This is a genomic window from Salmonella sp. SAL04213 (assembly GCF_046550535.1).
Classification (GTDB): domain Bacteria; phylum Pseudomonadota; class Gammaproteobacteria; order Enterobacterales; family Enterobacteriaceae; genus Salmonella; species Salmonella enterica.
Genome location: NZ_JBGDXS010000001.1, coordinates 843,680 through 900,357 on the forward strand (window position 1 = coordinate 843,680; position 56,678 = coordinate 900,357).

At 53.5% G+C, this 56,678-nt stretch carries 55 protein-coding genes and 1 pseudogene (2 of these 56 running past the window's edge); 26 read left to right on the forward strand and 30 right to left on the reverse strand.

The features are described from left to right. Positions 1-651, forward strand: the 3' portion of a protein-coding gene (gene tesB / locus ACLJPQ_RS04130) for an acyl-CoA thioesterase II (RefSeq protein WP_000084176.1). Its footprint begins 210 nt before the window's first position; only the last 651 of its 861 coding nucleotides appear in the window; its start codon lies beyond the left edge, outside the window; it ends in the stop codon at positions 649-651. A gap of 99 nt (positions 652-750) precedes the next feature. Here tesB and amtB read toward each other — a convergent pair whose 3' ends face one another. The 5 genes from amtB to decR all read right to left on the reverse strand — a co-directional run bounded on the left by amtB (position 751) and on the right by decR (position 6,665). Continuing rightward, positions 751-2,037 carry an ammonium transporter AmtB gene (amtB, locus tag ACLJPQ_RS04135; protein ID WP_000684913.1) on the reverse strand — a complete coding sequence of 429 codons (1,287 nt, stop codon included), beginning with the start codon at positions 2,035-2,037 and terminating at the stop codon, positions 751-753. 31 nt (positions 2,038-2,068) lie between these two features. After that, positions 2,069-2,407: a P-II family nitrogen regulator gene (gene glnK, locus ACLJPQ_RS04140; RefSeq protein ID WP_000780341.1), complete on the reverse strand. Its 339-nt coding sequence runs from the start codon at positions 2,405-2,407 to the stop codon at positions 2,069-2,071. Between the two features lie 212 nt (positions 2,408-2,619). Further along, positions 2,620-4,401 (reverse strand): SmdB family multidrug efflux ABC transporter permease/ATP-binding protein, encoded by a 1,782-nt coding sequence (locus ACLJPQ_RS04145; protein ID WP_080184600.1) that lies wholly within the window; start codon positions 4,399-4,401, stop codon positions 2,620-2,622. Further along, on the reverse strand, positions 4,394-6,166 hold the full coding sequence (locus ACLJPQ_RS04150) for a SmdA family multidrug ABC transporter permease/ATP-binding protein (protein WP_001235560.1): 1,773 nt from the start codon (positions 6,164-6,166) through the stop codon (positions 4,394-4,396). Before ACLJPQ_RS04150 ends, ACLJPQ_RS04145 begins: the two co-directional genes overlap by 8 nt. A gap of 40 nt (positions 6,167-6,206) precedes the next feature. Continuing rightward, positions 6,207-6,665 carry a DNA-binding transcriptional regulator DecR gene (gene decR, locus ACLJPQ_RS04155; protein ID WP_000884593.1) on the reverse strand — a complete coding sequence of 153 codons (459 nt, stop codon included), beginning with the start codon at positions 6,663-6,665 and terminating at the stop codon, positions 6,207-6,209. A gap of 112 nt (positions 6,666-6,777) precedes the next feature. On the opposite strand from decR, the gene cdsH reads away from it, so the two are divergent. Continuing rightward, entirely contained in the window at positions 6,778-7,833 is a 1,056-nt protein-coding gene (gene cdsH / locus ACLJPQ_RS04160) for a cysteine desulfhydrase (protein WP_000987851.1), read from the forward strand. Between the two features lie 48 nt (positions 7,834-7,881). Here the strand turns inward: cdsH and cof are convergent, their stop codons facing one another. Further along, positions 7,882-8,700: an HMP-PP phosphatase gene (gene cof, locus ACLJPQ_RS04165; protein ID WP_000113040.1), complete on the reverse strand. Its 819-nt coding sequence runs from the start codon at positions 8,698-8,700 to the stop codon at positions 7,882-7,884. A 99-nt stretch (positions 8,701-8,799) separates the two neighbouring features. Between cof and ACLJPQ_RS04170 the strand changes: the two genes are divergently transcribed. After that, complete coding sequence (locus ACLJPQ_RS04170) at positions 8,800-10,500, forward strand: SgrR family transcriptional regulator (protein ID WP_001238174.1); 1,701 nt, start codon at positions 8,800-8,802, stop codon at positions 10,498-10,500. Between the two features lie 64 nt (positions 10,501-10,564). Next, a complete protein-coding gene (gene queC / locus ACLJPQ_RS04175) occupies positions 10,565-11,260 on the forward strand; it encodes a 7-cyano-7-deazaguanine synthase QueC (protein ID WP_000817201.1) in 696 nt (231 codons plus the stop codon). A gap of 105 nt (positions 11,261-11,365) precedes the next feature. On the opposite strand, the gene fadM is transcribed toward queC, so the two are convergent. The 9 genes from fadM to bolA form a co-directional block, all read right to left on the reverse strand. Then, positions 11,366-11,764, reverse strand: a complete 399-nt coding sequence (gene fadM / locus ACLJPQ_RS04180) for a long-chain acyl-CoA thioesterase FadM (protein ID WP_001194543.1) — start codon at positions 11,762-11,764, stop codon at positions 11,366-11,368. Between the two features lie 103 nt (positions 11,765-11,867). Beyond that, positions 11,868-12,242: a helix-hairpin-helix domain-containing protein gene (locus ACLJPQ_RS04185; RefSeq protein WP_000680322.1), complete on the reverse strand. Its 375-nt coding sequence runs from the start codon at positions 12,240-12,242 to the stop codon at positions 11,868-11,870. Positions 12,243-12,391: 149 nt separating this feature from the next. Next, the gene (gene ppiD / locus ACLJPQ_RS04190; RefSeq protein ID WP_000969434.1) at positions 12,392-14,263 is read right to left on the reverse strand and encodes a peptidylprolyl isomerase; all 1,872 of its coding nucleotides are present in this window, start codon (positions 14,261-14,263) and stop codon (positions 12,392-12,394) included. A 290-nt stretch (positions 14,264-14,553) separates the two neighbouring features. Then, on the reverse strand, positions 14,554-14,844 hold the full coding sequence (hupB, locus tag ACLJPQ_RS04195) for a nucleoid-associated protein HU-beta (RefSeq protein WP_254888479.1): 291 nt from the start codon (positions 14,842-14,844) through the stop codon (positions 14,554-14,556). A gap of 190 nt (positions 14,845-15,034) precedes the next feature. Next, positions 15,035-17,389, reverse strand: coding sequence for an endopeptidase La (lon, locus tag ACLJPQ_RS04200; protein WP_001067723.1), 2,355 nt, complete (start codon positions 17,387-17,389; stop codon positions 15,035-15,037). A 185-nt stretch (positions 17,390-17,574) separates the two neighbouring features. Continuing rightward, entirely contained in the window at positions 17,575-18,846 is a 1,272-nt protein-coding gene (gene clpX, locus ACLJPQ_RS04205; protein WP_193627505.1) for an ATP-dependent protease ATP-binding subunit ClpX, read from the reverse strand. Positions 18,847-19,097: 251 nt separating this feature from the next. Next, positions 19,098-19,721 (reverse strand): ATP-dependent Clp endopeptidase proteolytic subunit ClpP, encoded by a 624-nt coding sequence (gene clpP / locus ACLJPQ_RS04210; RefSeq protein WP_000122257.1) that lies wholly within the window; start codon positions 19,719-19,721, stop codon positions 19,098-19,100. Positions 19,722-19,967: 246 nt separating this feature from the next. Continuing rightward, positions 19,968-21,266 (reverse strand): trigger factor, encoded by a 1,299-nt coding sequence (gene tig, locus ACLJPQ_RS04215; protein WP_001198406.1) that lies wholly within the window; start codon positions 21,264-21,266, stop codon positions 19,968-19,970. 346 nt (positions 21,267-21,612) lie between these two features. Next, positions 21,613-21,930, reverse strand: a complete 318-nt coding sequence (gene bolA, locus ACLJPQ_RS04220; RefSeq protein WP_000973433.1) for a transcriptional regulator BolA — start codon at positions 21,928-21,930, stop codon at positions 21,613-21,615. 303 nt (positions 21,931-22,233) lie between these two features. Here bolA and ACLJPQ_RS04225 point away from each other — a divergent pair, with 303 nt between their 5' ends. The 7 genes from ACLJPQ_RS04225 (at position 22,234) to cyoE (ending at position 29,577) form a co-directional block, all read left to right on the forward strand. Continuing rightward, a complete protein-coding gene (locus ACLJPQ_RS04225; protein ID WP_001537832.1) occupies positions 22,234-22,812 on the forward strand; it encodes a lipoprotein in 579 nt (192 codons plus the stop codon). A 43-nt stretch (positions 22,813-22,855) separates the two neighbouring features. Next, the gene (ampG, locus tag ACLJPQ_RS04230) at positions 22,856-24,331 is read left to right on the forward strand and encodes a muropeptide MFS transporter AmpG (protein WP_000098481.1); all 1,476 of its coding nucleotides are present in this window, start codon (positions 22,856-22,858) and stop codon (positions 24,329-24,331) included. Positions 24,332-24,783: 452 nt separating this feature from the next. After that, positions 24,784-25,740, forward strand: coding sequence for a cytochrome o ubiquinol oxidase subunit II (cyoA, locus tag ACLJPQ_RS04235; RefSeq protein WP_001239449.1), 957 nt, complete (start codon positions 24,784-24,786; stop codon positions 25,738-25,740). Between the two features lie 10 nt (positions 25,741-25,750). Then, positions 25,751-27,742 (forward strand): cytochrome o ubiquinol oxidase subunit I, encoded by a 1,992-nt coding sequence (gene cyoB / locus ACLJPQ_RS04240; RefSeq protein WP_000467158.1) that lies wholly within the window; start codon positions 25,751-25,753, stop codon positions 27,740-27,742. Continuing rightward, positions 27,732-28,346, forward strand: coding sequence for a cytochrome o ubiquinol oxidase subunit III (locus ACLJPQ_RS04245; RefSeq protein WP_000179833.1), 615 nt, complete (start codon positions 27,732-27,734; stop codon positions 28,344-28,346). Before cyoB ends, ACLJPQ_RS04245 begins: the two co-directional genes overlap by 11 nt. Next, positions 28,346-28,675 (forward strand): cytochrome o ubiquinol oxidase subunit IV, encoded by a 330-nt coding sequence (locus tag ACLJPQ_RS04250; RefSeq protein WP_000019878.1) that lies wholly within the window; start codon positions 28,346-28,348, stop codon positions 28,673-28,675. The genes ACLJPQ_RS04245 and ACLJPQ_RS04250 overlap by 1 nt, the downstream gene beginning before the upstream one ends. 11 nt (positions 28,676-28,686) lie before the next feature. Next, on the forward strand, positions 28,687-29,577 hold the full coding sequence (gene cyoE, locus ACLJPQ_RS04255; RefSeq protein ID WP_000971352.1) for a heme o synthase: 891 nt from the start codon (positions 28,687-28,689) through the stop codon (positions 29,575-29,577). Positions 29,578-29,624: 47 nt separating this feature from the next. On the opposite strand, the gene ACLJPQ_RS04260 is transcribed toward cyoE, so the two are convergent. Beyond that, positions 29,625-31,094 carry a tetratricopeptide repeat protein gene (locus tag ACLJPQ_RS04260; protein WP_079787598.1) on the reverse strand — a complete coding sequence of 490 codons (1,470 nt, stop codon included), beginning with the start codon at positions 31,092-31,094 and terminating at the stop codon, positions 29,625-29,627. A gap of 11 nt (positions 31,095-31,105) precedes the next feature. Beyond that, positions 31,106-32,617 (reverse strand): tetratricopeptide repeat protein, encoded by a 1,512-nt coding sequence (locus ACLJPQ_RS04265; protein WP_000403153.1) that lies wholly within the window; start codon positions 32,615-32,617, stop codon positions 31,106-31,108. Positions 32,618-32,791: 174 nt separating this feature from the next. Between ACLJPQ_RS04265 and ACLJPQ_RS04270 the strand changes: the two are divergent. Then, positions 32,792-32,989: pseudogene (locus ACLJPQ_RS04270) on the forward strand (transposase); the annotation flags it as partial. A 164-nt stretch (positions 32,990-33,153) separates the two neighbouring features. Continuing rightward, positions 33,154-34,518, forward strand: a complete 1,365-nt coding sequence (locus ACLJPQ_RS04275; RefSeq protein ID WP_001000938.1) for an MFS transporter — start codon at positions 33,154-33,156, stop codon at positions 34,516-34,518. Positions 34,519-34,564: 46 nt separating this feature from the next. On the opposite strand, the gene ACLJPQ_RS04280 is transcribed toward ACLJPQ_RS04275, so the two are convergent. Next, positions 34,565-35,056, reverse strand: coding sequence for a YajQ family cyclic di-GMP-binding protein (locus tag ACLJPQ_RS04280; protein WP_001138913.1), 492 nt, complete (start codon positions 35,054-35,056; stop codon positions 34,565-34,567). Positions 35,057-35,181: 125 nt separating this feature from the next. Between ACLJPQ_RS04280 and panE the strand changes: the two genes are divergently transcribed. Together panE and yajL are read left to right on the forward strand one after the other, a co-directional pair. Continuing rightward, positions 35,182-36,093, forward strand: coding sequence for a 2-dehydropantoate 2-reductase (gene panE, locus ACLJPQ_RS04285; protein WP_080184601.1), 912 nt, complete (start codon positions 35,182-35,184; stop codon positions 36,091-36,093). Further along, the gene (gene yajL, locus ACLJPQ_RS04290; protein WP_001275809.1) at positions 36,056-36,646 is read left to right on the forward strand and encodes a protein deglycase YajL; all 591 of its coding nucleotides are present in this window, start codon (positions 36,056-36,058) and stop codon (positions 36,644-36,646) included. Before panE ends, yajL begins: the two co-directional genes overlap by 38 nt. 96 nt (positions 36,647-36,742) lie before the next feature. Here yajL and phnX read toward each other — a convergent pair whose 3' ends face one another. Then, positions 36,743-37,552, reverse strand: coding sequence for a phosphonoacetaldehyde hydrolase (phnX, locus tag ACLJPQ_RS04295; protein WP_080184602.1), 810 nt, complete (start codon positions 37,550-37,552; stop codon positions 36,743-36,745). 9 nt (positions 37,553-37,561) lie between these two features. Further along, the gene (gene phnW, locus ACLJPQ_RS04300) at positions 37,562-38,665 is read right to left on the reverse strand and encodes a 2-aminoethylphosphonate--pyruvate transaminase (protein ID WP_000203959.1); all 1,104 of its coding nucleotides are present in this window, start codon (positions 38,663-38,665) and stop codon (positions 37,562-37,564) included. 139 nt (positions 38,666-38,804) lie between these two features. On the opposite strand from phnW, the gene phnR reads away from it, so the two are divergent. From phnR to phnV, 5 genes are all read left to right on the forward strand, one after another. Then, on the forward strand, positions 38,805-39,524 hold the full coding sequence (gene phnR / locus ACLJPQ_RS04305; RefSeq protein WP_080184603.1) for a phosphonate utilization transcriptional regulator PhnR: 720 nt from the start codon (positions 38,805-38,807) through the stop codon (positions 39,522-39,524). Positions 39,525-39,721: 197 nt separating this feature from the next. Continuing rightward, positions 39,722-40,735, forward strand: a complete 1,014-nt coding sequence (gene phnS, locus ACLJPQ_RS04310; RefSeq protein WP_023182336.1) for a 2-aminoethylphosphonate ABC transporter substrate-binding protein — start codon at positions 39,722-39,724, stop codon at positions 40,733-40,735. Between the two features lie 5 nt (positions 40,736-40,740). Beyond that, positions 40,741-41,850: a 2-aminoethylphosphonate ABC transport system ATP-binding subunit PhnT gene (gene phnT, locus ACLJPQ_RS04315; RefSeq protein ID WP_000928785.1), complete on the forward strand. Its 1,110-nt coding sequence runs from the start codon at positions 40,741-40,743 to the stop codon at positions 41,848-41,850. Between the two features lie 2 nt (positions 41,851-41,852). After that, positions 41,853-42,713, forward strand: a complete 861-nt coding sequence (phnU, locus tag ACLJPQ_RS04320; protein WP_000052716.1) for a 2-aminoethylphosphonate ABC transporter permease subunit — start codon at positions 41,853-41,855, stop codon at positions 42,711-42,713. A 2-nt stretch (positions 42,714-42,715) separates the two neighbouring features. Beyond that, positions 42,716-43,513, forward strand: a complete 798-nt coding sequence (phnV, locus tag ACLJPQ_RS04325; RefSeq protein WP_000909791.1) for a 2-aminoethylphosphonate ABC transport system, membrane component PhnV — start codon at positions 42,716-42,718, stop codon at positions 43,511-43,513. A 43-nt stretch (positions 43,514-43,556) separates the two neighbouring features. Here phnV and thiI read toward each other — a convergent pair whose 3' ends face one another. Next, positions 43,557-45,005, reverse strand: a complete 1,449-nt coding sequence (gene thiI, locus ACLJPQ_RS04330; RefSeq protein WP_000668655.1) for a tRNA uracil 4-sulfurtransferase ThiI — start codon at positions 45,003-45,005, stop codon at positions 43,557-43,559. 209 nt (positions 45,006-45,214) lie between these two features. On the opposite strand from thiI, the gene xseB reads away from it, so the two are divergent. The 4 genes from xseB to ACLJPQ_RS04350 are packed head-to-tail and all read left to right on the forward strand — an operon-like array spanning position 45,215 to position 49,274. Continuing rightward, a complete protein-coding gene (gene xseB, locus ACLJPQ_RS04335; RefSeq protein WP_001124944.1) occupies positions 45,215-45,457 on the forward strand; it encodes an exodeoxyribonuclease VII small subunit in 243 nt (80 codons plus the stop codon). Next, on the forward strand, positions 45,458-46,357 hold the full coding sequence (gene ispA / locus ACLJPQ_RS04340) for a (2E,6E)-farnesyl diphosphate synthase (RefSeq protein ID WP_000348074.1): 900 nt from the start codon (positions 45,458-45,460) through the stop codon (positions 46,355-46,357). A 23-nt stretch (positions 46,358-46,380) separates the two neighbouring features. Next, positions 46,381-48,243, forward strand: a complete 1,863-nt coding sequence (gene dxs, locus ACLJPQ_RS04345) for a 1-deoxy-D-xylulose-5-phosphate synthase (protein ID WP_000006782.1) — start codon at positions 46,381-46,383, stop codon at positions 48,241-48,243. Positions 48,244-48,299: 56 nt separating this feature from the next. Beyond that, on the forward strand, positions 48,300-49,274 hold the full coding sequence (locus ACLJPQ_RS04350) for an aldo/keto reductase (protein ID WP_023195350.1): 975 nt from the start codon (positions 48,300-48,302) through the stop codon (positions 49,272-49,274). 103 nt (positions 49,275-49,377) lie between these two features. Here ACLJPQ_RS04350 and pgpA read toward each other — a convergent pair whose 3' ends face one another. The 6 genes from pgpA to nrdR all read right to left on the reverse strand — a co-directional run bounded on the left by pgpA (position 49,378) and on the right by nrdR (position 53,485). Then, on the reverse strand, positions 49,378-49,893 hold the full coding sequence (pgpA, locus tag ACLJPQ_RS04355; protein WP_000154063.1) for a phosphatidylglycerophosphatase A: 516 nt from the start codon (positions 49,891-49,893) through the stop codon (positions 49,378-49,380). Further along, the gene (thiL, locus tag ACLJPQ_RS04360; RefSeq protein WP_000752133.1) at positions 49,871-50,851 is read right to left on the reverse strand and encodes a thiamine-phosphate kinase; all 981 of its coding nucleotides are present in this window, start codon (positions 50,849-50,851) and stop codon (positions 49,871-49,873) included. Before thiL ends, pgpA begins: the two co-directional genes overlap by 23 nt. Positions 50,852-50,929: 78 nt before the next feature. After that, entirely contained in the window at positions 50,930-51,349 is a 420-nt protein-coding gene (gene nusB / locus ACLJPQ_RS04365) for a transcription antitermination factor NusB (protein WP_000801129.1), read from the reverse strand. Between the two features lie 20 nt (positions 51,350-51,369). Next, positions 51,370-51,840, reverse strand: coding sequence for a 6,7-dimethyl-8-ribityllumazine synthase (gene ribE / locus ACLJPQ_RS04370; protein ID WP_001021372.1), 471 nt, complete (start codon positions 51,838-51,840; stop codon positions 51,370-51,372). Positions 51,841-51,928: 88 nt separating this feature from the next. Further along, on the reverse strand, positions 51,929-53,032 hold the full coding sequence (ribD, locus tag ACLJPQ_RS04375) for a bifunctional diaminohydroxyphosphoribosylaminopyrimidine deaminase/5-amino-6-(5-phosphoribosylamino)uracil reductase RibD (RefSeq protein ID WP_080184604.1): 1,104 nt from the start codon (positions 53,030-53,032) through the stop codon (positions 51,929-51,931). 3 nt (positions 53,033-53,035) lie between these two features. Beyond that, entirely contained in the window at positions 53,036-53,485 is a 450-nt protein-coding gene (nrdR, locus tag ACLJPQ_RS04380) for a transcriptional regulator NrdR (protein ID WP_000543533.1), read from the reverse strand. Positions 53,486-53,636: 151 nt separating this feature from the next. Here nrdR and ACLJPQ_RS04385 point away from each other — a divergent pair, with 151 nt between their 5' ends. Both ACLJPQ_RS04385 and ACLJPQ_RS04390 read left to right on the forward strand, forming a co-directional pair. Continuing rightward, the gene (locus ACLJPQ_RS04385; protein WP_023215784.1) at positions 53,637-54,176 is read left to right on the forward strand and encodes a DUF3251 domain-containing protein; all 540 of its coding nucleotides are present in this window, start codon (positions 53,637-53,639) and stop codon (positions 54,174-54,176) included. Positions 54,177-54,475: 299 nt separating this feature from the next. After that, the gene (locus ACLJPQ_RS04390) at positions 54,476-55,339 is read left to right on the forward strand and encodes a nucleoside-specific channel-forming protein Tsx (protein WP_000752021.1); all 864 of its coding nucleotides are present in this window, start codon (positions 54,476-54,478) and stop codon (positions 55,337-55,339) included. An 83-nt stretch (positions 55,340-55,422) separates the two neighbouring features. Here ACLJPQ_RS04390 and ACLJPQ_RS04395 read toward each other — a convergent pair whose 3' ends face one another. From ACLJPQ_RS04395 to secF, 3 genes are all read right to left on the reverse strand, one after another. Then, a complete protein-coding gene (locus ACLJPQ_RS04395) occupies positions 55,423-55,530 on the reverse strand; it encodes a type I toxin-antitoxin system toxin Ldr family protein (RefSeq protein WP_000176312.1) in 108 nt (35 codons plus the stop codon). A 437-nt stretch (positions 55,531-55,967) separates the two neighbouring features. After that, positions 55,968-56,315 (reverse strand): HNH nuclease YajD, encoded by a 348-nt coding sequence (gene yajD / locus ACLJPQ_RS04400; protein ID WP_000974818.1) that lies wholly within the window; start codon positions 56,313-56,315, stop codon positions 55,968-55,970. A gap of 93 nt (positions 56,316-56,408) precedes the next feature. After that, positions 56,409-56,678, reverse strand: partial view of a protein translocase subunit SecF gene (gene secF, locus ACLJPQ_RS04405; protein WP_000046629.1) — the final stretch only. The gene runs 702 nt beyond the window's last position; 270 of the gene's 972 nt are visible here — the last part of the coding sequence; its start codon lies off the right edge, out of view; the stop codon is at positions 56,409-56,411.

Below are 56,678 nucleotides of genomic sequence, written 5' to 3' on the forward strand. Positions count from 1 at the left end.
CAAAAACCCATTATCTATGACGTAGAAGTGCTGCGCGATGGGAATAGCTTCAGCGCCCGCCGCGTTGCCGCTATTCAGAACGGGAAACCCATCTTTTACATGACCGCCTCATTCCAGGCGCCGGAACCGGGTTTTGAACATCAAAAAACCATGCCGACGGCAGTCGGGCCGGAAGGACTACCGTCAGAAACGGAAATCGCGCAATCGCTGGCGCATTTACTGCCGCCGATTCTGAAAGAAAAGTTTCTCTGCGATCGCCCGCTGGAAATTCGTCCCGTCGAATTTCACAATCCGTTGAAAGGTCACGTCGCCGCGCCTGTGCGTCAGGTATGGATTCGCGCCAACGGCACCGTTCCGGATGACATTCGCGTCCATCAATATTTACTGGGATATGCCTCTGACCTGAATTTCCTTCCCGTCGCGCTTCAGCCTCACGGCATCGGTTTTCTGGAAAAGGGCATTCAGATCGCCACTATCGATCACTCTATGTGGTTCCATCGCCCGTTCAATTTTAATGAATGGCTACTTTATAGCGTAGAGAGCACTTCCGCCTCCAGCGCCCGGGGCTTTGTTCGCGGCGAGTTTTATACTCAGGATGGCGCGCTGGTCGCTTCAACCGTGCAGGAAGGGGTAATGCGTAATCACAATTAAAAAACATGCCGCTATGCGGCGTTAATGGCCTGATGACGCTGCGCTTATCCGGCCTACGGTAAACTGGATAAGCGCAGCGCCATCAGGCATGTTGCGCAATCACGCGTTATACGCATTCTCGCCGTGACTGTTCACATCCAGCCCCTCGCGCTCCTGCTCTTCCGGTACACGCAGTCCAACAAGGATATCCGCCAGTTTGTAACCAACAAACGCGACAACGCCGGACCAGACGACCGTAATAGCAATACTTTCCAGCTGTACCATCACCTGATGTCCCATCGTAACGCCGTCGACAAAGCCAACGCCGCCCAGCGAACTGGCGGCAAAAACGCCGGTCAGGATACAGCCGACTATTCCGCAAACACCGTGAACGCCAAATACGTCGCACGGATCATCTACCCGTAACAGACGTTTAAGCATGGTAACTCCCCACAATCCCGCCAGACCGGCAATAACGCCGATAACCAGCGCGCCGCCAACGCCAACATAGCCACAGGCTGGCGTCACGCCGACCAGACCGGCAATCGCGCCGGAACACGCTCCCAGCAGGGAAGGCTTACCGCGTAGCGTCCACTCGCCGATAATCCACCCCAGAATCGCGGCGGCGGTCGCCACCACGGTGTTCACAAAGGCCAGCGCTGCTATCTCGTTTGCGCTACCAGCAGAACCCGCGTTAAATCCAAACCAGCCGATATACAGAATCGCAGTACCGGTAAAGACCATCGGCAGGTTATGGGGTTTAAATGCTTCTTTCCCAAAGCCGACGCGTTTGCCAATTAAATAAGCCCCCACCAGCCCGGCGATAGCGGCGTTAATATGCACCACCGTACCACCGGCAAAATCCAGCGCGCCGTGAGCAGCCAGCAGGCCGCCGCCCCACACCATGTGCGCAATCGGGATATAAGAGAGCGTGAACCATACCACGACAAAAATCAGCACCGCCGAAAAACGAATACGCTCCGCCAGCGCGCCGACAATCAGCCCGACGGTAATACAGGCGAAAGATCCCTGAAACGCGACATGAATATACTGATAAATCGTACCCGTTACCGCCGTCAACACGATATTCTTCAACATCGCCCCATCGGCATTACCGAAGAAATGATTCCCTTCGCCAAAAGCCAGCGAATAGCCGTACACCACCCATAAAATACAGACCAGCGCAAAGGTGACGGTCACTTGCGTTAACATTGACAGCACGTTCTTGGCGCGAATTAATCCGCCGTAAAACAGCGCGATACCCGGTATCGTCATGAACAGCACCAGCGCAGTGCAAATCATCATAAAAGCACTATCCGCTTTATCGGCAACCGCCGGCGCGGCTATCGTTAGCCCAGGCAGCAGCGCCAGTGAAGCCAGTGTGGTTTTTATCATCGCTATCTTCATTTTTTCATTTCCTGTTGCTGTGTGGCGGGTCTTACAGCGCTGCTTCGTCAGCTTCGCCGGTACGAATCCGAATAACGCGCATGAGCTCCGCGACGAAAATTTTGCCGTCGCCAATTTTTCCGGTGTAAGCCGCTTTACTGATGATATCGATCACCTCTTCCAGTTGGTCGTCGGCGATAGCCACATCAATTTTGACCTTCGGCAGGAAATTCACGCTGTACTCCGCGCCGCGATACAGTTCGGCGTGTCCTTTCTGACGGCCAAACCCTTTCACTTCGGTGACGGTCAGTCCCTGAATGCCAATGGAAGAAAGCGCCTCCCGCACGTCCTCCAGCTTGAACGGTTTGATAATCACGGTAACCAGCTTCATAGAACCCTCCAGTCAGAATTAGGTAACGGCTGCCGCCGCGCATGGACTCTTCAGGATGGATATTGCAAAGGATGTGCCAGAAGCTGGCGAGCGAGGAAAAGCGCGGTTAGCGGCGCGTCTTTATATTGACGCGCCCCAAAATCGAAGCAGGGAAAGAAAAACGCACCACGACGGTGCATAATGGGCGCGGTTTTGCCCTGTGGCGCCAAACCTTACGCCGCAGGGCCGGATTCTTCGTGTACGCTGGCGGCTAACTCCTCGCCAACTAACTGTAATTGATACATTTGCCAGTAGCGCCCTTGCGCCGCCAGCAATTGTTGATGCGTCCCGCGCTCCACCGCCTGGCCGCGATGGAGAACCAGAATGGTATCCGCCTCCACGATTGTCGATAGCCGATGGGCAATAACCACCAGCGTGGTGCGCTCGCGAATCGCCGCCAGCGCCTGCTGTATCGCCTGCTCAGTGCCGGAATCGATGCTGGCCGTCGCTTCATCAAGAATTAATATTTGCGGGGCGTCAACCAGCACGCGCGCCAGCGCCAATAGCTGTTTTTGCCCGACGGACAGCGTATTTCCCTGCTCGCCGAGATGCGTATGCAGCCCGTCGCTCAGGCCGCGCGCCAGATCTGCCAGTTGTACCGTTTCCAACGCCTGCCACACCTGCGCCTCGGAGACATCGCGCCCCAGCGTCACATTAGCCAGAAAGGTATCCGCCATCACTACCGGGTCCTGTTGAACCATCGCCACGCCCTGGCGTAAAACGCGATGATTAAGAGAGGCGATTTCTCGCCCATCCAGCCGAATTTCGCCTTGTGTCAGGGGGTAATACCCCATTAATAAGCTGGCGAGCGTGCTCTTCCCGCTGCCGGTGTGCCCCACCAGCGCCACAAAGCTACGGGACAGTACTGATAGCGTAATGTCCTGTAAAACAAGATTATCGTCGCGGTAAGCAAACGACAGATGATCAATATCAATCGCCCCGCTTTGTAACGGCCTGTCGTCGCTGCCATAGCGCTGGCGCGGGCGATCCATCAGTTCAAAAACACGCTCTCCCGCCACAACCGCCTGCTGTAGCATGGATTGCTGGGTGGTCAGTTCAATGAGCGGCTCGTTCAGACGTGACAAATAGCTAATGAACGCATACAGCACTCCGACCTCAATCGTGCCGGCAGACGTAAAGCTGAAAAGCATCAACAGACCGCACAAAATGAGCGCAGAAAAGAGGCTAAGCAGCGGACGCAATAAAAAGCCGTCTAAGCGCAGCGTCTGCATCCGCGCCATGTAGTGCGAGCGGCTGGCCTCGCCCATGCGTTCGCCGAAGCGCGCCTGCTGGCGAAACTGCTGGATTACGCTCATCCCGTTGATGATTTCGTTAAAGCCGTCGTTAATATCCGCCAGGTATGCCCGCACGCGGCGTACAATCGGCGTGCTGTAGCGCTGATAAATGACCATCACGGTCAATACCGCCGGAAAAATCAAAATCGCCACCAGCGCCATCCGCCAGTCAAGGCTGAACATGGCGACCAGCATGGCGCCGATCAACGCCGCGCTACGTAATACCGTTGCGACGACCGTGACGTACAGATCGCGGATGACTTCCGTATCGTTGGTCACGCGTGAAATTAATTGTCCGACAGGCTGCGTGTCGAAGGCGCTTAGCGGCTGGCGCAAGGCGGCATCCATGACGTCCGTGCGCAAGGACTGAACCACGCCAACGGCCGCCCGGTTAAATAATAAAGACTGGGCGTAATGCAGACCCGCCGCCAGAAACTGTAGCCCCACATAGGCGGCCGCCAGCCCCGCGACCTTGCCCAACGGTAAATGGTGGCGGGCCACCATGTTATCAATGAAATAGCTGATCAGCAGCGGACCGCTAACCTCCGCCGCCGCCGCAATCCACAGCATCATCACCGCGACAGAGAGCGGTTTTCGCCATGGCGAGCCATACGCCAGCAACCGTTTCAGCGTCGGCCATAGCTGTCCAAAACTACGCATTCACCGCCTCCTCGCCGCGTTCCGGCGCGTCATCCAGAGCGGCCTCCAGTTGCTGATAGCGATACATATCGCGATACCAGCCAATCTGCTGCGCCAGTTGATCGTGATCGCCGCGCTGAACAACATGACCATGTTGCATAACGATAATTTCATTGGCGTCGGTCAGCGCGGATAAACGATGCGCGCTGATGATGACCGTACGCCCTTCGCCCCACTGGCGCAAATTATGCAAAATCTGATGCTCCGTGCGGCCATCTACTGCAGAAAGCGCATCATCAAGAAGCAGAATTTCCGCATTCAACAGCAGCGCTCTGGCAATCGAGATACGCTGTTTTTGCCCACCCGATAACATGACGCCACGTTCGCCTACCTGCGTGTCGTAGCCCTGAGGCAAACGGAGAATATCCTCATGTACGCTGGCTAAACGCGCCACCTGTTCAATCTCCTCCTGAGTCGCCTCCGGGCGTCCGAGCGCAATATTATTGGCAATAGAGTCCGAGAACAAAAACGGCGTCTGGCTGACGACCGCCAGTCGGCTACGCCAGCTATCCAGTTGCAGATGCGTCAACGGCATGTCATGGAATCGGATCTCTCCCTGCGTCACATCAAAATGGCGCTGGATAAGCGACAAGATTGTGCTTTTCCCCGCGCCGGTCGGACCGCATATCCCCAGCATCTGACCCGGTTTAAGACGAAAGTTCACATTCTCCAGCGCCGGATGCGTCGTTTGCGGATAGCAAAACTCACGAATGGCCGCCGTCAGTTCGCCGCGCCCCGCCGGGACCGGCTCTTCGCCATCCTTAACTACCGGCGCTTCCGCCAGCATGGCGCGGATGCGGCTGTAAGCGGCGCTACCCCGCTCCACGATATTAAACATCCAGGCCAGCGCCAGCATCGGCCAAATCATCAACCCCAGATACATCATAAAGCTGGTGAGTTCGCCCAGCGTCAGGCTGCCGTTAACCACCATCCAGCTTCCGCCGCTAATCGCGAGCAGGTTCGCCATGCCAATGGCGATGTAAATGGTTGGATCAAAACGCGCGTCAATACGCGCCACGCGCATATTTTTCTTGCCGGTATCTTCGGCATCCGCCGCAAACAGCGAAGACTGGCGGTCCTCCAGACCAAACGCTTTGATCATGCGGATGCTGGTCAGACTCTCCTGCGTGCGGTCGTTCAGGCTGGAGAAGGCGGCCTGCGCCAGTTTGAAATAATCATGCAGCCGATCGCCGTAACGTTTGATCATCAGCGCCATAATCGGCATCGGCAACAGCGCTAATAGCGTTAGCTGCCAGCTAATTTGCGTCGACATGACAATCAGTACCGCGCAGCCCATTACCAGCGAGTCAACCAGCGTCAGAACGCCCTCGCCCGCCGCAAATACGACGCGATCCACATCATTCGTCGCACGCGCGATAAGATCGCCCGTCCGATGGCGCTGATAAAATTCGGGATGCTGACGACTCAGCTGGCGATAATAATCTTCACGCAGTTCGACGGCTAATTGATAAGAAGCGCCAAATAGCAGCACGCGCCAGACATAGCGCAACAAATAGACCACTACGGCGATCAGGGCAATGGTGCCAATCCACATCGCTATTCGGCCTGGAGTAAAATGCTGTGCGGTTACGCCATCCACGACAATCCCCACCACTTTGGGCGGGATCAGCTGAAGCATCGCAATAAGCATAAGCAGGGCCACCGCGCCAAGATAGCGACGCCATTCCCGGCGAAAGTACCAGCTTAATTGAGCAAATAATCGCACGCGTTATTTCCTGATATGATTTCCGGCAATACCGGGAGAATTATTCAATGGGCAGAGAGGTGGTGTACTTAATCTGTTCCATCGCAAAACTGGAGGTGACGTCTGACAGTCCTGGGACGCTATTGACCAGACGTTTATAGAAGTCGTCATACCGCTTCATGTCGGCCACCTGAACTCGCATCAGATAGTCGTATTCCCCCGCCATTCGCCAGAAGCCAAGCACTTCCGGCATCTCAGAGACGACGGTCACGAACCGACAGTACCATTCACTGCTGTGGTGCTGCGTTTTTATCAACACAAAAGCGGTTAATCCCAGGCCCAGTTTTTCCGGGTCCAGCAGCGCGACCCTGCCAAGCAGGATACCGTCATCTTCCAGGCGTTTAAGCCGCTTCCAGCAAGGCGTTGTCGTCAGATTAACGGCATCCGCCAGCGCCTGCAAAGAGAGGGTACAGTCCTGCTGCAATAAGCAAAGCAGTTTACGGTCAATTTTATCTAACATACCCACTCCATAGAGAATATTTTTCTCCTTACATTGTAATTTAAAGGTCAAATAGCAACAATTTTTTCCGTACTTTTCGCTACTCTTGGCACAAAATGATAAATGGATATTAATGATGAGTAGCAATTGGGTTAAAAATGCCATTAATGAAATTAACGCTGACCACCAGCGCTCGGCGGATACGCATCTTATTCGTTTGCCCCTGTCGGCATTTCCAGGTATCCAGCTTTACCTGAAAGATGAAAGCACGCATCCCACCGGTAGCCTCAAGCATCGTCTGGCGCGCTCGCTGTTCCTTTATGGGCTGTGCAATGGCTGGATTAAAGAAGGCACTCCGATTATTGAAGCGTCATCAGGCTCAACGGCGATTTCCGAAGCCTGGTTCGCGCGTTTACTGGGACTGCCGTTCATCGCCGTCATGCCCGCCTGTACCGCAAAACGTAAAATCGAACAGATTCAATTTTACGGCGGCCACTGTCATTTTGTGGAGAGCGCCTGCGAAATTTATGCCGCCTCCGAGCGGCTGGCGCATGAACTGAACGGTCACTATATGGACCAGTTTACCTACGCAGAACGAGCTACCGACTGGCGGGGCAACAATAATATTGCCGACAGTATTTTCCGCCAGATGCGCAACGAACCCCATCCGGTACCGCGATTTATCGTCATGAGCGCCGGAACGGGCGGAACCTCTGCGACGATTGGGCGCTATATTCGCTGCCAGGGCTATGATACTCAGCTCATGGTGGTGGATCCGGAAAATTCCGTCTTTTTACCTTACTGGCAGGATCGCGACGCTTCATTACGCAGCCCGGTGGGCAGTAAGATTGAAGGAATTGGTCGTCCGCGAGTAGAGCCTTCTTTTATTCCGGATGTCGTGGATGAGATGCTGCGCGTGCCGGACGCCGCCAGCGTTGCCACCGCACACTGGCTGGAAACGCAGCTAGGCCGTAAAGTCGGCGCCTCTACCGGCACGAATATGTGGGGAGCGCTGCAGCTTGCGGCCCGGATGCGCGAGGCTGGAGAAACCGGCGCTATCGTGACGTTATTGTGCGATAGCGGCGATCGCTATCTGGATACCTATTACCATCCGTCCTGGGTTAGCGACCATATCGGCGATTTGACGCCGTGGTCAGCGGCCATCGAAAAATTACTTACCGGCGACTAGAAACAAAAAAAAGCCAGACTGAATGTCTGGCTTGCTGGAAGAGATCTCTCATTCGGGGGAATAAGGTAGATGCGGATTGTCCAGCCAATGCGTCAAAAAGTGTGATACCGCTTGATTACCACAATGCCCGATAACCGAAAGGTGTGGCAGCGCGGCGATAAGCTGCGGCATGGCATTGCCCATAATGAGCCCCCGCCCGACGCTGCCCAGCATTTCCCGATCGTTCATCGCGTCGCCAAACGCCATGCAATCTGCCAGTGAAAGCCCTAAATGGTTGCTCAATACCGCCAGCGCCGATCCTTTATTGCACCCCAGCGGTAGCACTTCCAGGCAGTCGACGGCAGAGAAACAGAGGTGCGCGCGTTCTTCCAGCGCCTCATTGAGCTGAATGCGCAAACGGATCAGATCGTCATGATCGCCGCAAAAACAGATCTTCGTCACCTGATGGGCCGGAATACTTTTTATATCGATAACCTGATAACGAAAGCCGCTGTAGACGTGCGCCTGGAGTAGCGCGGGGATCTCCTGGCCTGTAAACCAGCCGTTGTCATTAAACACATGCATACTGGCTCGGGTATCCCAGGCATGATGCATCACCGTATCGGCAACCTGAGGATCGAGATCCTGACGATGCAGCACGTCGCCTTCCAGCGAGTGAATTCGCGTCCCGTTACCGGTAATAAGATAAGCATCCAGTGAAAGCGTCCCCAGAATATGCCGCATCTCCAGCACGTGACGACCCGTAGCGAATGTCAGAGTGATATCGCGTTCGCGCAGACGCGACAGCGTGGCGATCGTTTCTCTACCCAAATGGTGATCGGGCATTAATAACGTGCCATCCATATCAAATGCTGCCAAACGGGCCATCTCTTTCTCCACACTGTGACGCGGTTAACTTGTTGTTCAGTATTACCTGAGATATACGGAAGTAATAGTGAACAGATAAAAGGAAGTGTTCCGGGTTTTATGAGGCTACTGAATCGGCTTAATCAATATCAACGCCTCTGGCAGCCTTCCGCCGGGGAAACGCAACATGTCACCGTTAGCGAACTGGCCGAACGCTGTTTTTGTAGCGAGCGCCATCTGCGAACGCTGCTGCGTCAGGCCCAGCAGGCGGGTTGGCTAAGATGGGAGGCGCAGTCCGGGCGCGGGAAACGTGGACGGCTCCAGTTTCTGGTCACGCCGGAATCGCTCCGCACCGCCATGATGGAACAGGCGCTGGAAAAAGGGCAGCAGCTCAACGTACTGGAACTGGCGCAGCTGGCGCCGGGCGAGTTACGGGCGATGCTCCAGCCTTTTATGGGCGGCCAATGGCAAAACGATACGCCGACATTGCGTATTCCCTACTATCGTCCGCTTGATCCGCTGCAGCCGGGTTTCCTGCCAGGCCGCGCGGAACAGCATCTCGCAGGGCAAGTTTTTTCCGGGTTAACGCGCTTCGACCGCGACAGTCAATATCCTTGCGGGGATTTGGCGCATCACTGGAAGGTTTCCGCCGACGGTTTACGCTGGGATTTTTATATTCGCTCCACGCTGCACTGGCATAATGGCGATGCGGTGGATACCGCGCAGCTACACGAACGCCTGGAAAGGCTGCTTACCCTACCCGCGCTAAGCAAATTGTTTATTAGCGTCGCACGGATCGAAGTAACGCATCCTCAGTGCCTGACCTTTCTCCTTCACCGACCTGATTACTGGCTGGCGCATCGTCTGGCGAGCTATTGTAGCGGTCTGGCGCATCCTGACCTGCCGCTTATCGGCACCGGTCCTTTTCGCCTGGCGTTGTTCACGCCGGAACTGGTGCGTCTGGAAAGTCATGACCATTATCACCTCAGCCATCCGCTGCTGAAAGCGATTGAATTCTGGATCACCCCGCAACTGTTTGCCCAGGATCTGGGCACCAGTTGCCGCCATCCGGTGCAGATTGCCATCGGCAAACCGGAAGAGCTGGCGACGCTGAGTCAGGTAAGTAGTGGTATCAGCCTGGGCTTTTGTTATTTAACCCTCAAAAAGGGCTCACGGCTCAACGTACAGCAGGCGCGGCGTCTGATACATATTATCCATCATACTTCGCTGCTGAAAACCTTGCCGGTAGATGAGAACTTGATTATGCCAAGTCAGGGGCTGCTACCCGGCTGGACAATCCCGCAATGGCAGGACGTTGATGAAACGCCATTGCCGAAAAAACTTACCCTGGCGTATCACCTTCCCGTAGAGCTGCATACGATGGCGGAACAGCTTCGACATTACCTGGCGACGCTCGGCTGTGAGTTAACGTTGATTTTTCATAATGCCAAAAACTGGGATAACTGCCCTGCGTTGGCGCAAGCGGATCTGATGATGGGCGACAGGCTGATCGGCGAAGCGCCGGAATATACGCTGGAGCAGTGGCTACGTTGCGATCAGATCTGGCCACATGTCCTTGACGCGCCTGCGTTTTCCCATCTGCAGGCTACGCTTGACGCTCTGCAAATTCAGCCCAATGAAAAAGATCGCCGCGCCGCGCTACAACAAGTTTTTGCCAACCTGATGGATGACGCCACACTTACGCCACTATTTAATTATCACTATCGCATCAGCGCCCCACCGGGCGTTAACGGCGTTCGACTCACCCCTCGCGGCTGGTTTGAATTTAGCGAAGCCTGGCTTCCTCCGCCTTCGCCGTGAAGAAGCTGGTCGGGATTATCCGTACGCGTTACCATATTGGCTTTCGTCATTGATCAGGATAACTATGAAACGCGCCGTTGTTGTATTTAGTGGAGGTCAGGACTCCACCACTTGTCTGGCGCAAGCGCGGCATCAGTATGATGAAGTGCATTGTGTCACGTTTGATTATGGTCAGCGCCACCGCGCAGAGATTGATGTCGCGCGCGCACTGGCGTTAAAACTTGGCGCACGCGCGCATAAAGTGCTGGATGTCACTTTGCTGAACGAACTGGCGGTCAGCAGCCTGACGCGGGATAGCATTCCGGTGCCGGACTATGAACCGAACGCTGACGGTATCCCCAATACTTTCGTACCGGGACGCAATATTCTCTTTCTGACGCTGGCGGCGATTTACGCTTATCAGGTCAAAGCCGAAGCGGTGATCACCGGCGTTTGCGAGACCGATTTTTCCGGCTATCCAGACTGTCGCGATGAGTTCGTCAAAGCGCTGAATCACGCGGTGAATCTGGGCATGGCGAAAGATATCCGTTTCGAAACACCCTTAATGTGGATTGATAAAGCTGAAACCTGGGCGCTGGCCGATTATTGGGGCCAACTGGATTTAGTTCGCGAAGAGACGCTGACCTGCTATAACGGCATTAAAGGCGATGGCTGTGGTCATTGCGCAGCCTGTAATCTGCGCGCTAACGGCCTGAATCATTATCTGTCGAATAAAGCGGCGGTGATGGCGGCGATGAAGCAAAAAACCGGGTTAAGGTGATTGTTTTGCTGGATGGCGGCGCACGCGCCTTATCCGGCCTGGCGATATGCACCATGGTCAATATCGCCAGGCCGGACAAGTTCAACGCCATCAGACTGCGAAGCGTTATTGCACCATCTGTTCCAGCTTTTCACGCAATTCGCCTTCCAGCGGCAGCGCTTTTTGCGTTTTTAAATCAATACAAACAAACGTGATGAGCGCATCGGCCACCACCTGTCCTTCTGGCTCCAGCGTAATCGTCTGGCTTAATACGCCGCTTTTACCGTTAAGCTGTTGTACCTGGCTGGTCACGGTCAGTAGATCGCTCAATACCGCCGGACGACGGTAATTTATATTGATGTTTACCACCACAAAGGCAATATTGCGGGCCGTCATCCACTGAAAGCTGTCGCTGTTTTCCAGCCCATCCCAACGGGCCTCTTCCAGAAACTCCAGATAGCGGGCATTATTAACATGTTGATAAACATCAAGATGATATCCACGAACTTTGATTTGTGTTTGCATAGCGCAATAACCTTACGTTGTTGTTATAAGTAAACGACAAGTACAGAGGTCATAACTGGTATGACCTCTACAGTCTGGCAAATTTTGGCCACTGTGCAAGTGATTACAATGTTAAAACTGCCAGATTACGCTCCACCAGCGCGCTTCCCATTCCCGGCACCTGCTTTAAATCATCCACCGTTTTAAAAGGACCATACTCCTCCCGATAGCTCACAATAGCCTGCGCTTTTTTCAGCCCAACGCCGTTCATCACCCGCGCCAGATCCTCCGCAGACGCGGTATTAATGCTCACCCTGGTACCTTCATCATCGCTGGCTTTAGCAGGTAATGCCGCTTTGGCGGAGGATGAAGAAGGCGTATCCGCTTTTGTTTCCACCGCTGCATTTTTTGCGACAGGCGTCGCCGCCAGCGCGCTATGGGCCATGCCCGCGCAGGTTAAAGAAAGCGTAATAAGCAGTGCTTTAATTCCGTGTTTCATACTGTTTTCTCCTTGTTTGTTAACAGTGCAGCCACGATAGCGGGGCGGAGAAAAACGAACAAACGGCAATTCTCAGAAATGGAAAAGGCCGCGAAAGCGGCCTTTGTGGGATACAACGTTTTGCAATTTTTTGCGAAGCGCCTCGACGATTACTGCTGTTCCAGAGCGTCGCCGATTTTGATTTTCGCCTCTTTACGCAGATTGCTCATCAGCGCCTCAAAGACAATTTGCGCATTGTTCTGCGTGATGCCCTGCACCATCGCTTTTTTCTGCGCTTCCGGCATGGCGCCCGCTTTCACCTCGTCAAACGCCAGCAGAACGACGTTACCCTGCATATCGTTCGCCACGCCATAAACTGGCTTATCTTTCGTCGGAAGGCTTAACGCAAAGGCCGCCTGACTCACCGGATCCTGACTGGTACGACTTAACGTTTTAGGCTCGCCAAAACTCAGACCCGCCGCTTTCATCGCTTCCGCGCCTTTGCCCGCTTTCAGCTCGACCAGCAGTTTTTCCGCATCCAGCTTCGCCTGTTGTTCCGCTTTGTTATGCTTCACCAGGGCAGTGACCTGTTCTTTCACTTCTGCCAACGGCTTCACGGCTTCAGGTTTATGTTCGCTCACGCGCACAACAAAAGCCCGGTCGCCATCTACGGTGATAATGTCTGAATTCGGCCCCGGCGTACCGTTTTCGCCTACCAGGCCGCCATTAAAGATAGCATCGGCTACCGGTTTGAAGTTCAGCTCTTCCGGTAAGGTGTCACGGCTAAACCAGCCGGTTTCAACCGCTTTTACGCCAGCGACCTGTTCAGCGCCTGCTAACGACTCATTGTCGTTGCTTGCCGCATCGCTCACCTTCTGCTGCAACGCATAGTAAGCATCCAGCGCTTTTTCTTGTTTCACTTTCGCGGCAATGTCGTCGCGAACCTCGCTTAACGGTTTCACTTTGGCAGGCTGAATATCATCCAGACGCGCCACCAGAAAACCGACAGACGACTTAATCACGCCAGATATCTGACCTTTTTCTTTTAATCCGGCGTTTTTCAGTTCCGGCACCGTGGCAGACTCTTCCAGCCAGCCCATATCGCCGCCATTACGCGCAGAGATGATATCGGTGGATTTCTCTTTCGCCAGCGTGGCGAAATCTTCGCCCTTGTTCAGCGCATCCAGTACCGCTTTCGCATCATCTTCCGTTTTGGTCTGAATAATGCTGTAACGAATGCGCTCCGGCTGAGTAAACTGATCTACATGCTGGTCATAATAGGCCTGAATATCCGCATCGCTGACCGGTGCCTGCATCGTCGCGGCATCCAGCTTGATATAGCTTACGCGGAACTGTTCCGGCGTCATAAAGCGGACTTTATTCTGATCGTAGTAGCTGGACACTTCCTGATCGGTCACCTGCTGCTTCGCCGCCAGCGCGTTGACATCAATAACGGCTTCACGCACCACGCGCTGTTGAGAGACTAATGCCGCCAGTTCGTCGGTTTCCCCTTTCAGCATAAAATCAGTACCGGCCACGCCGTTGATCAGTTGCTGAGTGGTAAGCTGGTTACGCAGCGCCTGAGCGTACTGATCGGCGGTCATTCCCATCTGATTCACAATCGCGTTATAGCGGTTGTTGTCAAACTTACCGTCCACCTGAAAAGCGGGAGTGGCGAAAATCGCCTGCTTTACCTGCTCATCGCTGATGCCCAGTTTCAGTTCGCGGGAATATTGATCCAACAGCGCTTCATCTATCAGACGATTCAGCACCTGCTGGCGCAGGCTTTTCATGTAACCTTCGTTGGCCGCCAGTTCAGAATACCTGTCGCCCAACTGCTGCTGCATACGGTTACGTTCGTTATTAAACGCATTCTCAAACTGTGCCCGGCTGATTTCCTGGCCATTCACTTTTGCGGCGTAGTTATTGCTTCCGCCAATCAGGTAACCACTAACGCCGGTCAAAATGAACGACACGATAATGATAACGAAAATAATCTTGAGCACGAGACTGTTTGCAGCCGTGCGTAAGCTGTCCATCATGGTGTAACCACACTCCGCTGTAGGTGACTTTACACTTTATCTTTCAGGCGGTTTCTCCGCTGGCTACCGAGTGATTCGCTCAGTCGCCGCGTCGACGCAACCTGAATGATTTGCGTATAGAGACTTCACGCGCATCGCATTTTCTGAACGCGGCGCACAAAAGCCTATTGTGACAAGAAACGAGGGCAATTGTCAGCCCGCAACGCACAGAAAGTCCCGAATCGCCAATAAAAAAGGCACATCAGTTGATGCGCCCTTGTACTTTGTCACATCCCCCGAGGGGATCACGCTTAGTTTACCGCGTCTTTCAGCGCTTTACCTGCACGGAAACTCGGCACTTTGGCAGCGGCGATGGTGATCTCTTTACCTGTTTGCGGGTTGCGACCAGTACGGGCAGCACGCTCTTTAACAGCAAAAGTACCAAAGCCTACCAGTGCAACGTCATCCCCTTCTTTCAGAGATTCGGTAACAGAAGCAATAATCGCATCTAACGCACGTCCAGCCGCAGCCTTAGAGATATCAGCCCCTGCAGCAATTTTTTCGATCAGTTGAGATTTATTCACTCTTCTCTTCCTCTTTATAATTTATATCGCACCTGAATCCTTCGAAGTACGACCGCGCAGCAGTTATATCAGGCCTGCCACGCCCTTACAACACCCGTTAATGGTGGCAGACCCAATCAACCATCTAAATTAGCTATACAAAAAAAGGCTGGCAAGTCCGAAATAGCCTGCCAGCCCTGTTTTTATTAGCGCTATTTGCGCGAGGTCACTATTTTGCGGTTACAACCTGCATTCCAGACGGTTCGTTTTGCAGAGCAAGCGTCAGAACTTCCTCAATGCGCTTAACCGGGTGAATATCCAGATCGGCAATCACGTTGTCCGGAATCTCCTCCAGGTCACGTTTATTTTCGAACGGAATTAAGACCGTTTTAATCCCGCCGCGATGCGCCGCCAACAGTTTTTCTTTCAGGCCGCCGATCGGCAATACCTGACCACGCAGCGTGATCTCGCCGGTCATTGCCACATCTGCGCGCACCGGATTACCGGTCAGGCAGGAAACCAGCGCGGTACACATCGCGATACCGGCACTTGGACCGTCTTTCGGCGTTGCGCCTTCCGGCACGTGAACGTGGATATCGCGTTTTTCGTAAAAGTCCGGATTAATACCCAGTTTTTCCGCGCGCGCGCGCACCACGGTCAGCGCCGCCTGAATGGATTCCTGCATCACTTCACCGAGCGAGCCGGTGTAGGTCAGCTTGCCTTTGCCCGGTACGCAGGCGGTTTCGATGGTCAACAGATCGCCGCCCACTTCCGTCCACGCCAGGCCCGTCACCTGACCTACGCGGTTTTCGCTATCCGCGCGGCCATAATCAAAGCGCTGCACACCGAGGTAGTCGTGCAGATTATCGCCGTTAATTTCGATATGTTTTAACGACTTATCGAGCAACAGTTGTTTAACCGCTTTGCGGCACAGTTTGGAGATTTCACGCTCCAGACTACGCACGCCCGCTTCACGCGTGTAATAGCGGATAATACCGATAATCGCGCTATCGTCGACCGTCAGTTCGCCTTTCTTCAGCGCGTTACGCTCGATCTGCTTCGGCAGCAGGTGACGTTTAGCAATATTCAGCTTCTCATCTTCGGTATAACCGGACAGACGGATCACTTCCATACGATCCAGCAGCGGCGCCGGAATGTTCATGGAGTTGGAGGTGGCGACGAACATCACATCGCTGAGATCGTAATCCACTTCCAGGTAATGATCGCTGAACGCCACGTTCTGCTCCGGATCCAGCACTTCCAGCAGGGCGGAAGCCGGATCGCCGCGCATGTCAGAAGACATTTTGTCGATCTCATCGAGCAGGAACAGTGGGTTTTTAACCCCCACTTTGGCCATTTTTTGGATCAGTTTACCCGGCATAGAGCCAATGTAAGTCCGGCGATGACCGCGGATTTCCGCTTCATCACGCACGCCGCCCAGCGCCATACGGATGTATTTACGCCCTGTTGCTTTAGCGATGGACTGGCCCAACGAGGTTTTACCTACCCCCGGCGGCCCCACCAGACACAGGATCGGCCCCTTGATTTTATTTACACGGCTTTGAACCGCGAGATACTCAAGGATGCGGTCTTTCACGCGCTCCAGACCATAATGGTCAGTATCGAGGATTTCCTGCGCCTGACGCAGGTCTTTTTTGACCTTGCTACGCGCATTCCACGGCACCTGCACCATCCAGTCGATGTAGCCGCGCACCACGGTCGCTTCCGCCGACATCGGAGACATCATTTTCAGCTTCTGCAGTTCCGCTTCCGCTTTCTCTTTCGCCTCTTTCGGCATTTTCGCCGCGTCGATCTTACGCTTCAGCGCTTCGTTTTCGTCCGGCGCGTCGTCCATCTCGCCAAGTTCTTTCTGAATCGCTTTCATTTGCTCGTTCAGATAGTACTCGCGCTGGGATTTCTCCATCTGCTTTTTCACGCGGTTGCGAATGCGTTTCTCAACCTGCAGCAGATCGATTTCAGATTCCATCATCGCCATCAAATATTCCAGACGTTCGTTAACGTCGGACATCTCCAGTACGGACTGTTTATCCGCCAGTTTCAGCGGCATATGCGCGGCGATGGTGTCAGCCAGACGTGCAGGGTCGTCAATGCTATTGAGTGACGTCAGCACTTCCGGCGGAATTTTTTTGTTCAGCTTGATGTAGCCTTCGAACTGGCTGATAGCGGTACGCACCAGCACTTCTTGTTCTCGCTCATCAATGGCTGGCGAATCAAGGTACTCCGCCTTCGCGGAGAAATGTTCGCCGTTGTCAGACAGCGCGGAAATACGCGCGCGCTGTAACCCCTCGACCAGCACTTTTACGGTGCCGTCAGGCAGTTTCAACATCTGCAAAATAGAGGCCACGGTCCCGACGGTGAAAAGATCGTTTACACCCGGCTCATCCGTTGATGCTTCCTTCTGGGCGACCAGCATGATTTTTTTATCATGGTCCATAGCCGCTTCCAGACAACGGATAGATTTTTCCCGCCCTACAAATAAGGGTATGACCATGTGCGGATAAACCACCACATCGCGCAACGGCAATACGGGGATTTCAATGCGTTCAGAACGCTCAGGATTCATAGAGCTCTCTCTTAGTTTAGTGTCCGCCAGGTAATCAGATAGTATAGCTGTGCTCCATACCACCTATAACATGTACGTCAGTATATGGGGATGTTTCCCACACATTCAACGGCGTGTTTACAGGAAAAACGAAAGGGGAGATAAAATCCCCCCTTTTTTGGCTAACTGATTGTATGAATGTTTAATTATTCGCCAGAAGCCTGCGCTTCCGGTTTGCCGTAAATCAGCAACGGCTTACTCTGACCGGCAATAACGGACTCGTCGATCACCACTTTTTCGACGTCTTCCATAGATGGCAAATCGTACATGGTATCCAGCAGCGCCGCTTCGACGATAGAACGCAGACCACGGGCACCGGTTTTACGCGCCATTGCTTTCCTGGCGATAGCGTCCAGCGCTTCGTCACGGAATTCCAGATCGACGCCTTCCAGGTTAAACAGCGCCTGATACTGCTTGGTCAGCGCATTTTTCGGCTCTTTCAGGATTTGAATCAGCGCTTCTTCGCTGAGTTCGTTCAACGTCGCCACCACTGGCAGACGACCGATAAACTCAGGAATCAGACCAAATTTGATCAAATCTTCCGGTTCAACCTGCGACAACAGCTCGCCTTCGCTGGCTTTGTCGGACTTCACTTTCACCGTCGCGCCAAAACCAATGCCGGAGCCGGTTTCAACACGGTTAGCGATCACTTTATCCAGACCGGCAAACGCGCCGCCGCAGATAAACAGAATCTTAGAGGTATCTACCTGTAAGAACTCCTGCTGCGGATGTTTGCGACCGCCCTGCGGTGGAACCGCGGCGACAGTGCCTTCGATCAGTTTCAGCAACGCCTGCTGTACGCCTTCGCCGGAAACATCGCGGGTAATGGACGGATTGTCTGATTTACGCGAAATCTTATCGATTTCATCAATGTAGACAATCCCACGCTGCGCTTTTTGCACGTCGTAGTCGCATTTCTGCAACAGTTTCTGAATGATATTCTCGACGTCTTCCCCCACGTAACCCGCTTCGGTCAGCGTGGTCGCATCCGCCATAGTGAACGGCACATCCAGCAAGCGCGCCAGCGTTTCCGCCAGCAGCGTTTTACCGGAACCGGTCGGTCCAATCAGCAGAATGTTGCTTTTGCCTAACTCGACGCCATTGCTGGTATCGCCGTTACGCAGACGCTTGTAGTGGTTATAGACCGCCACCGCCAGCACTTTTTTCGCCTGCTCCTGGCCGATAACGTAATCGTCCAGGTGGGTACGAATTTCATGCGGCGTCGGCAGCGCACTACGTTCACGGTGCGGAGCAACTTCTTTAATTTCTTCGCGAATAATGTCGTTACATAAATCGACGCATTCGTCGCAGATATACACGGATGGACCGGCAATCAGCTTGCGCACTTCATGCTGGCTTTTGCCGCAAAAAGAGCAGTACAACAATTTGCCCGAGCCATCTTTGCGTTTATCTGTCATGAGTCAAAACCTCTTCTTTGTTCTTTGTGCCGCACACGACGACGCAAATGCCATTCTCAGGCGCAAGCCGCTAATCAGCGTTGTGCCGCCCTTCATTAGTATATACACAAAATCATTCGAGCTACATCAAGGCGGCAACTCAGCGACTCCGCAGGCGCTTACATAAGTAAGTCACTGGGAGGCGCGCTGGCAGCCAACACCGAGGTAGCGTGAAGGATGAAGTGTATAGCGGCACACTTGCGTCCAGGGCATCAATTACGATGGGTCAAAATTGAGTCAACCAAACCGTACTCTACCGCTTCAGGCGCGGAGAGGAAGCGATCGCGCTCAGTATCACGTTCAATCTGCTCAAGAGATTGACCCGTATGATGCGCCATAAGTTCATTCATGCGCCCTTTTACTTTCAAAATTTCGCGGGCGTGAATTTCAATATCCGTCGCCTGGCCCTGATAGCCGCCCAGCGGCTGGTGGATCATGACGCGAGAGTTCGGCAAGCAGAAACGTTTGCCTTTCGCCCCGGCAGTCAGCAGAAACGCCCCCATAGAGGCCGCCTGTCCCATACAAATGGTGCTGACGTCTGGCTTAATAAACTGCATGGTGTCATAGATGGACATCCCCGCAGTAATTACGCCGCCAGGAGAATTAATGTACAGATAGATATCTTTTTCCGGGTTTTCCGCTTCCAGGAACAGCATCTGCGCCACGATCAGGTTAGCCATATGGTCTTCGACCTGGCCGGTCAGAAATATGACGCGTTCCTTAAGTAGACGAGAATAGATATCAAAAGAGCGCTCACCGCGTGAGGTCTGTTCAATGACCATCGGCACCAGCGCCATATGAGGGGCCAAATTATCTCGTTCTCCGCTGTATGACATTTCCGTCTCCTGGATAAAAATTGAAAAAATCTGCTGTACTGATTGTAACCTGATGGACGGATTATCAGCCAGTCCCTCTGTAATGGGTACGGCATCGCCATAATTCAAGCATAACAATCTTTTGCTCTAACGCTAACACTGAAACGCGGTTTTCGCACCCTTACCATGCAAAATGCGTGACAAAAAAAACCCGTCACTGAAAGGTGACGGGTTTTTGTGCAAATTTCGTGCTTTTAACGCGAAAAATTACGCCTGCTGGTTCATCAGCTCATTGAAGGAAGTGGCTTTTTCAGACACTTTCGCTTTTGCCAGAACCGCTTCAACAGCCTGTTCTTCCAGAGCGACGTTACGCATATTGTCCATCAGCTCTTTATTTTTGCTGTAGAACTCAATCACTTCTTTCGGATCTTCGTAAGCAGACGCCATCTCTTCGATCAGGCCTTTAACGCGTTCTTCGTCCGCTTTCAGCTCGTTGGTACGAATGACTTCGCCGAGCAGCAGACCGACAACTACACGACGCTTAGCCTGTTCTTCGAACAGTTCGCGCGGCAGCTCCAGAGCCTGTTTCTCGTTACCACCAAAACGCTGCGCAGCCTGACGACGCAGAACGTCGATTTCGCTGTCGATCAGCGCAGACGGTACGTCGATGTCGTTAGCTTTTACCAGACCTTCGATCGCCTGAGACTTAACGCGGTTACGCACCGCGCCTTTCAGCTCGCGTTCCATGTTTTTACGTACTTCAGCGCGCAGACCGGCTACGGAACCATCTTCAACGCCGAAACGTTTGATGAATTCTTCGGTCAGTTCCGGCAGTTCGCGTTCTTCAACTTTCTTCAGGTTGATAACGAACTTAGCCGCTTTACCTTTCAGGTTTTCAGCGTGGTACTCTTCCGGGAAGGTCACATCGATAGTGAACTCTTCGCCAGCTTTGTGGCCTTTAACGCCGTCTTCAAAGCCCGGAATCATACGACCCTGGCCCATCGCCAGAACGAAATCGGTCGCTTTGCCGCCTTCGAACTCTTCGCCATCTACAGAGCCGGTGAAGTCGATGGTCACGCGGTCTTCCGCATCAGCAGCGCCGTCTTTTTCTTTCCAGGTCGCCTGCTGCTTACGCAGGGTGTCCAGCATCACATCAACGTCAGCGTCGGTGACTTCAACAACCGGTTTTTCAACTTCGATGGACTCGAGGCCGGTCAGCTCAACTTCCGGATAGACTTCAAACTCGACGGAGTAAGTGAAGTCTTCACCCACTTTGTATTCGCCCGGAACATAGTTCGGCGCGCCTGCCGGGTTAATTTTTTCTTTGATGATCGCGTCAACGAAATTGCGGCTCATCAGATCGCCCAGCACGTCCTGGCGAACAGAAGCGCCATAACGCTGAGCGACGATATTCATCGGTACTTTGCCTTTACGGAAGCCGTCAATACGTACTTTTTTCGCTACGTTGACCAGCTCGCTTTTTACAGCGGTCTCGATGCTGTCAGCAGCGATTGTAATCGTTACACGGCGGCCAAGGCCCTGAGTGGTTTCAACTGAAACTTGCATCTTGTTACCTCAAAAAATCACAGTGCTCGGTCAACTCTACTCCGCAAGCACGTGCTATTTGCTTCGCGGAACCGGGATGTTCTCATAATCAATCACATTCCCTGTCGTCAGAATCATCCCGAAGACGTTCATATATAAGACGGCGCATTATAGCGGCATCACTTTTGTGAGTCGAGAACGGTGATTGTGCGATGCTGCGGCGGTTTTCACAATTCTCGGCTAATTTTTGTCTGAATACTGTACGACACGCTCAAAATTCAGACAAAACAAAACGGCCCGCAGGCCGTTTTCACATAATTCTGTAGCAACATACTGGAAAAGCGGAGGTAGTTGCAAATCCGTTTTGCTACGCGATGCTTCCCGCGCCGCGACAAGGAGGCGACGCGAAGATAGTATCCTGCAACCCTTCCCACTCTTTGAGGGTATAAGTATGCAGTGCCAGCGCATGTACGGTTGTGGAGAGTTCCGCCGTTAACGTACCGTAAATCATCCGATGACGATTAAGAAAACGTTCGCCTGTAAAGCGATCGCTCACCAGCACGACCTTAAAATGGCTTTCCGATCCTGCAGGAACATTGTGACGATAGCTTTCATCCACAACTTCGAGAAACACGGGGTCGAACGCTGTCCTTAATTTTTCTTCTATTTGCTCACGTATCATCATGAAAATCTCCTCCGACAACGCTGTGATGTCACCCATCCCTTTAAATACTAGCCGCTTTTACCGTTTCCATTACAGCATGACAACAAAAATTTAGCTTTCGTCTGGTTATTTCAGCCAAACGTATGAAGTTTACTGCCTTAATCATTCTTTTAGCGCTCAAAATCCCCGCTCGCGCCGTTATCAATACCAAATCGGACATTACGACGAATTTACCTGCGTTGACCACTTCCCCTCGCCGTTAGCGGTGTTATGATGGCGGGAATTTTTACCTATCACGTTTTAAGCGTCATTGAGAGCCTGAATATGTTAAAAAAACTTCTCTTTCCGTTAGTCGCTCTGTTTATGCTGGCAGGATGCGCCACACCGCCGACGACCATTGACGTCGCGCCGAAGATCACCTTGCCACAGCAGGACCCGAGCCTGATGGGCGTCACCGTTAGCATTACCGGCGCGGACCAACGCCAGGATCAAGCGTTAGCGAAAGTCACGCGTAACAACCAGCTGGTAACGTTAACCGCCTCCCGCGATTTACGCTTCCTGTTACAAGAAGTCCTGGAAAAACAGATGACGGCGCGGGGCTATATGATCGGGCCTAACGGCGCGGTTAATCTGCAGATTATTGTTAACCAACTGTATGCTGATGTTTCCCAGGGCAGCGTGCGCTACAACATCGCGACCAAAGCGGATATCGCGATTATTGCGACCGCTGCAAATGGCAGCAAGATGACCAAAAACTATCGCGCCAACTACTCTATTGAAGGGGCGTTCCAGGCCTCTAACCAGAATATTGCCGACGCGGTGAACAGCGTTCTGACCGATACCATTGCTGATATGTCTCAGGACACCAGTATTCACGATTTTATCAAGCAAAACGCCCGTTAATAGCAACAACAAGACCCGGCAGAAGCCGGGTCTGTAGATGCCTATGTCAAGTCAATATTTACGTATTTTCCAGCAACCGCGCTCAGCCATTCTGCTGATATTGGGTTTTGCCTCCGGTCTCCCGCTGGCGCTCACTTCCGGTACGCTACAGGCGTGGATGACCGTCGAGAATATCGATCTTAAAACGATTGGCTTCTTCTCGCTGGTTGGTCAGGCCTATGTGTTTAAGTTTCTCTGGTCCCCGCTGATGGACCGCTACACGCCGCCTTTTTTAGGTCGTCGTCGCGGTTGGTTACTCGCCACCCAACTGTTGTTACTGGCGGCGATTGCGGCGATGGGCTTTCTTGAACCCGGCACGCAGCTACGCTGGATGGCGGCGCTGGCGGTGGTGATTGCTTTTTGCTCCGCCTCGCAGGATATCGTGTTCGACGCCTGGAAAACCGATGTTTTACCCGCAGAAGAACGCGGCGCTGGCGCGGCAATCAGCGTGCTTGGCTACCGGTTGGGGATGCTGGTTTCCGGCGGACTGGCGCTATGGCTGGCCGATCGCTGGCTCGGCTGGCAGGGTATGTACTGGCTGATGGCGGCATTGCTGATCCCCTGCATTATCGCCACCTTACTGGCGCCGGAACCGACCGATACTATCCCGTCCCCGAAATCGCTGGAACAGGCCGTCGTCGCGCCACTACGCGATTTCTTTGGCCGTAACAACGCCTGGCTGATTTTACTGCTCATTGTGCTTTATAAACTAGGTGATGCCTTCGCTATGAGCCTGACCACCACCTTTTTGATTCGCGGCGTCGGCTTTGACGCCGGCGAAGTCGGCGTGGTCAATAAAACGCTGGGCCTGCTGGCAACGATCGTCGGCGCGTTATACGGCGGCATATTAATGCAGCGTCTTTCGCTGTTTCGCGCGCTGCTGATTTTCGGCATTTTGCAAGGCGCGTCCAACGCCGGTTACTGGTTGCTCTCCATTACCGATAAAAACATGTTCAGCATGGGCGCGGCGGTCTTTTTCGAAAATCTGTGCGGCGGGATGGGTACTGCCGCCTTTGTCGCCTTATTAATGACGCTATGTAATAAGTCGTTTTCCGCAACACAGTTTGCCCTACTGTCGGCCCTGTCCGCAGTAGGCCGGGTTTATGTTGGTCCTGTAGCGGGCTGGTTCGTTGAAGCGCACGGCTGGCCGACATTCTACCTCTTCTCGGTTGTTGCCGCCGTTCCCGGGCTGTTACTGTTGCTGGTCTGTCGGCAAACGCTGGAATATAGCTGGCAGAGCGAGCGTTTCATTCCCCGCACGCAATACCGTGGCGCCTACAATTTCGCGCTTTCAATCCTGCTCGCGGGCGTCGCTTTGCTGGCGGTATGGGTACTCCTGCTGACCATGAACGCGGTGGATTACACTAACTTCTCATTCCTGCCCGAATTGCTTGAGACTGCGGTAGTGGTTGCCGTGTGCGGCATTGTCTTTGGCGGGTTGCTGGACTACCTGGCGCTACGAAAAACACGCCTGCTCTAAAACATTATTTGCCGTTGTAATAACGACCCGGAATTATAACGGCTAAATAACCATCAATTGATAAAAAATATATTTGTCTTTTTGTGCGCAACAGAATTTTGGAAATTATTGGTAATTTCTACGCTACCTATTTTCTTTACACGATTCAGCCGATTAAATTTAAATTTCTGCCGTTGATTGTCCTTTTATTGATAATAAATTGTTAAGTAATTGTTTTATTTTTACATTGGTTATACCAATTATCCCTCAACATCCCACTTACAGACCTCATCCGTTATAACGCAAAGTTTCAACAGTGTCTTAAAGTTATTTCGACATACTTGGCAACATATGTGACATGCGCGGCAGAACTTGGTAACACAGAACCAATCATGTTTACAGTAATGTAACCTTACCGTAAAATGCCCCTACACTTTAAACGCCACCAGGTCCCGTGGAATTGAGGTCGTTAAATGAGACTCAGGAAATACAATAAAAGTTTGGGATGGTTGTCATTAATTGCAGGCACTGCATTACTCAGTGGCTGTAATTCTGCGCTGCTGGATCCCAAAGGACAGATTGGACTGGAGCAACGTTCGCTGATACTGACGGCATTTGGCCTGATGTTGATCGTCGTTATTCCCGCCATCTTGATGGCTGTTGGTTTCGCCTGGAAGTATCGTGCGAGTAATAAGGATGCGAAGTATAGCCCGAACTGGTCACACTCCAATAAAGTGGAAGCCGTGGTCTGGACGGTGCCTATCTTGATCATCATTTTCCTTGCCGTACTGACCTGGAAAACCACGCACGCGCTTGAACCAAGCAAGCCGCTGGCGCATGACGAAAAACCGATCACCATCGAAGTGGTTTCCATGGACTGGAAATGGTTCTTCATCTATCCGGAGCAGGGTATCGCCACCGTCAACGAGATCGCCTTCCCGGCGAACACGCCGGTTTATTTCAAAGTGACCTCCAACTCCGTGATGAACTCCTTCTTTATCCCGCGTCTGGGTAGCCAGATTTATGCCATGGCCGGTATGCAAACACGTTTGCATCTGATCGCCAACGAACCCGGAACCTACGATGGCATCTCCGCCAGCTATAGCGGCCCGGGCTTCTCTGGTATGAAGTTTAAAGCTATCGCCACCAAAGACCGCGCAGAATTCGACCAATGGGTCGCAAAAGCGAAGCAGTCTCCGAACACCATGAATGATATGGCGGCGTTCGAGAAAGTGGCTATGCCAAGCGAGTACAACAAGGTGGAATATTTCTCCAGCGTGAAACCAGATTTGTTCAAGGACGTTATTAACAAATTCATGGGCCACGGTAAGAGCATGGACATGACCCAACCTGAAGGTGAGCACAGCTCGCATGAAGGAATGGAAGGTATGGACATGAGCCACGCGGAATCCGCCAACTCCAAGGGTTGAGGAAGATAAGATGTTCGGAAAATTATCACTGGATGCAGTACCGTTCCATGAACCTATCGTCATGGTAACGATCGCTGCAATTATCGTCGGGGGACTGGCGATACTGGCAGCGATTACTTACTTCGGTAAGTGGACCTACCTATGGAAAGAGTGGTTAACGTCAGTTGACCATAAACGCCTCGGCATCATGTATATCATCGTCGCGATTGTGATGCTGTTACGTGGTTTCGCCGATGCCATCATGATGCGTAGCCAGCAGGCACTTGCCTCCGCAGGCGAAGCGGGTTTTCTACCGCCGCACCACTACGATCAGATCTTTACCGCTCACGGCGTAATCATGATCTTCTTCGTGGCGATGCCCTTCGTTATCGGTCTGATGAACCTGGTGGTTCCGCTGCAGATCGGCGCGCGCGACGTTGCGTTCCCTTTCCTGAACAACCTGAGCTTCTGGTTCACCGTTGTCGGCGTTATCCTGGTTAACCTCTCGCTGGGCGTGGGTGAATTCGCGCAGACAGGGTGGCTGGCTTATCCGCCGCTATCGGGAATAGAGTACAGTCCCAGCGTCGGGGTCGATTACTGGATATGGGCGTTGCAACTCTCGGGTATTGGTACGACGTTAACCGGTATCAACTTCTTCGTGACGATCCTGAAGATGCGTGCGCCGGGTATGACGATGTTCAAGATGCCGGTCTTTACCTGGGCCTCTTTGTGCGCCAACGTACTGATCATCGCCTCTTTCCCGATTCTGACGGTTACCGTCGCGTTGCTGACCCTGGATCGCTATCTGGGCACCCATTTCTTTACCAACGATATGGGCGGCAACATGATGATGTACATCAACCTGATTTGGGCCTGGGGCCATCCGGAAGTGTACATTCTGATTCTGCCGGTCTTCGGGGTATTCTCCGAAATCGCAGCGACCTTCTCGCGTAAACGTCTGTTCGGCTATACCTCGCTGGTTTGGGCGACCGTCTGTATTACCGTACTGTCGTTTATCGTTTGGCTGCACCACTTCTTCACGATGGGCGCAGGCGCGAACGTTAACGCCTTCTTCGGTATCACCACCATGATTATCGCCATCCCGACCGGGGTGAAGATCTTCAACTGGTTGTTCACCATGTATCAGGGCCGTATCGTCTTCCATTCCGCAATGATGTGGACCATCGGCTTTATCGTGACCTTCTCGGTCGGCGGTATGACCGGCGTGCTGCTGGCGGTACCGGGCGCGGACTTCGTCCTGCACAACAGTCTGTTCCTGATTGCGCACTTCCATAACGTGATCATCGGCGGCGTAGTGTTTGGCTGCTTCGCGGGTATGACCTACTGGTGGCCGAAGGCGTTTGGCTTCAAGCTGAACGAAACCTGGGGTAAACGCGCCTTCTGGTTCTGGATTATCGGTTTCTTTGTAGCCTTTATGCCGCTGTATGTACTGGGCTTCATGGGCATGACCCGTCGCCTCAGCCAGCAAATTGATCCGCAGTTCCATACGATGCTGATGGTTGCCGCCGCCGGCGCCGCGCTGATTGCGCTGGGTATCCTGTGTCAACTGATTCAGATCTTCGTTTCTATTCGCGACCGCGATCAGAACCGCGATCTGACCGGCGACCCATGGGGTGGCCGTACGCTGGAGTGGTCAACCTCGTCTCCGCCGCCGTTCTATAACTTTGCCGTTGTGCCGCACGTTCACGAACGTGACGCCTTCTGGGAAATGAAAGAAAAAGGCGAAGCGTACCAACAGCCTGGACAGTATGAAGAGATTCATATGCCGAAAAATAGCGGTGCCGGTATTGTTATCGCCGCCTTCGCAACGGTATTTGGCTTCGCCATGATCTGGCATATCTGGTGGCTGGCGATAGTGGGTTTCGCAGGCATGATCATCAGCTGGATTGTAAAAAGCTTTGATGAAGATGTGGATTACTACGTGCCGGTCCCGGAAGTCGAAAAACTGGAAAACCAGCATTTCGATGAGATTACTAAGGCAGGGCTGAAAAATGGCAACTGATACTTTAACGCACGCGACTGCCCACGCGCACGAACACGGGCACCATGACGCAGGCCAGAACAAAATCTTCGGATTTTGGGTCTACCTGATGAGCGACTGCATTCTGTTCTCTATTCTGTTTGCTACCTATGCCGTTCTGGTGAACGGCACCGCTGGCGGCCCGACAGGTAAGGACATTTTCGAACTGCCGTTCGTTCTGGTTGAAACCTTCCTGCTGTTATTTAGCTCCATTACCTACGGCATGGCGGCGATCGCCATGCACAAGAACAACAAGAGCCAGGTTATCTCCTGGCTGGCGTTGACCTTCTTGTTCGGTGCCGGATTTATCGGGATGGAACTCTATGAATTCCATCACCTGATTGTTAACGGTATGGGCCCGGATCGCAGCGGCTTCCTGTCTGCGTTCTTCGCGCTGGTCGGCACGCACGGTCTGCACGTCACTTCCGGTTTGATCTGGATGGCGGTGCTGATGGTGCAAGTTGCCCGTCGCGGTCTGACCAGCACTAACCGTACCCGCATCATGTGCCTGAGCCTGTTCTGGCACTTCCTGGATGTAATTTGGATTTGCGTATTCACTGTTGTTTATCTGATGGGGGCGATGTAATGAGTCATTCTACCGAGAGCGGCGGCGCATCCCACGGCAGCGTAAAAACGTACATGACCGGCTTTATCCTGTCGGTCATCCTGACGGTTATTCCATTCTGGATGGTGATGACCGGCGCTGCCTCTCCGGCCGTTATTCTGGGATCTATCCTGGCAATGGCAGTGGTGCAGATTTTGGTGCATCTGGTGTGTTTCCTGCACATGAACACCAAATCTGATGAAGGCTGGAACATGACGGCCTTCATCTTTACCGTGCTGATCATCGCCATCCTGGTTGTGGGCTCCATCTGGATTATGTGGAACCTCAACTACAACATGATGATGCACTAAGAGCGGCGAGTATGATGTTTAAGCAATACCTGCAAGTAACGAAACCAGGCATCATCTTTGGCAACCTGATCTCGGTGATCGGGGGATTTCTGCTGGCCTCAAAGGGCAGCATTGACTATCCCCTGTTCATCTATACGCTGGTCGGGGTGTCACTGGTTGTGGCGTCGGGTTGTGTATTTAACAACTACATCGACAGGGATATCGACAGGAAGATGGAAAGGACCAAGAATCGGGTGCTGGTCAAAGGCCTGATTTCTCCTGGCGTCTCGCTGGTATACGCCACCCTGCTGGGTATTGCTGGCTTTATGCTGCTGTGGTTTGGCGCTAATCCTCTGGCCTGCTGGCTGGGGGTGATGGGCTTCGTGGTCTACGTTGGCGTGTACAGCTTGTACATGAAGCGTCACTCCGTTTACGGAACGCTGATTGGTTCTCTCTCCGGCGCAGCGCCGCCGGTGATTGGCTACTGCGCCGTAACGGGCGACTTTGACAGCGGCGCGGCGATTCTGTTGGCTATTTTCAGCCTCTGGCAGATGCCGCACTCTTACGCCATCGCCATTTTCCGCTTTAAGGACTATCAGGCGGCCAATATCCCGGTTCTGCCGGTGGTAAAAGGAATCTCAGTCGCTAAAAACCACATCACGCTGTACATCATTGCGTTTGCCGTTGCAACGCTAATGCTCACGTTGGGCGGTTATGCCGGTTACAAATACCTGGTGGTCGCCGCGGCGGTCAGCGTTTGGTGGCTCGGCATGGCGCTACGCGGTTACAAAGTGGAAGATGATAAGGTCTGGGCGCGCAAGCTGTTCGGCTTCTCTATCATTGCGATTACCGCGCTGAGTATCATGATGTCCGTTGATTTTATGGTGCCGAATTCGCAGAATCTGCTGACTTACGTCTGGTAAGACTTTTGATGGCGTATCGCTTGATACGCCATTATTTTCGCTCGCAGTTACAGAAAAATGCCTGCCTTAAGCATATCCATCTCTTTACCGTTAACCATTCCCGTCACAGCAGTCACGCTATAGCTATCAACATCGCAAAATTCCGGCTGATAGACAGGTTGTAATGTCGATTCACGGAGCGTATCAGACTTATACCCTTGTAAATTGCGGTTCTGCGTATTTAGCCCAAAAGGCTCAAATGCGATAACCTGCTGTGACATCGCCCCGGCCTTATTTTTCAGCGCCAGTGAGACGCGTAAATTCTCTATACTGCTGATTCTGTCCGTTTTGACGACAAACTCCAGCTCGCATGCATAGCCGCTGCCCTGGCTCGCACCGAAAACACGATCACGATTGAAGGTTAACTTCGGCAAATTCTTTTCACGCATTGCCACAGCCTCAGCGCGGGCCTGTCGGTCTTTTTCGCAGGTCACCTGAAAATGGGGATCGTCTGCAAAACTTGTTCGCCCCTGAGCAAACAACTCCGCTGCCTTCCGGCAGTCCGTGTCGACAAACTGACCGTTGGTATACATCCAGGCAAGATAGTTTAAAGCGCGAGACTTGCCCATCTTCGCCGCCCGTTCAAAGAATTCAAACGCCCGAGCGTAATCAAGCGGAACCTGCGTCCCGGAGTAATAGATCTCACCAAGATTTATGAGCGCATCGGCATTCCCCTGCGCAGCCGCCAACTCGTACCACTGCACCCCCTTCTGCAGATCGCGCTTAATCCCTCGTTTTCCATTCAAGTAGAAGTAACCGAGTATATTCTGCGCATCAGCCTGGCCCAATTCAGCAGCCTTGCGGAACCATTGCAACGAACGCGCCTCTTTATCGTCGACCTCAACAAAACCAGAGTCATAGAGGCTACCAACGATAAAGTTAAGTTCAGGGTCTCTCTCCTGCGCCCACAGCTCCGCAAGGTGCAGGATATCCGCCTTTGAATAACCCAGGCGTGTGATGAGCGCGGCCATCGCGCTCCCGCCGCCGGCATACTGGCGTAATGTTTCAATAAACCGGGAACGCTGAGTAATATCGCTTTCCGCGGCTTGCTTTGCCGTATCTATTTCGTCGGCTATCAGGCGCGTCACCGTCTGCGCATCAGTATCGATGTCTGCTTTACTGGTTTTATCCGCAAGCTCTTTTGCCAAAACGTCATCCTGCATCACCCCCAGGCCATGCAGATAAAAATAACGAGCGTTGTAGCAGCCATAGGGTTCTTCAACATGACAAGCCTGCTCATAATACTTGATAGCCTGTATCGTATCTTTCGGCACAGCAACGCCGTACTCATAAATAAACCCCAGTTCTGCCAGCGCTTGGGCATTATTATCCTTAGCTAACGCTTTTAGCTCATTTAGCGCCTGAATATCTTTCTGCGCAATACGGCTATACAACGCGTCAATATCATCACCTGCCTGGCATACCGATGCGAAAGAAAGCCCAAGCAGAAGCAAAAGATTCCATTTCCGTTTTATCATTTTTCATTCCCTTATTCTTTATCTAAAAAGCGCACACTGTCAGCTTTCAGTAAATCGACATTCTTACCGTTAATCGTTGCCGTAGCGGATTTCAGCGTAAAATGGATATCGCCGATCCCGTGACAAAAATCTTGCGTATACAGCGGGAGATCGTATGGGGTAACGAGAGGATCAACATCATGATTTTGCATATCTATCCCCAGTGTATTCAAACCGAATGGCGGAATCATTAACGTTTCCTCAGTTGCCATTCCATCATCATTTTTCAGCTCAAGCGTAATATGCAAATTCGCCATGTTACGGATTTTATCTGTGCCAATCTGAAAAATTAGTGCGCATTCTTTCGGTTTAGCCGTTATCCCGCGAGAGAAAATACTCTCTTTTTTTAGGGTTACTTTGGGTAAAGCATCCGCGTTGTTTTTTCGACTCTGAATATCCGCTGCGCATTTACTTAAAAATATTTTTTCCTCAACCTTCTTACCTACATATCGAGATGCTTTCTTGTAATACGACCAGGCTTTATCACAATCAGGTGCAGTACCTAAACCGTTATAATACATCCAACTCAACGGCATCGTTGAGCGCGAATTAGTACCATCATTTTCAACCTGCGTAAATAATGCCAGCGCTTTAGCGTAATCAGTGCGCCCTGTTGCGCCAGAATAATAGATTTTACCTAACGCAATCTGTGCATCGCTGTCCCCCTGCTCAGCCGCCTGACCATACCATTTTTGTGCTTCCTGAATGTCTGGCTTAATCCCCCACTCATCGCCCTCTCCCCCCGAATAAATACCCCCCAAGAGAGATTGGGCCTCAACGACGCCTTTTTCCGCGGCGGCGCGAAACCATTTCAACGAGGCCGGCCTGGCTTTATAAGGCTCGTCCGCATAGCGACCGGAAAAGTCATTAAGGGTGAGTCGCCCCATCTGATAATCCATTTGCGGGTCGCCATCCTGCGACCATAACGTAGCCAGCCGAAATGTTTTTTCCTGATTAAATCCGATACGACTAAAAAAAAGCGCATCGCTCTCTGGCCTATTATTTAGACGATTAAATAGTGCATTAATAAATTCTGGTCGCTGCGATTTATCCGTATCGGCCAATGCTTTTGCCGCGTAAATTTCTTGCGAAAACTTATCGATATACTCTTGCTCAATCAATAAATTATCCAGATTCATTTTCTTAGCATACTTATTGGCCTGAGCGCTATCTTTCGCCACTCCGTCGCCATACTGATAAGCATACTTCACATTATAGCAACCGTAGTTACCGCCAAGTTCACAGGCCTGCTTGTAATACTGCAACGCCCGTTCGCGATTCATCGGCACACCAATACCGTATTCATGGATAAACCCCAGTTCATCCAGAACCGAAGCTCTTTTTTCCACAGGCAAAGCATCAAGATCCTTCTGGGTAAGCGCAGCATATTTTACATCATCTTTACCGTTGTTCTCTGAAGCATTCACCTGGCTAACAAATAAAACACCCGCTAAAATACATAATGATAAAAATTTAATTTCCATAACGAATTCACTCCTTGAATAATATAATAAATGCGACTGCTGACGAACCTTCTGCCTGATAAACGCGCGCCATCACGCAGAAAGTTTGCTATCAGTCTCGGCGTTGTTGAATAAATCAAATTTTCAGGAGATGGACGGTTCTGATCATTGCCATCGTTTCAGAATCGGGTCCCTATGGCAAAGCAAAAGTTTAAAGTCACCCACCGGCCAGCCACACTCAGGCAGCGCGGTTCGCTGACAGTCTGGCTTGACGAGTTCTGCTATTGCAACATGGAGCAACAGCGCACACCGCCTGAAGGCCGTGGCTAACCGCTACACTATACTGATATGGCTCAGATAGCCACTATAGCTCAAGGAGATCGGAATATGAATGAGCACAAGGCTATGCTGACTCTCCCGATCGCCCCTATCGTGTTAACAATTTATCTCTTTTTTAGCTCAACTGTTTCAAAAACATAATATTTGCTAATTAACCCTCTATTTACCCGGCACACTCCCCGCACTACACTACTCCCAGCTTTTATACAGAGGTGGCAATGAACGATTATAAAATGACGCCAGGGGAGCTGCGCGCCACATGGGGTTTAGGGACCGTCTTTTCGTTGCGTATGCTGGGCATGTTTATGGTTCTACCAGTACTGACCACATACGGTATGGCGCTACAGGGCGCCAGCGAAGCATTAATCGGCATTGCGATCGGCATTTACGGGCTGGCGCAGGCTATCTTTCAAATTCCCTTTGGGCTGCTGTCCGACCGCATTGGCCGCAAACCGCTGATTGTCGGCGGACTGGCGGTATTTGTCGCGGGCAGCGTCATTGCCGCGCTCTCCCACTCAATCTGGGGCATTATTCTGGGGCGAGCGCTACAAGGGTCCGGCGCTATTGCCGCCGCCGTCATGGCGCTCCTGTCTGACCTCACCCGCGAGCAAAACCGTACCAAAGCGATGGCGTTTATCGGCGTCAGCTTTGGTATCACCTTCGCGATTGCGATGGTATTAGGGCCGATTGTTACCCATAGTCTGGGATTGAACGCGTTGTTCTGGATGATCGCCGCCCTCGCCACCCTGGGCATTCTTCTGACAATCTGGGTGGTTCCCAACAGTACCAACCATGTGCTGAATCGCGAATCCGGGATGGTCAAAGGCAGCTTCAGTAAAGTGCTGGCGGAGCCGAGGCTGCTCAAGCTCAATTTCGGCATTATGTGTCTGCATATTTTATTGATGTCCACCTTTGTCGCCCTGCCCGGCCAGCTTGCCGATGCCGGTTTCCCTGCCGCCGAACACTGGAAGGTGTATCTGGCAACCATGGTGATCGCCTTTGCCGCCGTCGTGCCTTTTATTATCTATGCTGAAGTCAAACGGCGGATGAAGCAGGTATTCCTGTTCTGCGTGGGACTCATTGTCGTCGCAGAAATCGTGTTGTGGGGAGCGGGCCAACATTTCTGGGAGCTGGTGATTGGCGTACAACTCTTTTTCCTCGCCTTTAATCTGATGGAGGCGCTGCTGCCTTCGCTTATTAGCAAAGAGTCGCCCGCGGGGTATAAAGGAACGGCGATGGGCGTCTATTCTACCAGTCAGTTTCTTGGCGTGGCGCTTGGCGGCTCGCTGGGCGGCTGGATAGACGGCACGTTTGATGGGCAAACCGTTTTCCTTGCCGGGGCCGTACTGGCGATGGTATGGCTGGCGGTGGCAAGTACCATGAAAGAGCCGCCCTATGTCAGCAGCCTGCGCGTGGAAATTCCAGCGGATATTGTTGCTGACGACAGACTAAAACAGCGACTGTTGGCAATGAAAGGCGTAAGCGAAGCGCTGATCGTGGCGGAAGAGCATTCCGCTTACGTCAAAATCGACAGCAAAGTGACCAATCGCTTTGAAGTTGAACAGCTTATCAGCAAAGGATGAATGCTGTATTGCCGGATGGCGGCGAGGCTCTATCCGGCATAACAACTTAATCGCGGAAGTTTTTGAACTGGAACGGCTGGCCCAAATCGCCGCCGCGAACCAGCGCCATTACCGATTGCAGATCGTCACGTGATTTGCCCGTCACGCGAATCTCTTCCCCCTGAATTTGCGCCTGCACCTTCAATTTGCTGTCTTTAATCAGCTTGACGATTTTCTTCTGCACGGCGCTTTCAATGCCCTGCTTCAGCTTCGCTTCCACATACCAGGTTTTACCGCTATGCACGAACTCGTCCGGTACATCCAGCGAAGCGCCTTCAATACCGCGTTTAAGCAGCTTGGCGCGCAGAATATCGAGCAACTGATTGACCTGGAAATCGGACTCGCTCAGCACCTTGATGGTTTTATTGGCATCGTTCAGTTCAATAGTCGCCTCTACGCCACGAAAGTCAAAACGAGACTCAACCTCGCGAACCGCGTTATCCACGCCGTTACGCGCTTCCTGCAGATCAACTTCAGAAACAATATCGAAAGATGGCATCTTTTCTTCTCCCTTCATTTTCGTTGCGTTGCATAATACCTGCAACGAGGCTTAACGAGAAGCTTAGCTGATGACGCTATAATTAGCGCCATAACACCTGGCGCTGTTGCAGGTGAGGAGGAACAATGAAAATTACTGTACTGGGATGCGGAGCCTTAGGACAACTTTGGCTTTCGGCACTGTGCAAACACGGACATGACGTACAGGGCTGGCTACGGGTGCCACAACCTTATTGCAGCGTAAATCTGATCGATACCGATGGTTCCTTTTTCAACGAATCACTGACGGCAAACGATCCGGATTTTTTGGCGAAGAGCGAACTGTTATTAGTCACGCTGAAAGCGTGGCAGGTTTCCGACGCAGTACGAACCCTGGCGTCAACCCTACCGGTGGCGTCGCCTATCCTGCTCATTCATAATGGAATGGGAACCATAGAAGAGCTGCAAAATATCCAACAGCCGATGTTGATGGGGACTATCACCCATGCTGCGCGCCGCGACGGTAATATCATTATTCATGTCGCTAACGGTACTACGCATATTGGCCCGGCGCGCGAGCAAGACGGCGATTACAGTTATCTCGCCGATATCCTGCAGGGGGTACTGCCCGATGTCGCCTGGCATAACAATATCCGCGCAGAGATGTGGCGCAAACTGGCGGTCAACTGTGTTATCAACCCGCTCACCGCGCTTTGGAACTGCCCGAACGGCGAGCTGCGCCATCATACTGATGAAATCAACGCGATTTGCGAAGAGGTCGCCGCCGTGATTGAACGTGAAGGCTACCACACATCGGCAGACGATTTACGCTATTATGTTGAGCAAGTGATTGACAGTACGGCAGAAAACATCTCATCCATGTTGCAGGACGTGCGCGCCATGCGCCATACCGAAATTGACTACATCACCGGTTATTTACTCAAGCGCGCCCGCGTGCACGGTCTCGCCGTTCCGGAAAATAGCCGCCTGTTTGAAATGGTAAAGCGAAAGGAGAGTGAGTATGAGCGCTCAGGCACTGGTATGCCTCGCCCCTGGTAGTGAAGAGACCGAAGCGGTCACCACTATCGATCTGCTGGTTCGCGGCGGAATCCACGTCACTACCGCCAGCGTCGCCAGCGATGGCAACCTGACGATTGTCTGCTCGCGCGGCGTGAAGCTGCTGGCGGATGCGCCGCTGGTTGAAGTTGCCGACGGCGATTATGACATCATCGTGTTGCCCGGCGGAATTAAAGGCGCCGAGTGCTTTCGCGACAGCCCGCTGCTGGTCGAAACCGTAAAACAGTTTCACCGCTCCGGGCGCATTGTCGCAGCCATTTGCGCCGCAGCCGCCACAGTGCTCGTGCCGCACGATATCTTCCCTATCGGCAATATGACCGGTTTTCCGGCACTGAAAGATAAAATCCCCGCCGAACAGTGGCAGGATAAGCGTGTGGTGTGGGATGCGCGGGTAAAATTATTAACCAGCCAGGGACCGGGTACCGCTATCGATTTTGGTTTGAAAATCATCGACCTGTTGGTTGGTCGTGAAAAAGCGCATGAAGTGGCTTCGCAACTGGTGATGGCGGCGGGGATTTATAACTACTACGAATAAGAATGATTGCCGGATGGCGGCGTAAACACCTTATCCGGCCTACAAAACGGTACAGTCTGTAGGCCGGATAAGCGACAGCGCCATCCGGCAGTTATTTTACGGGCGTTCGCCCTGCGCCAGACGCGCATTAATATGCGCAATCACCCCAGGTAAATCCGCCAGTGAATCCACCACGTAATGCGCCCCGGCGGCGTACAGCTTGCTGGCCGCGTGCTCGCGGCGGACCGCAACGTCCTCTTTCGACATAGTCTGATAGGCGTCCCATGTTGCGCCGAATTCGTTACCCGATACCGCCAGCCCCACCGTCCACATCCCCGCGTTAAGCCCCTCGCTAATGCCCGGCGCGGCATCATCTACCTTCACACAGTGCGCGACCGCATCAATGCCCAGCGCAATCACGTTTTGCAGCGCCATCCACGGCCCCGGACGACCACCCGCGGCCAGGTCGTCCGTTGCCACCCAATGATCCGGACGATAGCCATGCCCGGCGGCGGCGGGAACCAGGCGCTCCATCACCGCTCGTGGGTAACCGGAGCAGGAGCCTATCTTGATACCCTCGGCTCGTAGCGCCGCGATCGTGTCGATAACTCCGGCAATAGGAGAAGAAAAATCGACAACTTTAGCAATCTGTAACGGCATGAAGGCGGAATAGATGGCATCAATATCTGCTGCGTTCATGGAGCGGCCAAACTTTGCCTGCCAGCGCGCGTCAACAGCAGGTAATTTTCCCAGCGCTTCAATGTGTTGCCATTTACCCAGCCCCATTGGCACGCGTGCTTCGGCGAGGGTGATCTCCACATCAAATGCCTGACGGAACGCCTCGACGAAAATTTGCGTCGGCGCGAAGGAGCCAAAATCGACGGTGGTGCCCGCCCAGTCGAGAATAACAGCGTGAATACGGTTCATCATGGTTCCTTATTTCGTCCAGTACATGGCGGTACGAATGGCGGTCAGCAGGGCCGTGATATCGGCGGCATATACTTCGCCAATGTTGCCGATGCGAAAGCAGTCGCTTTGCGACACTTTGCCAGGATAGATAACAAAGCCCTGCTCTTTGAGGCGGCGATAAAATTCGCTAAAGCGATACTGCGGGTCTTCCGGTGAATAAAAGGCGGTGATAATGGGCGAATGAAGTTCGTCATCCAGCAGCGTGTTAAAGCCCAGCGCCCGCATTCCGGCCACCAGGCTGCGCTGATTTTGCTGATAGCGTTGATGACGTGCCGCCACGCCACCTTCTTTCGCCAGCTCTTTCAGCGCCTGGGCAAACGCCAGGACGGTATGAGTGGGCGAAGTAAAACGCCATTTGCCGTGGTTATCCTCCATGCAACGCCACTGGGCGTAGAGATCTAACGACAGCGAGCGGGAACGCCCTTTGCACGCGGCCAGTTTTTGCTCGCGGGCAATCACGAAGGCAAAACCCGGCACGCCCTGAATGCATTTATTGGCGGAGCTGATCAGATAGTCGATGTGTAATGCTGCAATATCCATAGGGATGCCGCCGAAGCTGCTCATGGCGTCAACGATGTAGGTTTTGCCATAGCGATGCGCCAGAGCGCCCACCTCATCAATGGGGTTGAGCATCCCGGTGGTCGTTTCGCTATGCACCATGGCGATATGGCTGATCGTCGGGTCGGCGTTGAGGATCGCGTCGATCGCCTGCACATCCGGGCGCGCAACTTCGCCGCAGTCGTAAGCGTGATGGGCGATTCCCATAAGGCCGGCCATCTCGACCATTCGTGCGCCGTATGCACCGTTGCTGACGATCAGCACCTTATCCTGCGGCCCCAATGCGCTGCCCAGTACGGCTTCCACAGCATAGCTGCCGCTGCCTTGCAGCAGTACGGAGGTGTAGCCTTCGGAGGCCGTTGCCAGTGCGGTTAGCTGCTGGCGGATCTGTTCCACCACGCCGATATTGTAATCATCATCCCAGGTACAGCTATCGAACAACATCGCTTCTTTCACGGTACGAGAGGTGGTGAGCGGGCCAGGAGTCAGCAGCAGATAGTTACGCGAAGTCATGTTATTTACCTTTGGTCTATACCAGATTGCATTTATCATGACGATCTTTGCCGCGACGGGTCAAAGAGAAAATCGCGCTGCAACAAAAAATTCATCTCTGCTTGTATAATGGCGGCAGGCAAAACGGAAGCGAGTAAGCATGAAATCTATCCCGGGCGATATCCCGCAGTACCTGTTGATCAAGGCGCAGCTTCAGGCGCGTATTCAGAGCGGTGCGTTGAAAAGCGGTGATAAACTGCCCTCTGAACGCGAACTGTGCGCGATCTTCAACACCACGCGCATTACTATTCGCGAAAGCCTGGCGCAGCTGGAGTCCAGTGGGCTTATCTGGCGCGCCGATCGTCGCGGTTGGTTCGTTACGCCGGAACGCCTGTGGCTGGATCCGACCCAGAACACCAACTTCCATAAGCTTTGCCGCGAGCAGGGGCGGGAGCCAAAAACCGCGCTACTGAGCGGCGTGTTAACCACCGTGCCTGTCGAGGTTATGGAGCCCCTCCAGCTCCAGCCGTTTGATCAAATCTATCTGCTGACCCGTCTGCGTTACGCCGATGGCCGCGCCGTGTGCTACTGCGAAAACCATTGTTTGCCCGCCCGCGTGCCTGAGCTGCTGCAGTACGATCTCAACGGCAGCCTGACCGAGGTATACGAGTCGCACTACAACCTCGTCTATACCAGCATGCATCTGTCGTTCTACCCCACCGTCATGCCTGCGCAGGCCGCACAGGCGCTGGGAGTTATGGAAGGACGCCCGGCGCTGTTGCTGCGCCGTCTGAACTACGATCAACACGGGCGAGTGCTGGATCTGGATATCGAATACTGGCGTCACGACAGCCTGCGTATTGAGGTAGATACCCACTAGCGGATGCGCCGGATGTTGGCTGCGAGCCTTATCCGGCCTGTCAATGGTATCGTCTCACGGCTATCCGGATAAGCGCAGCATCCTCCGGCGTGGACTGATTTATTTCTCTTTCATCGTTTTGTCACATAAGCCGTTTAGCGTAAAAAGCAAACCTGGTATAGACCAGAAAATGCAACGTACGCTATGAGGCTATTACGATGAAACTTTCCCGACTTGCTCTGCTGTCTGTCTTCGCTCTCGCCAGCGCCCCGTCATGGGCGGAATCGGTGGTCACGGTGTACTCCATCGACGGGCTGCACGATGGCGATAACAGCTGGTACCAGGTGCAGTTTGACGCATTCACCAAAGCGACCGGCATTAGCGTACGCTATGTTGAAGGCGGTGGTGGCGTGGTAGTGGAACGTCTGGCAAAAGAGCGCACGAATCCGCAGGCCGACGTGCTGGTAACCGCGCCGCCATTCATTCAGCGCGCCGCCGCCGAAAAGCTGCTGGCGAACTTTAACACCGACGCCGCATCGGCTATCCCCGATGCCAACAACCTTTATTCGCCGCTGGTAAAGAATTATCTGAGCTTTATCTACAACAGCAAACTGCTGAAAACTGCCCCGGCGAGCTGGCAGGATCTGCTTGACGGTAAATTCAAAAATAAACTCCAGTATTCCACGCCAGGTCAGGCCGCTGACGGCACGGCGGTGATGCTGCAGGCTTTCCACAGCTTCGGCAGTAAAGATGCCGGTTTTGCGTATCTCGGCAAGCTGCAGGCCAATAACGTCGGGCCATCTGCCTCTACCGGCAAGCTAACCGCGCTGGTTAATAAAGGTGAAATCTACGTCGCTAACGGCGACCTGCAAATGAACCTCGCGCAGATGGAACGTAACCCGAACGTGAAAATCTTCTGGCCGGCTAACGACAAAGGCGAGCGCAGCGCGCTGGCCATCCCTTATGTCATTGGCCTGGTCCAGGGGGCGCCGCAGAGTGAAAATGGTAAAAAGCTGATTAACTTCCTGCTGAGTAAAGAAGCGCAGACTCGCGTCAGCGAACTCTCCTGGGGAATGCCGGTACGCAGCGACGTGACGCCGAGCGACGAACATTATAAGGCCGCCACTGCCGCGTTAGAAGGCGTGCAGAGCTGGCAGCCAAATTGGGATGACGTAGCCGTTTCGCTGTCGGCAGATATTAGCCGTTGGCACAAAGTGACCGAAAGCGAGTAAGCCTGATGCTGATGAAAACGACCGCTGTTCACGCCCCTGCATCGCAGGGGACATCGGGGATAGTCCTCGACTCGCTGCGCGTTGCGTATCACGGCAACGTGGTGCTTAAACCGCTCTCTTTGACGATTGAACCTGGCGAAGTGCTGGCGCTGATTGGCCCATCAGGATCTGGAAAAACGACGGTGCTGCGTGCGGTTGCGGGCTTTGTGCAACCTGCAGGCGGTCGTATTCTGATTGGCGATACGGACGTCACCCATCTGCCACCCTATAAACGCGGGTTGGCGATGGTGGTGCAGAACTACGCCTTGTTCCCGCATCTGAAAGTGGAAGACAACGTCGCTTTTGGCCTGCGTGCGCAGAAGCAGCCAAAGGCGCTAATTAATGAGCGTGTAACGCAGGCGCTGAAAACGGTTGGCATGAGTGATTACGCCGCCCGTTATCCGCATCAACTTTCCGGCGGCCAGCAGCAACGCGTGGCCATCGCCCGCGCGATTGCCGTGCGCCCGCGCGTGCTGTTGCTGGATGAACCACTGTCAGCGCTGGACGCACAGATTCGTCATAATATGGTGGAAGAAATCGCCCGTCTTCACCGTGAGCTGCCGGAACTCACTATTCTCTACGTCACCCACGATCAAACGGAAGCGCTCACCCTGGCCGATAAAATCGGCATTATGAAGGATGGTTCGCTGATTGCTCACGGCGAAACCCGCGCGCTATATCAGCATCCGCCCAATCGTTTTGCCGCCGAATTCTTAGGTCGCGCCAATATTCTCTCCGCCATCGCGCTGGGGATAACGGAGGCTCCGGGGCTGGTGGACGTCAGCTGCGGCGGTGCGGTGATTCGCGCGTTCAGCCGGGGCAGCCACCACGGTTACAACAAACTGCTGTGCATTCGTCCTCAGCACCTCAGCCTGATGCCGCGTTCGGCCGACAGCAACCGCTTCAACGCCACACTGCAATCGGTGCACTGGCAGGGCGATTTAACCCATCTGCTGTGTGACGTTGCTGGCGAAACGGTGCGGATGGTGTTGACGCATGTCAATCCGCTGCCGCGCGTGGGCGACAAGCTGGCGCTGTGGTTCGAACCGGATGATGCGGTCCTGATTGAGGTATAACCATGTCACTCATTTTACCTCTGGAAAAACCGGCGCTTAACCTACGCCCACTGCTGTGGCTGCTGCTCCCGTTGCTGGTGCTGGCGACGCTGTTTTTCTGGCCTCTGTCGCTCATCGTTGAACAGGCGCTACGCGGTGCCAATGGCGAGATCGGGCTCGAGACCTTCCGCCAGGTGGTCGACTCGAAACGCTTTGTCGGCGCGTTACTGAACACGTTGCAAATCGCCTTTTTCGCCACCGCCGGTTGCCTGCTGCTGGGCAGCGTGATGTCGCTGATTCTGGTGTTTATTCCTTTCCCCGGCAGCGAGTTGATTGGTCGGGTCGTCGATACTTTTATTGCGCTGCCGACCTTCCTGATTACGCTGGCGTTCACCTTTATTTATGGGTCAGCGGGTCTGCTCAACGGTACGCTGATGAGCCTGTTTGCCTTTGAGCTACCGCCGGTGGATTTTCTCTACTCGATGCAGGGCGTCATTCTGGCGGAGATCACGGTGTTCACTCCGCTGGTGATGCGGCCACTGATGGCCGCGCTGCGGCAAATTGATAAAAGCCAGCTAGAAGCAGCCAGCATTCTGGGGGCGCACCCGTTACGGGTGATTGGGCAGGTGATTTTCCCGGCGGCGCTACCGGCGCTGATGGCTGGTGGCAGCCTGTGCCTGCTGTTGACCACTAACGAGTTTGGCATCGTACTGTTTATTGGCGCGAAAGGGGTTAACACCCTGCCGATGATGGTTTACAGCAAAGCGATTCTGGAGTCCGACTATACGGTCGCCTGCATGATTGCGTTGATTAACATTGTCTTGTCGCTGGGGCTGTTCTCCCTCTATCGCCTGGCGGCATCGCGTACCGGCGTAAGGAGCTAGCCATGCTAATTTGGTCACCTAAAGGACGCGCAGCGGCGGGCGTTGTGGCTAGCGTACTGTTTATCGTGTTCTTTTTCCTGCCGCTGGCGGTGATTCTGATGTCCAGCCTTAGCCAGCAGTGGAACGGTATTCTGCCGAGTGGCTTCACGCTGAACCACTTTGTTAACGCTCTGCACGGTGCGGCATGGGACGCCCTACTTGCCAGCCTCACGATTGGCTTTTGCGCCAGCCTGTTTGCGCTGCTTTGCGGCGTTTGGGCGGCGCTGGCGCTGCGTCAATATGGGGTGAAAACGCAGAAATGGTTAAGTATGGTGTTCTATCTGCCGAGTGCGATTCCGTCAGTGTCCGTGGGCCTGGGCATTCTGGTTGCTTTCAGCCAGGGGCCATTGCAAATGAACGGCACCCTATGGATTGTGCTGACAGCGCACTTTGTGCTGATTTCCGCCTTTACCTTCAGTAACGTGTCGACCGGACTGGCACGAATTTCCGCCGATATTGAAAACGTCGCGTCGAGTCTGGGGGCATCGCCCTGGTATCGTCTGCGTCACGTGACGTTGCCGTTATTGATGCCGTGGATGATGTCAGCGCTGGCGCTGAGTTTATCGCTCTCCATGGGGGAGTTGGGCGCGACGATGATGATTTATCCGCCGGGCTGGACGACGCTGCCGGTGGCTATCTTTAGCCTGACCGACCGTGGAAATATCGCCGACGGCGCGGCGCTGACTATTGTGCTGGTGGCCATTACGCTGCTGCTGATGATGAAGCTGGAGCGCATTGCAAAACGGTTGGGGCAGAAATAAAACGGTAGGCCGGGCAGGACATAGCCGCCACCCGGCAAAGGAATTACGGGCGATACACCTTCACATTGGCAAACCCCTGCTCGCGCAGATAGAGCGCCTGCAGGCGACTCATTACGCCGCGTTCGCACCATAGCAGCCAGGTTTTGCTCTGATCGAGATCGCCAAATTTAGTGCTCAGCTTGTAGAAAGGCAGCGAAACGACGTCGACGCCCTCCACTTTCAGCGGCTTGTCATCCTGCTCGTCGACAGAACGGATATCCAGAATCACATCGTTGGCGCCAAAACCGCTCACAGTTTCAACTTCCACCACCTCCTGCTGGGTCTGCTGGGCGATTTCACGAATATCGACGTTGCTCGCTTCTTCTACCACCTTATCGAGAATACTGAAGTCGAAATTTTCTTCTTCGGCTTCAATTTTCGCTTTAATGGCTTTCACCGTCGGACTTTTTGAAATCACGCCACAGTATTCCGGCATCGTACGGGCAAAATCTTCCGTACCAATCTGGCGCGCCAGGTTGATAATGTGCTCTTTATCGTAAGAGATCAGCGGGCGCAAGATCAGCGTGTCAGACACGTTATCGATCAAGCGCAAATTAGTTAGCGTCTGGCTGGACACCTGGCCCAGCGCTTCGCCGGTCACCAGCGCCTGTACGCCGTAACGTTCCGCCACTTTCGACGCCGCGCGTACCATCATACGTTTGAGCACCACGCCCATCTGGCCGTCGTCGACTTTCTCCAGAATCTCGCCGACCACCGGTTCGAAGTTAATCGCCACAAAACGCACGCGATGGGAGCTGCCAAAGCGGTTCCACAGGTAATGCGCCACCTGGCGAACGCCGATTTCATGCGCCGCGCCGCCGAGGTTAAAGAAGCAGTAGTGTACGCGGCAGCCGCGACGCATCAGCATATAGCTGGAGACGCCGGAGTCAAAACCGCCGGAGATCAGCGACAGCACGTCTTCCTGGGTGCCAATCGGGAAACCGCCAATACCTTCATAACGCCCTTTGATCAGCAGCAGGCGATCATCTTCCACTTCCAGATGCACCGTCACATCCGGGTTAGTGAGCTTCACGCGCGCCGATTCAATATGCTGATTTAATCCGCCGCCGACATAGCGCTCCACCTCAATGGAACTAAACTCATGCTTACCGCGACGTTTTACGCGCACGCAGAAGGTTTTGCCTTCAAGCTGCTCGCGATACTGCGCCAACGCTTTCTCGAAAATGTCGTGCATATCGGTGAACGGCACATCTTCGACTTCAAGAATATGGTGAATCCCCGGAATGCGGGTCAGCGCGTCGCGAATCGCCAGACGCTGGTTTTCATCTTTGGCGCGAACTTCAATGTTATCCCAGTGACGGACAACCGCGAGGGTCTCATCGTAGTGCTTTAAAACGTTACGGATGTTCCCGGTTAAAATTTTTATAAAGCGCAAACGCACAGATTGGCTTTTGATAGTGATTTCCGGGAACAATTTAATGATAAACTTCATGGCGGCAATGGTTCTTTAGCAAGCTATCTAAGGCTTGTCGTGGAGAAATAGTACAGCAGCCCATACCTACGGCTGCATCCAGGCGCGGAAGTATATCACTATCACGGACATCTTGCGCATTTCCCCTTACCATTGCGCGTTATTTGCTTATCAGTGTGAGTCCGTTACCATAGACTTGTGCTGCCATTACAGAGAGTCAAACAGTCATCATGCCGAAGAAAAATGAGGCGCCCGCCAGCTTTGAAACTGCGCTGAGCGAGCTGGAACATATTGTTACCCGCCTGGAAAGCGGCGATTTGCCGCTGGAAGACGCGCTGAATGAATTCGAGCGCGGCGTACAACTGGCGCGTCAGGGGCAGGCAAAACTGCAGCAGGCGGAACAGCGCGTGCAAATTTTGCTGTCTGATAATGAAGAGGCTTCACCTGAGCCTTTTATCGCGGATAATGAGTAAATGGACTTTACGCAGCAGCTACAGGCTTGCGTAACGCAAGCGAATCAGGCGCTGAGCCGTTTTATCGCGCCACTGCCCTTTCAGAACACTCCCGTGGTCGAAGCCATGCAGTATGGCGCATTATTAGGCGGTAAACGCCTGCGGCCATTTCTGGTTTACGCCACCGGTCAAATGTTTGGCGTCAGTACGGCAACGCTGGATGCGCCAGCTGCGGCGGTCGAATGCATTCATGCCTATTCGCTGATCCATGACGACCTGCCAGCAATGGACGATGACGATTTGCGTCGCGGCCTGCCGACTTGCCATATTAAATTTGGCGAAGCCAACGCAATCCTGGCGGGAGACGCGTTGCAGACGCTGGCGTTTGCCATTATCAGCGACGCGCCGATGCCGGAAGTCGCCGATCGAGATCGTATCGCGATGATCGCCGAACTGGCAAATGCCAGCGGTATCGCCGGTATGTGCGGCGGTCAGGCATTGGATCTGGCGGCAGAAGGCCAGCGGATCACTCTGGACGCGCTGGAACGCATTCATCGCCATAAGACCGGCGCGCTCATTCGCGCCGCCGTTAGACTTGGCGCGTTGAGCGCGGGCGATAAAGGACGGAATACTCTGCCGATACTTGACCGCTATGCAGAGAGTATCGGCCTTGCCTTCCAGGTTCAGGATGACATTCTGGATGTGGTGGGCGATACTGCAACGTTAGGTAAACGTCAGGGCGCAGACCAGCAGCTTGGCAAAAGTACCTATCCTGCACTTCTGGGTCTTGAGCAAGCCCGGAATAAAGCCCGGGACCTGATAGAGGACGCCCGTCAGTCGTTACATCAGCTGGCCGCGCAATCACTGGACACCTCGGCACTGGAAGCGCTAGCGAACTACATAATCCAGCGTGATAAATAAACCCCATATCCAATGAGCTTGCGATGAGTTTTGATATAGCCAAATACCCTACCCTGGCATTGGTCGACTCCACCCAGGAGTTACGACTGTTACCGAAAGAGAGTCTGCCGAAACTCTGCGACGAGCTACGCCGCTACTTACTCGACAGCGTAAGCCGTTCCAGCGGGCACTTCGCTTCCGGGCTGGGCACGGTAGAACTTACCGTGGCGCTGCATTATGTCTACAACACCCCGTTTGACCAGCTAATCTGGGATGTTGGACACCAGGCTTATCCACATAAAATCCTTACCGGTCGTCGCGACAAAATCGGCACCATTCGCCAGAAAGGCGGTCTGCACCCGTTCCCGTGGCGCGGAGAAAGCGAATACGATGTGCTGAGCGTTGGGCATTCCTCCACCTCCATCAGCGCCGGTATCGGCATTGCCGTGGCGGCGGAGAAAGAAGGCAAAGATCGCCGCACCGTCTGTGTGATTGGCGACGGCGCCATCACCGCCGGTATGGCGTTTGAAGCAATGAATCACGCAGGCGATATCCGGCCCGACATGCTGGTCATTCTGAACGACAATGAAATGTCGATTTCGGAAAACGTCGGCGCGCTCAACAACCATCTGGCGCAGCTACTTTCCGGTAAGCTTTACTCTTCTCTGCGCGAAGGCGGAAAAAAGGTCTTCTCCGGCGTACCGCCAATTAAAGAACTGCTCAAGCGTACCGAAGAACATATTAAAGGCATGGTTGTGCCGGGCACACTGTTCGAAGAGCTGGGCTTTAACTACATCGGGCCGGTCGATGGTCACGATGTCATGGGGCTTATCAGCACATTGAAGAACATGCGCGACCTGAAAGGCCCGCAGTTCCTGCATATCATGACCAAGAAAGGCCGCGGCTATGAGCCCGCGGAAAAAGATCCGATCACTTTCCATGCGGTGCCTAAATTTGATCCTTCCAGCGGATGTTTGCCGAAAAGCAGCGGCGGTCTGCCAGGTTATTCAAAAATCTTCGGTGACTGGCTGTGTGAAACCGCCGCCAAAGACAGCAAGCTGATGGCGATCACCCCAGCAATGCGCGAAGGTTCCGGCATGGTGGAATTTTCACGTAAATTCCCGGATCGCTATTTTGACGTCGCCATCGCCGAGCAGCATGCCGTCACCTTCGCCGCAGGTCTGGCGATTGGCGGCTATAAGCCCGTCGTGGCGATCTACTCTACTTTCCTGCAACGCGCCTACGATCAGGTTATCCATGACGTCGCTATCCAGAAACTGCCGGTCATGTTCGCCATCGATCGCGCCGGTATCGTTGGCGCGGATGGACAAACGCACCAGGGCGCGTTCGATCTCTCCTATCTGCGCTGCATCCCGGATATGGTGATCATGACGCCAAGCGACGAGAACGAATGTCGCCAGATGTTATTTACCGGGTATCACTATAACGACGGCCCGACGGCAGTACGTTATCCACGCGGTAATGCGCAGGGCGTGGCGCTAACCCCGCTGGAAAAACTGCCTATTGGTAAAGGCGTTGTGAAGCGTCATGGCGAAAAACTGGCGATTCTGAACTTTGGCACCTTAATACCAGAGGCGGCGAAAGTCGCCGAAGCGTTGAACGCCACGCTGGTCGACATGCGCTTTGTTAAACCGCTGGACGACACGTTAATTCTGGAGATGGCCGCGCAGCATGACGCGCTGGTGACGCTGGAAGAAAACGCCATTATGGGCGGCGCTGGCAGCGGCGTAAACGAAGTGCTAATGGCCCATCGTAAACCTGTACCTGTGCTGAATATCGGTCTTCCGGATTTCTTTATCCCGCAAGGAACGCAGGAAGAAGCCCGCGCGGAACTGGGGCTCGACGCTGCAGGCATTGAAGCCAAAATCAAGGCCTGGCTGGCATAATCCCCTCTTTGCTCCTGCTATGCTTGAAGAGTGACGGGTATAACAGGAGCGGAGTCATGCAATACAACACGTTAGGAAATACAGATCTTCGGGTGTCCCGCCTTTGTCTGGGCTGCATGACATTCGGCGAGCCAAGTCGCGGCAATCACGCCTGGACGCTTCCCGAAGAGAGCAGCCGTCCCATCATCAAGCGCGCCCTTGAGGGCGGCATTAACTTTTTTGATACCGCCAACAGCTACTCCGACGGCAGCAGCGAAGAGATTGTCGGTCGCGCGCTGCGTGATTTCGCCCGGCGCGACGAGGTGGTGGTAGCGACGAAAGTCTTCCATCGCGTCGGCGATCTGCCGGAAGGATTGTCCCGCGCGCAAATCCTGCGCTCTATTGACGATAGCCTCACCCGTCTGGGAATGGAGTATGTCGATATCCTGCAAATCCACCGCTGGGATTACACCACGCCGATAGAAGAGACTCTGGAAGCGCTAAACGACGTGGTGAAGACGGGTAAAGCCCGCTATATCGGCGCTTCCTCAATGCACGCCTCACAATTTGCCCAGGCGCTGGCGCTACAAAAACAACACGGCTGGGCGCCGTTTGTCACCATGCAGGATCACTATAACCTGATCTACCGCGAGGAAGAGCGTGAGATGCTACCGCTGTGCTGGCAGGAAGGCGTCGCCGTGATTCCGTGGAGTCCGCTGGCGCGCGGGCGCTTAACTCGCCCCTGGGGAGAAACCACGGCCCGGCTGGTCTCGGATGACGTGGGCAAAAATTTATACGCTGAAAGCGATAAAAATGATGCGCAAATAGCGGAACGGCTGGCTGGCGTCAGCGAGGCGCTTGGCGCAACGCGAGCGCAGGTTGCGCTGGCCTGGCTACTCAGTAAACGAGGCGTCGCCGCGCCGATTATCGGCACTTCGCGTGAAGAGCAGTTAGATGAGTTGCTGAATGCCGTTGATTTAACGCTCAAACCGGAGCAGATTGCTGAACTCGAAACGCCGTACAAACAGCATCCGGTGGTGGGATTTAAATAATCTGCCATTGCCCGATGGCGCGGCGCTTATCGGGCCTGCGAAATCGACATATTGTTCGGGGGTAGGCCGGATAAGGCGTTTACGCCGCTATCCGGCAAACCCTTTAAATAATACCGAGCGGCCAGTGATGACCGATAAAATACAGTATGCCGGCGGATATCACGCCGGCGACGATATCATCGATCATAATCCCCATGCCGCCGTGCACGTTGCGATCAAACCAACGGATCGGCCAGGGTTTCCACATATCCAGAATGCGGAAAATAACGAACCCGGCTGCCACCCACTGCCAGTCCGTCGTCGGCAACGCCATTAGCGTTATCCACATACCGATAAATTCATCCCAGACAATACTGCCGTGGTCGTGTACGCCCATATCTTTCGCCGTCTGATGGCAAAGGTAAACGCCAATGCAGATCCCAAACATCACAACCAGCGAATAAAGCTGCCACGGCAGAAACGTCATCAAATACCAGAAGGGGATCGCCGCCAGCGAGCCCATCGTGCCCGGCACCACGGGGCTCAGCCCGCTGCCAAAGCCGGTAGCGAGCAGATGCCACGGGTTGCGCAAATTCAGGCGGCTTTTCGCAACATCTTTATGGCGTGGCAAAATGGTCATATCCTTTCCAGTCAAAAGTGACAGGTTCTCCGTCACGCACAAAGGCGATCCCTTCGATATCCGCCGTCATTTGCCCGATACAGGTAAACGGCACGCCCAGATGACCAAGCGCGACATCCAGCGCGCCACGGTTCAGCTCCGGGACGGTAAAGCACAGTTCATAATCTTCGCCGCCGGATAACATCCAGCGAAGCTTTTGTTCGGGATCATTGGCATGTCCCCACAGTTCTTCGGAGTCAGGCAGCGCCTCCAAATCGATTCGCGCGCCGCAGTTGCTGGCTTGAAGAATGTGACCAAGATCGGAGATCAAACCGTCGGAAAGATCGATCGCCGAACTGGCGAGATCGCGTAGCGCCTGTCCTTGTAAAATACGCGGCGTCGGGCGCAGATGGCGTTTGACCAGATAGTCGGCATCCCCCCAGCTTCCCACGCGAAAATCACCCCGTAGAATCGCCAGCCCGGCAGCGCTATCGCCCAACGTGCCAGTAACATAAATCCAGTCGCCCGGTTTTGCGCCAGAACGTTTCAGCGCCCGGCCGGCTGGCACAAGGCCATGAATACCGAGCGTCATCGACAGCGGGCCGCGCGTGGTATCGCCGCCAATGAGCTGCATGTCGTAGTAATCCAGTTGTTCAAACAGGCTGTCGCTGAACGCGGCAAGCCACGCCTCATCGACGTCAGGAAGCGTGAGCGCCAGCGTTAACCATGCCGGATCGGCGCCCATCGCCGCCAGATCGCTTAAATTCACCGCCAGCGCTTTATACGCCAGATCGGCAGGATCGATATCGGGTAAGAAATGGATGCCCGCCACCAGCGTATCGGTACTGATCGCCAGGGTCTGCTTTTCAGGAATATTCAGGAGCGCGCAATCGTCGCCAATACCGGTTTCAACATCAAGACGAGAGCTTCTTACACGGTCAAAATAACGGGCAATCAGGGAAAACTCGCCACATGCCATACGTTATGCCTCAGCAGAAAAAAAGAAAAGGCCGGAGACGGCGGGTATCCATCGCCCGCTATCTTTCCGGCCTGTGAATCACTTTTTGTTGGGACGAATCACCGGAGCTGCTTTATCCAGTACGCCGTTGACGAATTTGTGGCTGTCTTCAGCGCCAAAGGTTTTCGCCAGTTCAATCGCTTCGTTGATGGCCACTTTATAAGGCACATCGCTGCGTTTTGACAGCTCAAACAACGCAATACGCAGCACGGCTTTTTCAACCTGTCCCAGCTCCTCAAGCAGGCGGGACAGATACGGTTTCATTAAACCATCCAGGTACGCGCTGTTAGTCGCCACCCCGGATAGCAGTTCACGGAAATAGAGAACGTCGACGTCTTTTACGTCCTGTTCCGCCAGGAACTGGTATTCAACATCAGCGATGTCGTTCTGGGACAACTGCCAGGAGTAAAGCGCCTGGACGGCACACTCACGGGCGCGGCGACGAGCAGCAGGTTTCACGGAATTCCCCTTACAAAAAATCAGGCCTTAATGGCTTTCAATACATTAATCATTTCAAGCGCGGTCAGCGCAGCTTCTGCGCCTTTATTACCGGCTTTTGTACCAGCACGTTCGATGGCTTGTTCAATACTCTCGGTGGTCAGAACACCAAAGGCTACCGGCACGCCGCTGTCCTGGGCAACGCTTGCCAGGCCATTGCTGGCGCCGCCTGCCACATATTCAAAGTGCGCAGTCCCCCCGCGAATCACGGTTCCCAGCGCAACCACGGCGTCGTATTTACCGCTTTTCGCCAGCGCTTCGGTCGCCAGCGGCAGTTCATAGGCGCCAGGCACCCACACTACGGTAATATTATCATCTTTTACCTGACCAATACGCGTCAGGGCATCAACCGCGCCATCCAGCAGGCTGTCGTTGATAAACTGATTGAAACGCGCAATAGTGATGGCGACACGAGCGTCAGGGGCTGCAACGTTAGCTTTAATAATGTTCATATTCTCTCTTCCAGGGTTCATTTGGCCCCGCAGGGGGGCGGATTTTATCATAATAATTTGAGCGCTGCTCCCCTTTCGACGGGAGAACTCATGCGCTCACCATATGCAGGCAAACATCCGGGCCGACATGACGTATTTCGCTGAAGGTAAATTGCGGCGCGTCGGCGAGCTTCTCAAGCCCCGGCAATTCGCATAATCCCCGCGCCTGGGTTCCCAACAATTTAGGCGCGACATAGACAATCAGTTCATCCACCAGCCCGGCTTGCAACAACGCGCCTGCCAGTCCCGGTCCGGCTTCAACCCATATGCTATTAATCTGCTGCCTGCCTAACTGCATCATCAGCACAACCAGATCCAAATGTCCGTTGTGCGCCGGCACGCTGATAGTACGAACCGAATCGGGCCACACGCGGCTATCTTCCTGGGTACGCGCAATCCACGTTTCGCCAGGCTGCTGCACAATACGATGCGCAGGCGTTACCCGGTTTTGGCTGTCGATAACAATTCGCACCGGCTGGCGCAGATTTTCCTGCGGGTAAGACGCCTGCGTAGAGGCGTCTAACTCCGCCCAACGCACCGTCAAGGCCGGATCGTCAGCCAATACCGTCGCGCTACTGGTTAAGATAGCGTGACTTTGCGCACGCAAGCGCTGAACGTCGCGCCGGGCCTGCGGCGAGGTGATCCACTGGCTTTCGCCGCTGGCCATCGCCGTCCGTCCATCCACGGAGGCACCCAGTTTAAGCTGAAGATAAGGGAATCCGGTACGCATCCGTTTGAGGAAGCCTTTATTGAGCGCCTCCGCTTCACTCATCATTAACCCGTGGCTGACCGCAATACCCGCCTGTTGCAGGCGATACAGCCCGCGCCCGGCGACCTGTGGGTTCGGGTCCTGCATCGCGGCGACCACGCGCGCGACGCCGGCCGCAATCAGCGCATCACAACATGGCGGCGTTCGCCCATGATGGCTACAGGGTTCAAGCGTGACATAGGCGGTTGCGCCTTTGGCTTTTGCGCCCGCCATCCGCAGCGCATGGACCTCGGCGTGCGGCTCTCCGGCGCGATGGTGATAACCTTCGCCGACGATATCGCCATTGTTAACAATGACACAGCCGACATTAGGGTTCGGGTGAGTGGTGAAACGTCCACGCTGCGCCAGTTTTAGCGCCCGCGCCATGTAAAACTCATCCTGCATGGCTTAGTCCTGTAGGCGAGCGATTTCTTCGCCAAAGTCTTTGATATCTTCGAAACTGCGATAGACGGAGGCAAAGCGAATATACGCGACTTTATCGAGTTTTTTCAGCTGCTCCATGACCAGGTTGCCAATCATCTTGCTGGGAACTTCACGCTCCCCAGTGGCACGTAATTGTGACTTAATATGGTTCAATGCCATTTCAACATCATCTGCGCTGACGGGTCTTTTTTCCAGCGCTCTCAACATGCCGCTACGCAGCTTATCCTCATTAAAGGGTTCGCGCACATCGTTGCTTTTTATCACGCGCGGCATGACCAGTTCAGCCACTTCAAAGGTCGTAAAGCGTTCATTACACACCAGGCACTGCCGACGGCGGCGCACGGACGAGCCCTCGCCTACAAGACGAGAGTCAATGACTTTGGTATCTACGGCGAAACAAAATGGGCAATGCATACGGCGTCCTGACCAGATGATTTAGGAAATGCTATTTTACCCTGAACTGGCGCGACAACAAAGGCGGAGCGCTTTTGAGATAAAGGATCGGTGCCTTTGTGCGTATAGCGCACTACCATTACGCTATCGGACCACGAAGGAAATGATCGACATGACAAGACGTTACCTAAGAATTCTCCTGGTGGGAAGTCTCTTGAGCCTGACCGCCTGCGCGCCGCAGAGCGAAGTTCGCCAGATGCATCAAAGCATTAGCACCCTGAATAAAGAGATGACCCAACTGAATCAGGAAACGGTAAAAATTACCCAACAAAATAAGCTGAATGCGGAGTCAACCCGCGGCGTCTATTTGTTGCCTGGCGCCAATACGTCTGCCCGGCTGGAGAGTCAGATCGGTACGCTACGTATGACATTGCTGGAGATTACGCCTGTCGCAGACGGCGCTCACGCAACGTTACGCATTCAGGGCGAGTCCCGCGATCCGCTGCCAGCATTCAGCGCTACCGTAGAGTACGGGCAACTTCAGGGCACTACGGAGAACTATCAGGAGGTGAATGCACAGAGCCTTCTGGTAAATGCCCCTGCCAGTTTGCTGGCGCCCAGTGATGTCAATATTTCGTTACCGTTGAAGGGGATCACACCGGCGCAGTTAGGCTTCATTCGCATCCATGATATTCAGCCTGTTAATCAATAAACGTTCTGGCGGAGCGTTTTGTGCGTTCCGCAACATCCCCCGCGCGACTTTTGTTGCCCTACTGACATTTCCGTCATTTATGGCATGAATTGGTAATATTCATGAAAGATAGTACTGTCGCCGCGTCTAAAATGCGCAAACGTGAACGCAATCGATTACGTAAATGATAGATATGTGAAACAAGACATATTTTTGTGAGCAATGATTTTTATAATAGGCTCCGCAGAAACACGAAATATTTAGAAACGCAAATTGCGTTCTTTTCACTCCCGTAAGGGATTTCAAACAGTGGCATACATATGAAAAAAACTTTACTCGCAGTCAGCGCAGCGCTGGCGCTCACCTCATCTTTTACTGCTAACGCAGCAGAAAATGATCAGCCGCAGTATTTGTCCGACTGGTGGCACCAGAGCGTAAACGTGGTAGGCAGCTACCATACCCGTTTCTCGCCGAAATTGAACAACGACGTCTATCTGGAATATGAAGCATTTGCCAAAAAAGACTGGTTTGATTTCTACGGCTATATCGATATTCCCAAAACCTTTGATTGGGGTAACGGCAACGATAAAGGTATCTGGTCCGACGGTTCTCCGCTGTTCATGGAAATCGAACCACGTTTCTCGATTGATAAGCTGACCGGCGCAGACCTGAGCTTCGGCCCGTTTAAAGAGTGGTATTTCGCCAACAACTACATCTACGATATGGGCGATAACAAAGCCAGCCGCCAGAGCACGTGGTATATGGGTCTGGGGACCGATATCGACACCGGCCTGCCGATGGGCCTGTCGCTGAACGTGTATGCGAAATATCAGTGGCAAAACTACGGCGCTTCCAATGAAAACGAATGGGACGGCTACCGTTTCAAAGTGAAATACTTCGTCCCCATCACCGATCTGTGGGGCGGTAAACTGAGCTATATCGGCTTTACCAACTTTGACTGGGGATCTGATTTAGGCGACGATCCGAACCGTACCAGCAACTCCATCGCTTCCAGCCATATCCTGGCGCTGAACTACGATCACTGGCACTACTCGGTCGTTGCGCGTTACTTCCATAACGGCGGACAGTGGCAGAATGGCGCAAAACTGAACTGGGGCGACGGCGATTTCAGCGCGAAATCTACCGGCTGGGGCGGCTACCTGGTCGTGGGTTATAACTTCTAAACCTGCAAAAAAGGCCAGAGGTCGCCCTCTGGCCCGTTTCGGGCGCATGCTGCCATGCGGCGGCGAGTCGCGCCCACTTCACATTACTTCCGGCGATGCCACCAGCCTAAAAACAGACCTGTCGCAATCCCGACCAGCGTTGGTGCCGCCAGATCGTGCCAGATAGTAATGCTCAACTCTGTGAGCGTCATATTGCCGCCTTTGTTGCAATGGCAACGGTTCGCGGCTATCCTCAACTTGTCTAGGGTCAAGTTAGCCCCCGTAATGTTGCCGGTGAATACCGAACAATGTGCGGGGGTTTTCTCTTTCCAGCGACAAGGCCACCGGGGATCAAGCCCCCGCAACATTGCGCCTCACCGGGTTGCCCCGGCTTACCGCTGATTCTACTCTGCTCGCCAGTATCGGCAGGACTTAAAAACAAAAAAATCCCAACCTTGCGATCGGGATTCCAGTGACAATGTATGCGTTACAGGACGTTTGGGTCTGGCGACAAACTCCGGGGCTGAAAAAATGTCGGATTGCATCCGACCTACGAAAACCAATAATTCATTTATATTGCGGATTCCGTTGGGTGGAGCGAAGCGTAACCTAACATTCAACAGCACCAACAGCTTTGTCAGCAGCCTGCTTATTTCTTTTTGTTCATCATCGCTTTCAGATCGGCAAACGGGTTATAAGTCGCCTCGCCGACATCTTTTTGCGCATCTTCCCCAGCAATGACCGTCGAACCGTACTGATCGGCTTCGGTATATTTGGAATGCTCGTGATCGTGGCAGTAGAGGCACAATAGCTCCCAGTTGCTGCCGTCTTCCGGATTATTGGTGTGGTCATGATCGATATGATGCACCGTCAGCTCACGCAGATTTGAATACACAAACTCACGGGAACAACGTCCGCACACCCACGGAAACAGCTTCAGCGCTTTTTCACGATAGCCGCTTTCCAGGCGCGCATAGTTTTTGGGGATGATAGCCATGATAGTTCCTCATGCAATCGAGTTTATTCTGGATAATAAAAAGCCGCAGCACCCTGCGATGTTGCGGCTTTTCTCAGTCATGTTAACGCCAGCTTACGGCAGAATGGACGGCTGATCCGCCCCTTCTTTTTCGACTTTCTGCTGCAGCATATGCTCGCGCTTCATACCGAGTTTCAGCGCCAGCGCCGATGCGACATAGATAGAAGATGCCGTACCAATAGAGACACCGATCAGCATCGTCAGCGAGAAGCCTTCCAGTACCGGACCGCCGAAGAGGTACAGCATCAGAATTACCACTAACGTCGTACCGGAGGTAATCAACGTACGGTGTAGCGTCTGGGTCAGCGACACGTTAAAGATTTC

What these genes read in the sequence shown, in the direction of transcription:
- amtB (WP_000684913.1), bottom strand. Translation starts at nt 2,037, where the DNA reads ATGAAGATAGCGATGATAAAAACCACACTGGCTTCACTGGCGCTGCTG.
- glnK (WP_000780341.1), bottom strand. Translation starts at nt 2,407, where the DNA reads ATGAAGCTGGTTACCGTGATTATCAAACCGTTCAAGCTGGAGGACGTG.
- ACLJPQ_RS04145 (WP_080184600.1), bottom strand. Translation starts at nt 4,401, where the DNA reads ATGCGTAGTTTTGGACAGCTATGGCCGACGCTGAAACGGTTGCTGGCG.
- decR (WP_000884593.1), bottom strand. Translation starts at nt 6,665, where the DNA reads ATGTTAGATAAAATTGACCGTAAACTGCTTTGCTTATTGCAGCAGGAC.
- cdsH (WP_000987851.1), top strand. Translation starts at nt 6,778, where the DNA reads ATGATGAGTAGCAATTGGGTTAAAAATGCCATTAATGAAATTAACGCT.
- cof (WP_000113040.1), bottom strand. Translation starts at nt 8,700, where the DNA reads ATGGCCCGTTTGGCAGCATTTGATATGGATGGCACGTTATTAATGCCC.
- ACLJPQ_RS04170 (WP_001238174.1), top strand. Translation starts at nt 8,800, where the DNA reads ATGAGGCTACTGAATCGGCTTAATCAATATCAACGCCTCTGGCAGCCT.
- queC (WP_000817201.1), top strand. Translation starts at nt 10,565, where the DNA reads ATGAAACGCGCCGTTGTTGTATTTAGTGGAGGTCAGGACTCCACCACT.
- fadM (WP_001194543.1), bottom strand. Translation starts at nt 11,764, where the DNA reads ATGCAAACACAAATCAAAGTTCGTGGATATCATCTTGATGTTTATCAA.
- ACLJPQ_RS04185 (WP_000680322.1), bottom strand. Translation starts at nt 12,242, where the DNA reads ATGAAACACGGAATTAAAGCACTGCTTATTACGCTTTCTTTAACCTGC.
- ppiD (WP_000969434.1), bottom strand. Translation starts at nt 14,263, where the DNA reads ATGATGGACAGCTTACGCACGGCTGCAAACAGTCTCGTGCTCAAGATT.
- lon (WP_001067723.1), bottom strand. Translation starts at nt 17,389, where the DNA reads ATGAATCCTGAGCGTTCTGAACGCATTGAAATCCCCGTATTGCCGTTG.
- clpX (WP_193627505.1), bottom strand. Translation starts at nt 18,846, where the DNA reads ATGACAGATAAACGCAAAGATGGCTCGGGCAAATTGTTGTACTGCTCT.
- clpP (WP_000122257.1), bottom strand. Translation starts at nt 19,721, where the DNA reads ATGTCATACAGCGGAGAACGAGATAATTTGGCCCCTCATATGGCGCTG.
- tig (WP_001198406.1), bottom strand. Translation starts at nt 21,266, where the DNA reads ATGCAAGTTTCAGTTGAAACCACTCAGGGCCTTGGCCGCCGTGTAACG.
- bolA (WP_000973433.1), bottom strand. Translation starts at nt 21,930, where the DNA reads ATGATGATACGTGAGCAAATAGAAGAAAAATTAAGGACAGCGTTCGAC.
- ACLJPQ_RS04225 (WP_001537832.1), top strand. Translation starts at nt 22,234, where the DNA reads ATGTTAAAAAAACTTCTCTTTCCGTTAGTCGCTCTGTTTATGCTGGCA.
- ampG (WP_000098481.1), top strand. Translation starts at nt 22,856, where the DNA reads ATGTCAAGTCAATATTTACGTATTTTCCAGCAACCGCGCTCAGCCATT.
- cyoA (WP_001239449.1), top strand. Translation starts at nt 24,784, where the DNA reads ATGAGACTCAGGAAATACAATAAAAGTTTGGGATGGTTGTCATTAATT.
- cyoB (WP_000467158.1), top strand. Translation starts at nt 25,751, where the DNA reads ATGTTCGGAAAATTATCACTGGATGCAGTACCGTTCCATGAACCTATC.
- ACLJPQ_RS04245 (WP_000179833.1), top strand. Translation starts at nt 27,732, where the DNA reads ATGGCAACTGATACTTTAACGCACGCGACTGCCCACGCGCACGAACAC.
- ACLJPQ_RS04250 (WP_000019878.1), top strand. Translation starts at nt 28,346, where the DNA reads ATGAGTCATTCTACCGAGAGCGGCGGCGCATCCCACGGCAGCGTAAAA.
- cyoE (WP_000971352.1), top strand. Translation starts at nt 28,687, where the DNA reads ATGATGTTTAAGCAATACCTGCAAGTAACGAAACCAGGCATCATCTTT.
- ACLJPQ_RS04260 (WP_079787598.1), bottom strand. Translation starts at nt 31,094, where the DNA reads ATGATAAAACGGAAATGGAATCTTTTGCTTCTGCTTGGGCTTTCTTTC.
- ACLJPQ_RS04265 (WP_000403153.1), bottom strand. Translation starts at nt 32,617, where the DNA reads ATGGAAATTAAATTTTTATCATTATGTATTTTAGCGGGTGTTTTATTT.
- ACLJPQ_RS04275 (WP_001000938.1), top strand. Translation starts at nt 33,154, where the DNA reads ATGAACGATTATAAAATGACGCCAGGGGAGCTGCGCGCCACATGGGGT.
- ACLJPQ_RS04280 (WP_001138913.1), bottom strand. Translation starts at nt 35,056, where the DNA reads ATGCCATCTTTCGATATTGTTTCTGAAGTTGATCTGCAGGAAGCGCGT.
- panE (WP_080184601.1), top strand. Translation starts at nt 35,182, where the DNA reads ATGAAAATTACTGTACTGGGATGCGGAGCCTTAGGACAACTTTGGCTT.
- yajL (WP_001275809.1), top strand. Translation starts at nt 36,056, where the DNA reads ATGAGCGCTCAGGCACTGGTATGCCTCGCCCCTGGTAGTGAAGAGACC.
- phnX (WP_080184602.1), bottom strand. Translation starts at nt 37,552, where the DNA reads ATGAACCGTATTCACGCTGTTATTCTCGACTGGGCGGGCACCACCGTC.
- phnW (WP_000203959.1), bottom strand. Translation starts at nt 38,665, where the DNA reads ATGACTTCGCGTAACTATCTGCTGCTGACTCCTGGCCCGCTCACCACC.
- phnR (WP_080184603.1), top strand. Translation starts at nt 38,805, where the DNA reads ATGAAATCTATCCCGGGCGATATCCCGCAGTACCTGTTGATCAAGGCG.
- phnS (WP_023182336.1), top strand. Translation starts at nt 39,722, where the DNA reads ATGAAACTTTCCCGACTTGCTCTGCTGTCTGTCTTCGCTCTCGCCAGC.
- phnT (WP_000928785.1), top strand. Translation starts at nt 40,741, where the DNA reads ATGCTGATGAAAACGACCGCTGTTCACGCCCCTGCATCGCAGGGGACA.
- phnU (WP_000052716.1), top strand. Translation starts at nt 41,853, where the DNA reads ATGTCACTCATTTTACCTCTGGAAAAACCGGCGCTTAACCTACGCCCA.
- phnV (WP_000909791.1), top strand. Translation starts at nt 42,716, where the DNA reads ATGCTAATTTGGTCACCTAAAGGACGCGCAGCGGCGGGCGTTGTGGCT.
- thiI (WP_000668655.1), bottom strand. Translation starts at nt 45,005, where the DNA reads ATGAAGTTTATCATTAAATTGTTCCCGGAAATCACTATCAAAAGCCAA.
- xseB (WP_001124944.1), top strand. Translation starts at nt 45,215, where the DNA reads ATGCCGAAGAAAAATGAGGCGCCCGCCAGCTTTGAAACTGCGCTGAGC.
- ispA (WP_000348074.1), top strand. Translation starts at nt 45,458, where the DNA reads ATGGACTTTACGCAGCAGCTACAGGCTTGCGTAACGCAAGCGAATCAG.
- dxs (WP_000006782.1), top strand. Translation starts at nt 46,381, where the DNA reads ATGAGTTTTGATATAGCCAAATACCCTACCCTGGCATTGGTCGACTCC.
- ACLJPQ_RS04350 (WP_023195350.1), top strand. Translation starts at nt 48,300, where the DNA reads ATGCAATACAACACGTTAGGAAATACAGATCTTCGGGTGTCCCGCCTT.
- pgpA (WP_000154063.1), bottom strand. Translation starts at nt 49,893, where the DNA reads ATGACCATTTTGCCACGCCATAAAGATGTTGCGAAAAGCCGCCTGAAT.
- thiL (WP_000752133.1), bottom strand. Translation starts at nt 50,851, where the DNA reads ATGGCATGTGGCGAGTTTTCCCTGATTGCCCGTTATTTTGACCGTGTA.
- ribE (WP_001021372.1), bottom strand. Translation starts at nt 51,840, where the DNA reads ATGAACATTATTAAAGCTAACGTTGCAGCCCCTGACGCTCGTGTCGCC.
- ribD (WP_080184604.1), bottom strand. Translation starts at nt 53,032, where the DNA reads ATGCAGGATGAGTTTTACATGGCGCGGGCGCTAAAACTGGCGCAGCGT.
- nrdR (WP_000543533.1), bottom strand. Translation starts at nt 53,485, where the DNA reads ATGCATTGCCCATTTTGTTTCGCCGTAGATACCAAAGTCATTGACTCT.
- ACLJPQ_RS04385 (WP_023215784.1), top strand. Translation starts at nt 53,637, where the DNA reads ATGACAAGACGTTACCTAAGAATTCTCCTGGTGGGAAGTCTCTTGAGC.
- ACLJPQ_RS04390 (WP_000752021.1), top strand. Translation starts at nt 54,476, where the DNA reads ATGAAAAAAACTTTACTCGCAGTCAGCGCAGCGCTGGCGCTCACCTCA.
- ACLJPQ_RS04395 (WP_000176312.1), bottom strand. Translation starts at nt 55,530, where the DNA reads ATGACGCTCACAGAGTTGAGCATTACTATCTGGCACGATCTGGCGGCA.
- yajD (WP_000974818.1), bottom strand. Translation starts at nt 56,315, where the DNA reads ATGGCTATCATCCCCAAAAACTATGCGCGCCTGGAAAGCGGCTATCGT.